This is a genomic window from Cryobacterium sp. CAN_C2, from assembly GCF_015751745.1.
Taxonomy (GTDB): Bacteria; Actinomycetota; Actinomycetes; order Actinomycetales; family Microbacteriaceae; genus Cryobacterium.
Genome location: NZ_JADOUX010000011.1, coordinates 1 through 56,558 on the forward strand (window position 1 = coordinate 1; position 56,558 = coordinate 56,558).

53 protein-coding genes and 2 pseudogenes (1 of these 55 running past the window's edge) are annotated in these 56,558 nt (G+C 64.3%); 24 read left to right on the plus strand and 31 right to left on the minus strand.

Annotated features, from left to right (window positions below; all coding sequences use genetic code 11):
* The 4 genes and pseudogenes from IWX77_RS10085 to IWX77_RS10100 all read right to left on the minus strand — a co-directional run.
* Window positions 1-1,930, minus strand: a pseudogene (locus IWX77_RS10085) (hypothetical protein); the annotation flags it as partial.
* Between the two features lie 109 nt (window positions 1,931-2,039).
* Window positions 2,040-4,538 carry a glycosyltransferase gene (locus IWX77_RS10090; RefSeq protein ID WP_196844387.1) on the minus strand — a complete coding sequence of 833 codons (2,499 nt, stop codon included), beginning with the start codon at window positions 4,536-4,538 and terminating at the stop codon, window positions 2,040-2,042.
* A 68-nt stretch (window positions 4,539-4,606) separates the two neighbouring features.
* Window positions 4,607-5,350: an ABC transporter ATP-binding protein gene (locus tag IWX77_RS10095; RefSeq protein WP_327012204.1), complete on the minus strand. Its 744-nt coding sequence runs from the start codon at window positions 5,348-5,350 to the stop codon at window positions 4,607-4,609.
* On the minus strand, window positions 5,347-6,183 hold the full coding sequence (locus IWX77_RS10100; RefSeq protein ID WP_196844388.1) for an ABC transporter permease: 837 nt from the start codon (window positions 6,181-6,183) through the stop codon (window positions 5,347-5,349). Before IWX77_RS10100 ends, IWX77_RS10095 begins: the two co-directional genes overlap by 4 nt.
* A gap of 54 nt (window positions 6,184-6,237) precedes the next feature.
* Between IWX77_RS10100 and IWX77_RS10105 the strand changes: the two genes are divergently transcribed.
* Complete coding sequence (locus IWX77_RS10105) at window positions 6,238-7,140, plus strand: glycosyltransferase family 2 protein (RefSeq protein WP_327012203.1); 903 nt, start codon at window positions 6,238-6,240, stop codon at window positions 7,138-7,140.
* Between the two features lie 5 nt (window positions 7,141-7,145).
* Here IWX77_RS10105 and IWX77_RS10110 read toward each other — a convergent pair whose 3' ends face one another.
* The 5 genes from IWX77_RS10110 to IWX77_RS10130 form a co-directional block, all read right to left on the minus strand.
* Window positions 7,146-7,466, minus strand: a complete 321-nt coding sequence (locus tag IWX77_RS10110) for a hypothetical protein (protein WP_196844389.1) — start codon at window positions 7,464-7,466, stop codon at window positions 7,146-7,148.
* A complete protein-coding gene (locus IWX77_RS10115) occupies window positions 7,463-8,605 on the minus strand; it encodes a polysaccharide pyruvyl transferase family protein (RefSeq protein ID WP_196844390.1) in 1,143 nt (380 codons plus the stop codon). The genes IWX77_RS10110 and IWX77_RS10115 overlap by 4 nt, the downstream gene beginning before the upstream one ends.
* Window positions 8,606-8,800: 195 nt before the next feature.
* Window positions 8,801-9,664 carry a glucose-1-phosphate thymidylyltransferase RfbA gene (gene rfbA / locus IWX77_RS10120; RefSeq protein WP_196844391.1) on the minus strand — a complete coding sequence of 288 codons (864 nt, stop codon included), beginning with the start codon at window positions 9,662-9,664 and terminating at the stop codon, window positions 8,801-8,803.
* A 5-nt stretch (window positions 9,665-9,669) separates the two neighbouring features.
* Window positions 9,670-10,278, minus strand: a complete 609-nt coding sequence (locus IWX77_RS10125; RefSeq protein ID WP_196844392.1) for a dTDP-4-dehydrorhamnose 3,5-epimerase family protein — start codon at window positions 10,276-10,278, stop codon at window positions 9,670-9,672.
* Between the two features lie 42 nt (window positions 10,279-10,320).
* Window positions 10,321-11,307, minus strand: a complete 987-nt coding sequence (locus IWX77_RS10130) for a class I SAM-dependent methyltransferase (protein WP_196844393.1) — start codon at window positions 11,305-11,307, stop codon at window positions 10,321-10,323.
* Between the two features lie 207 nt (window positions 11,308-11,514).
* Here IWX77_RS10130 and rfbB point away from each other — a divergent pair, with 207 nt between their 5' ends.
* The 4 genes from rfbB to IWX77_RS10150 are packed head-to-tail and all read left to right on the plus strand — an operon-like array spanning window position 11,515 to window position 14,946.
* On the plus strand, window positions 11,515-12,501 hold the full coding sequence (rfbB, locus tag IWX77_RS10135) for a dTDP-glucose 4,6-dehydratase (protein ID WP_196844394.1): 987 nt from the start codon (window positions 11,515-11,517) through the stop codon (window positions 12,499-12,501).
* A gap of 1 nt (window position 12,502) precedes the next feature.
* Entirely contained in the window at window positions 12,503-13,357 is an 855-nt protein-coding gene (gene rfbD, locus IWX77_RS10140) for a dTDP-4-dehydrorhamnose reductase (protein WP_196844395.1), read from the plus strand.
* Window positions 13,354-14,496, plus strand: a complete 1,143-nt coding sequence (locus IWX77_RS10145; protein ID WP_196844396.1) for a glycosyltransferase family 4 protein — start codon at window positions 13,354-13,356, stop codon at window positions 14,494-14,496. The genes rfbD and IWX77_RS10145 overlap by 4 nt, the downstream gene beginning before the upstream one ends.
* 3 nt (window positions 14,497-14,499) lie before the next feature.
* Window positions 14,500-14,946: a GtrA family protein gene (locus IWX77_RS10150; protein WP_196844397.1), complete on the plus strand. Its 447-nt coding sequence runs from the start codon at window positions 14,500-14,502 to the stop codon at window positions 14,944-14,946.
* Between the two features lie 32 nt (window positions 14,947-14,978).
* On the opposite strand, the gene IWX77_RS10155 is transcribed toward IWX77_RS10150, so the two are convergent.
* The 5 genes from IWX77_RS10155 to IWX77_RS10175 form a co-directional block, all read right to left on the minus strand.
* Window positions 14,979-16,652: an AMP-binding protein gene (locus IWX77_RS10155; protein WP_196844398.1), complete on the minus strand. Its 1,674-nt coding sequence runs from the start codon at window positions 16,650-16,652 to the stop codon at window positions 14,979-14,981.
* A gap of 123 nt (window positions 16,653-16,775) precedes the next feature.
* Window positions 16,776-17,585, minus strand: a complete 810-nt coding sequence (locus IWX77_RS10160; RefSeq protein ID WP_196844399.1) for a helix-turn-helix transcriptional regulator — start codon at window positions 17,583-17,585, stop codon at window positions 16,776-16,778.
* A gap of 191 nt (window positions 17,586-17,776) precedes the next feature.
* The gene (locus IWX77_RS10165; RefSeq protein ID WP_334353660.1) at window positions 17,777-19,063 is read right to left on the minus strand and encodes an LCP family protein; all 1,287 of its coding nucleotides are present in this window, start codon (window positions 19,061-19,063) and stop codon (window positions 17,777-17,779) included.
* 110 nt (window positions 19,064-19,173) lie between these two features.
* Complete coding sequence (purE, locus tag IWX77_RS10170) at window positions 19,174-19,707, minus strand: 5-(carboxyamino)imidazole ribonucleotide mutase (RefSeq protein ID WP_196844470.1); 534 nt, start codon at window positions 19,705-19,707, stop codon at window positions 19,174-19,176.
* A gap of 32 nt (window positions 19,708-19,739) precedes the next feature.
* A complete protein-coding gene (locus tag IWX77_RS10175) occupies window positions 19,740-20,876 on the minus strand; it encodes a 5-(carboxyamino)imidazole ribonucleotide synthase (protein WP_196844401.1) in 1,137 nt (378 codons plus the stop codon).
* 126 nt (window positions 20,877-21,002) lie between these two features.
* Between IWX77_RS10175 and IWX77_RS10180 the strand changes: the two genes are divergently transcribed.
* Window positions 21,003-21,563, plus strand: coding sequence for a GtrA family protein (locus IWX77_RS10180; RefSeq protein WP_196844402.1), 561 nt, complete (start codon window positions 21,003-21,005; stop codon window positions 21,561-21,563).
* Here IWX77_RS10180 and IWX77_RS10185 read toward each other — a convergent pair.
* Both IWX77_RS10185 and IWX77_RS10190 read right to left on the minus strand, forming a co-directional pair.
* Window positions 21,540-22,130 carry a PH domain-containing protein gene (locus IWX77_RS10185; protein WP_196844403.1) on the minus strand — a complete coding sequence of 197 codons (591 nt, stop codon included), beginning with the start codon at window positions 22,128-22,130 and terminating at the stop codon, window positions 21,540-21,542. The two genes, IWX77_RS10180 and IWX77_RS10185, sit on opposite strands and share 24 nt — an antisense overlap.
* 8 nt (window positions 22,131-22,138) lie before the next feature.
* Window positions 22,139-22,981 carry a biotin--[acetyl-CoA-carboxylase] ligase gene (locus tag IWX77_RS10190; RefSeq protein WP_196844404.1) on the minus strand — a complete coding sequence of 281 codons (843 nt, stop codon included), beginning with the start codon at window positions 22,979-22,981 and terminating at the stop codon, window positions 22,139-22,141.
* Between the two features lie 203 nt (window positions 22,982-23,184).
* Here IWX77_RS10190 and IWX77_RS10195 point away from each other — a divergent pair, with 203 nt between their 5' ends.
* Window positions 23,185-24,789 (plus strand): acyl-CoA carboxylase subunit beta, encoded by a 1,605-nt coding sequence (locus IWX77_RS10195; RefSeq protein WP_297413005.1) that lies wholly within the window; start codon window positions 23,185-23,187, stop codon window positions 24,787-24,789.
* On the plus strand, window positions 24,789-25,022 hold the full coding sequence (locus IWX77_RS10200; protein WP_196844405.1) for an acyl-CoA carboxylase epsilon subunit: 234 nt from the start codon (window positions 24,789-24,791) through the stop codon (window positions 25,020-25,022). Before IWX77_RS10195 ends, IWX77_RS10200 begins: the two co-directional genes overlap by 1 nt.
* A 315-nt stretch (window positions 25,023-25,337) precedes the next feature.
* Here IWX77_RS10200 and IWX77_RS10205 read toward each other — a convergent pair whose 3' ends face one another.
* The 4 genes from IWX77_RS10205 to IWX77_RS10220 are packed head-to-tail and all read right to left on the minus strand — an operon-like array spanning window position 25,338 to window position 29,827.
* Complete coding sequence (locus tag IWX77_RS10205) at window positions 25,338-26,378, minus strand: hypothetical protein (RefSeq protein WP_196844406.1); 1,041 nt, start codon at window positions 26,376-26,378, stop codon at window positions 25,338-25,340.
* Window positions 26,375-27,775: a sensor histidine kinase gene (locus IWX77_RS10210; RefSeq protein ID WP_334353661.1), complete on the minus strand. Its 1,401-nt coding sequence runs from the start codon at window positions 27,773-27,775 to the stop codon at window positions 26,375-26,377. The genes IWX77_RS10205 and IWX77_RS10210 overlap by 4 nt, the downstream gene beginning before the upstream one ends.
* The gene (locus IWX77_RS10215; RefSeq protein ID WP_196844408.1) at window positions 27,765-28,472 is read right to left on the minus strand and encodes a response regulator transcription factor; all 708 of its coding nucleotides are present in this window, start codon (window positions 28,470-28,472) and stop codon (window positions 27,765-27,767) included. The genes IWX77_RS10210 and IWX77_RS10215 overlap by 11 nt, the downstream gene beginning before the upstream one ends.
* 38 nt (window positions 28,473-28,510) lie before the next feature.
* Window positions 28,511-29,827, minus strand: coding sequence for a class I SAM-dependent RNA methyltransferase (locus IWX77_RS10220; RefSeq protein WP_297413007.1), 1,317 nt, complete (start codon window positions 29,825-29,827; stop codon window positions 28,511-28,513).
* A gap of 113 nt (window positions 29,828-29,940) precedes the next feature.
* On the opposite strand from IWX77_RS10220, the gene IWX77_RS10225 reads away from it, so the two are divergent.
* Both IWX77_RS10225 and IWX77_RS10230 read left to right on the plus strand, forming a co-directional pair.
* Complete coding sequence (locus tag IWX77_RS10225) at window positions 29,941-30,606, plus strand: Maf family protein (RefSeq protein ID WP_196844409.1); 666 nt, start codon at window positions 29,941-29,943, stop codon at window positions 30,604-30,606.
* Between the two features lie 85 nt (window positions 30,607-30,691).
* On the plus strand, window positions 30,692-32,467 hold the full coding sequence (locus IWX77_RS10230; RefSeq protein WP_196844410.1) for an acetyl/propionyl/methylcrotonyl-CoA carboxylase subunit alpha: 1,776 nt from the start codon (window positions 30,692-30,694) through the stop codon (window positions 32,465-32,467).
* A gap of 83 nt (window positions 32,468-32,550) precedes the next feature.
* Here IWX77_RS10230 and IWX77_RS10235 read toward each other — a convergent pair whose 3' ends face one another.
* Complete coding sequence (locus IWX77_RS10235) at window positions 32,551-33,987, minus strand: NAD(P)H-quinone dehydrogenase (RefSeq protein WP_196844411.1); 1,437 nt, start codon at window positions 33,985-33,987, stop codon at window positions 32,551-32,553.
* A gap of 181 nt (window positions 33,988-34,168) precedes the next feature.
* Between IWX77_RS10235 and IWX77_RS10240 the strand changes: the two genes are divergently transcribed.
* Complete coding sequence (locus tag IWX77_RS10240; protein WP_196844412.1) at window positions 34,169-35,002, plus strand: purine-nucleoside phosphorylase; 834 nt, start codon at window positions 34,169-34,171, stop codon at window positions 35,000-35,002.
* 479 nt (window positions 35,003-35,481) lie between these two features.
* Window positions 35,482-37,164, plus strand: a complete 1,683-nt coding sequence (locus tag IWX77_RS10245) for a phospho-sugar mutase (protein ID WP_297413019.1) — start codon at window positions 35,482-35,484, stop codon at window positions 37,162-37,164.
* Window positions 37,165-37,308: 144 nt separating this feature from the next.
* Here IWX77_RS10245 and IWX77_RS10250 read toward each other — a convergent pair whose 3' ends face one another.
* The 3 genes from IWX77_RS10250 to IWX77_RS10260 all read right to left on the minus strand — a co-directional run bounded on the left by IWX77_RS10250 (window position 37,309) and on the right by IWX77_RS10260 (window position 39,238).
* Window positions 37,309-37,584, minus strand: a complete 276-nt coding sequence (locus IWX77_RS10250) for a PTS sugar transporter subunit IIB (protein WP_196844413.1) — start codon at window positions 37,582-37,584, stop codon at window positions 37,309-37,311.
* Complete coding sequence (locus IWX77_RS10255; RefSeq protein WP_196844414.1) at window positions 37,581-38,030, minus strand: PTS sugar transporter subunit IIA; 450 nt, start codon at window positions 38,028-38,030, stop codon at window positions 37,581-37,583. The genes IWX77_RS10250 and IWX77_RS10255 overlap by 4 nt, the downstream gene beginning before the upstream one ends.
* A gap of 89 nt (window positions 38,031-38,119) precedes the next feature.
* Window positions 38,120-39,238 carry an adenosine deaminase gene (locus IWX77_RS10260; protein ID WP_196844415.1) on the minus strand — a complete coding sequence of 373 codons (1,119 nt, stop codon included), beginning with the start codon at window positions 39,236-39,238 and terminating at the stop codon, window positions 38,120-38,122.
* Between the two features lie 157 nt (window positions 39,239-39,395).
* On the opposite strand from IWX77_RS10260, the gene uriH reads away from it, so the two are divergent.
* A complete protein-coding gene (uriH, locus tag IWX77_RS10265) occupies window positions 39,396-40,346 on the plus strand; it encodes a uridine-preferring nucleoside hydrolase UriH (RefSeq protein WP_196844416.1) in 951 nt (316 codons plus the stop codon).
* A 453-nt stretch (window positions 40,347-40,799) separates the two neighbouring features.
* Here the strand turns inward: uriH and IWX77_RS10270 are convergent, their stop codons facing one another.
* Window positions 40,800-41,339 (minus strand): APC family permease, encoded by a 540-nt coding sequence (locus IWX77_RS10270; RefSeq protein ID WP_196844417.1) that lies wholly within the window; start codon window positions 41,337-41,339, stop codon window positions 40,800-40,802.
* Window positions 41,340-41,941: 602 nt separating this feature from the next.
* Between IWX77_RS10270 and IWX77_RS10275 the strand changes: the two genes are divergently transcribed.
* From IWX77_RS10275 to IWX77_RS10285, 3 genes and pseudogenes are all read left to right on the plus strand, one after another.
* Window positions 41,942-42,637 carry a hypothetical protein gene (locus IWX77_RS10275; protein ID WP_327012202.1) on the plus strand — a complete coding sequence of 232 codons (696 nt, stop codon included), beginning with the start codon at window positions 41,942-41,944 and terminating at the stop codon, window positions 42,635-42,637.
* Window positions 42,638-42,716: 79 nt separating this feature from the next.
* A pseudogene (locus IWX77_RS10280) lies at window positions 42,717-44,010 on the plus strand (copper amine oxidase); the annotation flags it as partial.
* A gap of 207 nt (window positions 44,011-44,217) precedes the next feature.
* Complete coding sequence (locus IWX77_RS10285; protein ID WP_196844474.1) at window positions 44,218-45,186, plus strand: SDR family oxidoreductase; 969 nt, start codon at window positions 44,218-44,220, stop codon at window positions 45,184-45,186.
* A gap of 1 nt (window position 45,187) precedes the next feature.
* On the opposite strand, the gene IWX77_RS10290 is transcribed toward IWX77_RS10285, so the two are convergent.
* Window positions 45,188-46,027 carry an alpha/beta fold hydrolase gene (locus tag IWX77_RS10290; RefSeq protein WP_196844418.1) on the minus strand — a complete coding sequence of 280 codons (840 nt, stop codon included), beginning with the start codon at window positions 46,025-46,027 and terminating at the stop codon, window positions 45,188-45,190.
* Window positions 46,028-46,030: 3 nt separating this feature from the next.
* Window positions 46,031-46,252, minus strand: a complete 222-nt coding sequence (locus IWX77_RS10295) for a hypothetical protein (RefSeq protein WP_196844419.1) — start codon at window positions 46,250-46,252, stop codon at window positions 46,031-46,033.
* Between the two features lie 141 nt (window positions 46,253-46,393).
* Between IWX77_RS10295 and IWX77_RS10300 the strand changes: the two genes are divergently transcribed.
* From IWX77_RS10300 to IWX77_RS10310, 3 genes are all read left to right on the plus strand, one after another.
* A complete protein-coding gene (locus IWX77_RS10300) occupies window positions 46,394-47,242 on the plus strand; it encodes a DUF4349 domain-containing protein (protein WP_196844420.1) in 849 nt (282 codons plus the stop codon).
* 97 nt (window positions 47,243-47,339) lie between these two features.
* Window positions 47,340-48,512: an acyl-CoA dehydrogenase family protein gene (locus IWX77_RS10305; protein WP_196844475.1), complete on the plus strand. Its 1,173-nt coding sequence runs from the start codon at window positions 47,340-47,342 to the stop codon at window positions 48,510-48,512.
* Window positions 48,505-49,848, plus strand: a complete 1,344-nt coding sequence (locus IWX77_RS10310; RefSeq protein ID WP_196844421.1) for a threonine/serine ThrE exporter family protein — start codon at window positions 48,505-48,507, stop codon at window positions 49,846-49,848. Before IWX77_RS10305 ends, IWX77_RS10310 begins: the two co-directional genes overlap by 8 nt.
* A gap of 118 nt (window positions 49,849-49,966) precedes the next feature.
* Here the strand turns inward: IWX77_RS10310 and IWX77_RS10315 are convergent, their stop codons facing one another.
* A complete protein-coding gene (locus IWX77_RS10315; RefSeq protein WP_196844422.1) occupies window positions 49,967-50,212 on the minus strand; it encodes a hypothetical protein in 246 nt (81 codons plus the stop codon).
* A gap of 170 nt (window positions 50,213-50,382) precedes the next feature.
* Between IWX77_RS10315 and IWX77_RS17155 the strand changes: the two genes are divergently transcribed.
* The 4 genes from IWX77_RS17155 to IWX77_RS10330 all read left to right on the plus strand — a co-directional run bounded on the left by IWX77_RS17155 (window position 50,383) and on the right by IWX77_RS10330 (window position 54,096).
* The gene (locus IWX77_RS17155; RefSeq protein WP_255408738.1) at window positions 50,383-50,505 is read left to right on the plus strand and encodes a hypothetical protein; all 123 of its coding nucleotides are present in this window, start codon (window positions 50,383-50,385) and stop codon (window positions 50,503-50,505) included.
* Between the two features lie 230 nt (window positions 50,506-50,735).
* Entirely contained in the window at window positions 50,736-51,605 is an 870-nt protein-coding gene (locus tag IWX77_RS10320) for a metal-dependent hydrolase (RefSeq protein WP_196844423.1), read from the plus strand.
* Between the two features lie 308 nt (window positions 51,606-51,913).
* A complete protein-coding gene (locus IWX77_RS10325) occupies window positions 51,914-53,137 on the plus strand; it encodes an acyl-CoA dehydrogenase family protein (protein ID WP_196844424.1) in 1,224 nt (407 codons plus the stop codon).
* Between the two features lie 134 nt (window positions 53,138-53,271).
* Window positions 53,272-54,096, plus strand: a complete 825-nt coding sequence (locus tag IWX77_RS10330; RefSeq protein ID WP_196844425.1) for a hypothetical protein — start codon at window positions 53,272-53,274, stop codon at window positions 54,094-54,096.
* A gap of 124 nt (window positions 54,097-54,220) precedes the next feature.
* Here the strand turns inward: IWX77_RS10330 and IWX77_RS10335 are convergent, their stop codons facing one another.
* From IWX77_RS10335 to IWX77_RS10345, 3 genes are all read right to left on the minus strand, one after another.
* Window positions 54,221-54,607, minus strand: coding sequence for a thiamine pyrophosphate-binding protein (locus IWX77_RS10335; protein ID WP_327012201.1), 387 nt, complete (start codon window positions 54,605-54,607; stop codon window positions 54,221-54,223).
* 101 nt (window positions 54,608-54,708) lie between these two features.
* Window positions 54,709-55,257: a helix-turn-helix domain-containing protein gene (locus IWX77_RS10340; RefSeq protein WP_196844426.1), complete on the minus strand. Its 549-nt coding sequence runs from the start codon at window positions 55,255-55,257 to the stop codon at window positions 54,709-54,711.
* A gap of 7 nt (window positions 55,258-55,264) precedes the next feature.
* Window positions 55,265-55,933 (minus strand): cyclase family protein, encoded by a 669-nt coding sequence (locus IWX77_RS10345; protein ID WP_196844427.1) that lies wholly within the window; start codon window positions 55,931-55,933, stop codon window positions 55,265-55,267.
* 89 nt (window positions 55,934-56,022) lie between these two features.
* Here IWX77_RS10345 and IWX77_RS10350 point away from each other — a divergent pair, with 89 nt between their 5' ends.
* Window positions 56,023-56,558, plus strand: partial view of a purine-cytosine permease family protein gene (locus IWX77_RS10350; RefSeq protein WP_196844428.1) — the start only. Its footprint extends 1,036 nt past the window's final position; only the first 536 of its 1,572 coding nucleotides appear in the window; its start codon is at window positions 56,023-56,025; its stop codon lies beyond the right edge, outside the window.

The following is a 56,558-nucleotide window of genomic DNA, read 5'->3' on the forward strand; positions in this document are numbered from 1 at the left end:
TCTTATTCGCCGTATACGCACCACCCACGGAATCGACATACACGTGCACCGGGATCGAAGACGAAGTATCCGGATCCAACGCCCAACCCGTCACCATCACACCATCCGACGCGACCGCCACTCCTTCCAGATTGCCAATCGGCGCTCGGCCCTGATCAACGACCTGCGTGTTCCCGGGAATGGTAATGCTCTTACAGCCAAGCAGGGAATGACCGCCCGCGCCCGTATTAATCGCATAGACGCAAACGTTATGCGCACCAGGAGCGGCAGCAACCTTCTCCGAGAGGCCGTGCAACGCGCCATACGCCGGATAGACCGCCGCGATATCCGCACGATTCTTATTCGCCGTATACGCACCACCCACGGAATCGACATACACGTGCACCGGGATCGAAGACGAAGTATCCGGATCCAACGCCCAACCCGTCACCGTCACACCATCCGACGCGACCGCCACTCCTTCCAGATTGCCAATCGGCGCTCGGCCCTGATCAATTATCGGGACTGTTCCCGGCACGGTGACCGTCTGACACCCAAGAACAGTCGTTCCACCGAGTCCGACGTTCAAGGCATACGCGCACACATCATGGGATCCGGGGCTGGCCACCAGATCCGCCGAGAAACCGTGATTGTTCCCATAGAGCGGGTAACTCTTGCCGATGTCCGCCCTCACGCCGTTTGCCGAAATGGCCTTGCCTATCGCATCGACGTAAAGGTGCACGTCAACCGGATTGGCGACATCCGGATCAATCGACCAACCCGACACCTTTATACCGCCAGTTTGACCTACTGCGGAGTCGAGGTATCCAACGGGAGACCCACCCAAAGCGGTCATGCTTTGGCATCCGAGAAGAACATTTGCGCCGGGCCCCTTGTTCATCCCGTAGACGCACACGTTGCTGACACCGGTCGACACGATTGGAACACTGACATCAAAGCCATGCTGAACGCCAAGGCCTGGATAAATGTTTGCCACATCGTTGCGGGTCTGGTTCGCGGTGTGAACCGAACCTAGTGCGTCGACGTAAACGTGGATATCGAGCGGTTCAGAAGTGTCGGGGTCAAGTACCCACCCTGCCACGCGAAATGCACCGGGAGTGGCGGAGGATACTTCAATATTCCCGATTGGGTTTCGGTTCCCCGTGGGTGACCCAAACCAGTTGTTGTAGTAAACCCAGAAATTCCTATTGCCGTATGAAGAGCATGCGTCCCCGATCCCGCCAAGATTCGCTAGCGCCGCGGTATTCGGCTGATAGGGCGTGTAATAGTACAGGGCAGCTGTGGCGCGATTGCTAATCAAAACACTGCCGGAGCCACAGTCGGCGTTGGGGTGAAACCTCACCGGGTTGTACTGCCCGACCTTGATCGACGTGTGCGAACCCTGAGGGTTCCCGTACCACGCAAACTGCCGCGCTGCCGAGAAGACCTGAATGAAGAAGCCGTAAAACGCGGAGTCGCAGGCTGCGGTATCCGGGCACCCCTGGCCCAAGGCCTTGCGCAGCACGCTTGCGGTGGGAGCTCGACTCGTGACTAGCCCCTGTTCCTTCTGGAGGGTGACGAGTAGCACCTTGGCGCTAATCGAACACGCCTGCTGAACCTTGAAAATGATCCGCGCAGCGGATTCGTTCGCCTCCCCTGGATACGTGAAACACGTGCCAAATGCAAGAGTCGTCGTCGGCGTGTCTACTTTCAGGACATTGAGGCAGAGGGAATTCTGACAGGTGCCGATCTTCGCGTCGAGGAATCCCTGAATTTCAGCTTGGGACATGGCATCCGACGAGTAGAAAGCACCGTCAGAAATAATGTTTCCGGCATCGAAGTCCGACCCCGAGAGCGCCTCAGCGCGCTCCGGTGCCGAAACCATGAATACCCCGACCAAAGAGAGAATACCGACGACCGCGAACCCGCGAACCACACTGCTCAAATGCACGAATTTCCCTATTCCGGCCGACTATGAAAGGGCGGTCCGCTAATAGCGTACTTCGAACTTAGCAATGCGGCGACAAAATGATTAAAGTTACCTGTTTTCTATCTTCAGGCTAACTGTCGCGCTTGCGCTCTTGGCGCGCTTGGAAACGCTCCAGGACAGCCCCCGCGCCCCCCTCACGAAAGTAGTACATCACCCGATCGATATCCCGTCGGATACCAGTGTGACGGGTTCGGAGAACCGTCTGAATGGGCTTGGTTCGTCCGCGCGGACCCGATAAATTCGTGGCAAGCTTCTTGTCCGCCGCAAACAATGGCTGACGACAGAATTCGACTAAGGGTGCAAGAGCTCGCTCCCAGAGAAAGCCTTCGCGAACCCGTTGGACGTTCTTTCGAGCCTCCGATATCGCTTCAGCGTCGTAGAGGTATGTCTGAAGGGCTGCGACAAGCGCATCCTGATCGCGCTCCGGAATCGATGCTCCAAGCTTTTCCTTTTCAACGAGGTCTCCGAATGAGTCGCCCCCTGTCGTTACGATGGGGAGCCCCGCCCATAGATAGTCGAGAATTCGCGTACGGAAGGAAAACGTCGTCTCCACATGCTGGAAATGCGTTGAAACACCTAGGTCCGCCTCGAGCAGGTAGTTTTGACGTTCATCATAAGGGACCCACGATTCGTTGAAAAATACGTGTTTGTTCGTCATCCCTAGCTGTTCTGATAACACACGAGCTTCCGACACGGCTTCCATTTCGGGAACATCCGGGTTGGGGTGTTTGACCCCCATGAAGAGTAACCGAACATCGGGGTGGATGACAGAAACTTCTGCGACTGCGCGGATGAGGGTGCTCGGATCGAACCAGTTGTAAATACCGCCACCCCAGACGATGACCTTATCGTCAGCACCAATACCAGGAATGACGCCTCGAATGGCGGGGCGCGTCTGCTCGGGATCTGTACTAGAGATGCCGAACGGCGCAATTGCAATTAGTGAATCTAACTCGCTATCACGTGAATACGTGTATGCGTTTATTCGCCCCAGCCCGGCTAGCTGACCTAGCCAAAAGTGACGCTGTCGTTCACTCGCGCACAGAAAAAAGTCGCCGATGAGCAGTTGGTGATTCAGCGCATCCGTAGCGTCGTTGACCTGTTTGTTCCAAAGTTCGAGGACCTTGCCGCGCCCCTGCTCGAGCTGTTCGAGGTGAAGCGGGTCATACACATCCACAACCAGGACCTTCGTGGAAGTCTCTAACGCTGGGAAAAGAGCCAAGGCATGTCCCTGCACGATGATGACGTCTGCCCAATGTTCATGGGCCATAACCGAGCTCGGCCGATGGTGCGAAATCACGCCGACTTCAAATGAATCGTCCAGAGATTCGGCCTTCGTCATGCTCAGTAACCGCACATCATGTTCGCCGGACAAAAGCTTCGCGATGTTCCACGCCCGAATTGCGGGGCCCGCCATTTTTGTGCCGACTGAGTCGCCGGTAATAACCAAGATGCGCCGGCGCGGCGTTGTCGCCAGGACATTCAAACTGTCCACGATCTTGTCGTACCCTCGAAGATAACTTTCGATGGGGTACGCCGGCTCGTCTATATTCCCAAACAGTCGGGCCATGTCCCGATCGGTGCGGACTCGAGTGCTCTGAACGTGGGCCCGGGCCGCAGTCATCTGCGGCAGCAGCTCCACAAACTGGTCGATGGCAAAGACCCCGGCCATTGTCGACTTGGGGACGGCCATCGTCGGCTCACTGTCATCGCCAAGAACTCGTATGTCAAGGGCCGTCGAATCTAGCTTGCCGCGGCCGATCGCGCGCCGTGTCGCGAGAAGGAGAGCGCCGGGAAGCACCCGAGCGAGGCCCTCATCGTCGAGGTTTTTGTAAAGCGAGTACAGGGCGTTTCGCTCAAGCAAGTATTCCTCGCGGAAGTTGCCGAATTTGTTCATAGACGCGTGGTGTTTGTGGAAGGCGAGTGATTTGGGCTGGTACCGAAAGCGATAGCCGAGGAGATTTAAGCGCCAGCCCAGATCTACGTCGTCATAGAACATGAAGAAGTTGTCGTCGAAGCCGCCAAGCTCCTTGAAGACGGTGGCTTTGATGAACATCGCCGCGCCAGTACCGAAGAGAACGTCCTTTTCTTCATCCCAGCTGCCGCCGTCCTTCTCACCAGCATGCGGCTTGTATCCCATTCCATACCACGTGATTGAGGCATCGACGTAGTCGACATTCACGCCGTCCCAATCCAAGACTTTACTGGCCACGGCGCCGATGTCGACACCCTGTGCAAACGTGGCGACGGCCTCGCTTATCCAGTCAGGATGCGGCTTGGCATCATTGTTGAGGAATGCAACGAATTCTCCTGTCGAATTCTCGACGCCGAGATTACAGCCTCCCGTAAACCCGCGGTTGGACTCCGACTTGACTAGAACAATTCGGTCGGAGACAGCCCTAAGCTTTTCCAGGCTGTCGTCACCAGATCCGTTTTCAACGACGACAATTTCTAGACGGTCATGCGGCCAGTTGAGTCCGAATAATCCCTCAATACATTCGAGAGTGTCATCCGCCCCGCGAAAATTAACGAGAACTACCGACACAACACCTAAACGTTTTTTATCCACAGAAACACCTCGTTTATTCCGGCGCGAAGGCCTTGGGTCTTTGAAGTTTGAGCAGGGTCTCATGAGCCCTAGGCGGCATCGCTCTGAAGAGAATCAAGGTATGACTTGATTGTCGGCTTAGCCTCACCAATTTCCACGAGTTCACCGTGCCGCAACCACGCAGCGTGATCGCACATTTCTTGCACTTGACCCATCGAGTGGCTGACCAAGACGACCGTCTTGCCAGCCTGCTTGAAGTCAACAAATTTCTGACGACACTTTTCCTGAAAGTCGGCGTCACCAACGGACAGCACCTCATCGACAACCAAAACATCAGGGTCAACGTTGATGGCGATTGCGAAACCCAGCCGCACATACATGCCGGAAGAGTAGTTCTTGACAGGCTGGTCAATAAACTGTTCGACCCCCGAAAAGTCCACAATCTCGTCAAACTTGCGGGTAACTTCCTTCTTGGACATCCCAAGGATTGACCCGTTCAAGAAGACGTTCTCCCGGCCAGACAGCTCTGGGTGGAAGCCCGACCCCACCTCCAGCAGCGCCGCGATCCTGCCCCTATACGCGATGGTCCCCTCTTCCGGATAGTAGATCTTCGCCAGGCATTTGAGCAGAGTCGATTTGCCAGAACCGTTACTTCCAATCAGGCCAAAAGTCGATCCAGTTGGCACATCGAAGGTAACTTTCTTCAGCGCCCAGAAGTCCTCGTGAACAGACCTACGTCCGCGCATAATCGCGGACTTAATTGATTGGTTTCGTTCCTGGTATAAACGAAATTTCTTGCTGACATGGTCAACATTTACCGCAATTTCACTCACAGTGCTTCTGCCAGGCCTTTCTCGCTACGACGGAAAATCCAAACGCCAATCACAAAGGCTCCCAATGCCCAAATCGCGCAGAGCATCACTTCCTGAGGGTCGGGCCATCGATTGTCATACATGAGTTGCCTGAAGACAGACACGAACCGTTCGAGGGGGTTCACCTGATAAATATCCATGAGGGTGATCGTCGTTCCGAAGAGGCCGCCGTGGGCATCTGATTGAACTTGAACCAAGCTGAGAGGATAAATGATGGGTGTTAAGTACATCCAGATCTGCAGCAATATCGACACGAAATACTGCGTGTCGCGGAAATGTACGTTCGCGACGGCAAGCATCAGTGCGAGGCCGGCCGCGAAAATCGCCAGCAGGACCATCATGACGAGTGTCATGGGAATCCACGGCCAAATGAACGACCCGCAAATGGCGAGGACAACGACGAGTACGCTCATTTCAAAGAGCCAGTTGTACCCGACCGAGCCGACCTTCGACAGGGGAAGCACGATGCGAGTGAAATAAACCTTCTGCACCAGCCCCGTGTTGCCGATGATGGAACCCATGCCTTGCTGCACCACATTTGCAAAAAACGACCACGGCAACAAACCGCAGAGCAGCCAGACTGCGAACACATCGAGCCCGCTGGGGTCGCCGGGTTCGGGCTCTACCCGCAAGATGAAAGCGAAGACAATCGTGTACACGAGCATCGACGCCAGAGGGTTCACAAGGGACCATAGCTGTCCAAAAATTGTTCGCTTGTACTGGCCCCGGATTTCCCTCAGGGTGAGATTGGCTAGGAGTTCTCGCGAAGCGAGAACTTCATTCAGGTAACGCATTTAACCTCGCTGAGCGGCCGATTGGATGGCCGCAGACCAATCTAGCCTAGAAGTATGATGGTGGAACGTATGGCCATCTCCTTAGACTCCGTCCCGGACGCATCGCGCGTCGCTGTTGTGACCGTTAGCTACGGCTCGGAAGACGTACTCGAGCCTTTCCTCTCATCGCTGCAGAAAGCCTCTTCTCAACCACTGTGCGTGGTCGTGGCGGACAATAAGCCCACCGGCGCCGGCGGAGAGATCGCTCGTATTGCGTCTACGACTGGCGCGTCGTATCTGCCACTTCCCGCCAACCGTGGGTACGGCGGAGCGATCAACGCCGCCGTCCGAGAACTTCCCGCAAATATCGAATGGCTTGTCGTCAGTAACCCAGACGTCGTTATGAATCTCGGCGCGATCGACATCCTCGTTCAGAGCGCTGGCCATGATTTGTCGATTGGCGCTATCGGTCCACGAATCCTCTCGTCCAACGGGGAGACGTACCCGTCCGCGCGAACAATACCGTCCCTGCGGTCAGGAATAGGGCACGCCTTGTTTTCGAACTCATGGCCGCAGAATCCGTGGTCGCGCCAGTACCGTCGTGACAGCAATGCCCCCGTGACACGGAGAGACGCGGGATGGCTGTCCGGCGCGTGCCTGCTCATTAGGCGTTCTGTTTTTACCCAACTAGGCGGTTTCGACGAGAGCTACTTCATGTACTTCGAGGACGTTGATCTTGGCTATCGAATTGGCCAGCTGGGCCTCCGGAACGTCTACGAACCTGCCGCCGTTGTTGTCCACACCGGCGCGCATGCCACGGATGTAGATTCTGCGCTCATGCTGCAGGCACATCATGAGAGCGCCAGCCGGTTCTTGTCGCGCAAGTACTCTGGTCGACTCCTCTGGCCCGTGAGGGCCTTACTGGCCGTTGGCCTCACGGCACGAGCGCGAATCGCGACACACCGTAATCCGAGCTGAGTGCACTACCTCGGACGAAGGGTGCGAGCAACAGACCTGAACGGCGCGGTGACCCGCCAAGATCGACTCGCCTGCATGCGCCCAATAAGTTCGAGCAACCTGTCGCTTTCGTCGATCAAGCGCATGTTTTCTGCACGTAATGCGGCAACTTCGTCGAATAGCTCACTGATGCGCGCCTCGGCCGTCGCTAAATTGCCGCGTCCGCTGACCATTTCTGCCGACAAAGTCTGTTTTTGCTCTTCACTCGCCTCGACGGCCTCGAGCATAGCTCTGCGTTGACGGTCGACCTGGTGTTGAAGGTATGTGTCGTGATCGTTCTGCTTCACAGGAATTCCTCTACCAGGCCGCGCGTCATGGCATCAGCCCGCTGGGCGAGGTCTTCGGAAGCCTGGACATTAGCTGGAGACCCTGCGGATTCAATAGCCTCCAGAGCCGCATCTCCGAGTCGTGCGAAGTCCACATTCACAGGAAAGAGCGGATCCCACGTTTCCGCATACGTGGCGACTTTCGCATTTTCGAGACTCACGCGCGGTCGGCTGTATGACCCGGAAATTATTCGCCCGTGTAACGAGGAGCCGATCCAGAGTTTTGATCGAGCTATGTGCGCGGCTAATTCCATAGGATTTCTGGTCGTAATTTCGGCTGGCACGAGTCCAGGTGCTATCCGCCTGAGGACCCGCGTAATGCCTTGATACTGATCTAGGCGGTCATGGTGTCGCGCCGTTCCGGCGAGGAAGAAGGCAGGACGCCACCCCGTTATCGACGCTACGTGAGCGAGCGCCTCACCAATCTGTTCGACCCCCGTCTGATTGATGATGTGTCCATTGGATTGGAAGATGAAGTAGGGTTTGTGACCCTCACCGCTGACTGCAAGTTCGGGATACCGAATACTGATGGCGTGCACCATGTCCGGTGACAGTACGGACGTCACACCGATCGAGGCAGTGTAGTCGTGCGACGCTTGGTCCCTCACAACCACCGTGGAAGCAGCTCGGATCGCGGAAATGGCCGCGTCTGTCCCAGGGCTCATCCCTTCGGTCAACATATTGCCAAGCCCAACCGAATTCAGTATCAAGGGGGTGCCGCTGTTGAGCGGAAAATCCTTGAGGATCGGAATGTATGCGGGCTTCCCCGAGCCAGCACCCGAAAGGAACTGCGCAATGGCGTCCCGGCCCTCTGCGCCAGCCTTGTCAAAGATCTGACCCTCGACATCATCCAGTGACATCGCGAGAGCACCCTCGGTGTCTACGCCGCCGACTTCTCCGCCAACGACCCAGACTACATCCCACTCCTTTGTAGAAAGGAGGTCATTGTGCGCGTGCACTCGAGTGCCGATCAGCCTGGTCATGTCGGCCGCGATGATCGATCCTGCGGCCAGATTGCGCCTTCCCATGTAATCGGATGTGAGGTGATAAAAGAGAAGGTCACCGAAATTATCGCGCTCGTAGGCGCCAACGAGGAGCACATTGTGCTCCTTTGGAGTTCTGGACAAGTCGCTAGTCATTCCTCTCGGCTGACTACCCCCCAAAGTAGTGCCCTAACACTATCGACGGATTCTGTGATTGCTCCGGGGCCGCAACATCGTCACACTGGTGCCAGCGGCACGCACAACGTAAAATACCGCTCGGAACAGTCTGGGATTGTGCACCAAGCCTCGGGGCTAGGCCCCCAGCAAACCCATCAAATATCGGCCGTATCCACTCTTCACGAGAGGCGTCGCAATTACAGAGAGTTTTTCATCCGTGATCCAGCCGGCGCGCCACGCAATTTCCTCAATGCAACCGACCTTGAACCCTTGGCGGTCTTCTATCACTCGCACGTATTCCGATGCCTGCATCATCGATTCAAACGTGCCCGTGTCGAGCCACGCGGTTCCACGGTCGAGAACCTGCACATGGAGGGTGCCCTGCTCCAGGTATCTCTCGTTGACCGTACTGATCTCCAGCTCACCGCGTGCGCTCGGCGCGATCGTCTTCGCTATTTCGACGACAGAGTTGTCATAGAAATAGAGGCCCGGGACCGCATAATTGCTCTTCGGCTTGGGCGGCTTCTCTTCGATCGAAATGGCCGTCATCGACTCGTTAAACTCGACAACACCATAGGACGTGGGATTGCTGACGTGATACGCGAAGATTCGTGCACCCTCTATTTCCGCATTTCCGCGAAGAGCAGAGCCGAGGCCAGCGCCGTGGAAGATATTGTCACCGAGGACCAGCGCAACGCTCTCCTCTCCGATGAATTCCTCACCGATTATGAAGGCCTGTGCCAATCCGTCCGGCGATGGCTGCACCGCATACTCGATGCGTATGCCCAGATCTGACCCGTCGCCGAGCAGGGCTCGAAACTGCTCATTGTACTCTGGCGTCGTGATGATCAGGATCTCTTTAATGTCGGCCATCATGAGCGTCGACAAGGGGTAATAAATCATCGGTTTGTCGTAAATAGGCATGAGCTGCTTCGAGATGCCCTTAGTTATGGGCCACAGCCGTGTACCGGAGCCGCCGGCGAGAATGATTCCGCGCATCTGGTCTATTTCCTACCGTTCAGTGAGTCGTAGTAGGCCCGGGCTGCGTCCCACGTGGGAAGCAGGCCAGCGGCGGCAGCGGCCAACAAACCCGGAGCGTTCGTGTCCTTGGGCGACAGGAGCAACTCGCCGGCTTCGGGCGGAAAGACCAGCCCGATTTCTTGGTCGAGCGGGTTAATGCCGTGCTCGCGCCCAGGGCTGAATGCGCTATTCACGAGGTAGCTCACCGTGGCGTTATCGGTAAGGGCCACGAAGCAGTGGCCGATCCCCTCCGAAATGTACACCGCGCGACGGTCTCTGTCGTCAAGGAGTACGCTGTCCCACTGGCCGTACGTTGGAGACCCGACTCGGATGTCGACGATGTAGTCAAGGACGACCCCGTGGACGGCCGTGACGTACTTGGCCTGGCTTGGCGGGATGTCCGCGAAGTGAATGCCACGTACCGAGCCACGCTTGGAAACAGACGTGTTGGCCTGCGCAAGGCTGAGGGGATGCCCAACCTCGGACTCAAGCTTGTCGAAGCGGTACCACTCAAGGAAAACTCCTCGGTCGTCACCAAACTGCTTCGGGGTGATCTCGTAAGAATCGGGGATCTTTAGTTCGCGGATTTGCACGAAGCCAAGCCTAGCAAGTGGATGCAAATCAGCTGCCGTCCACTATCGGATGCGAGAACGCCAAGCATTCACGGTCGTGGCGACTGTTCGCAGCGGTTTGGTCATAGTCCAGCTCGAACTGTGCTGCAAAGCGTAGAGCTGATGGCGCAACGCGACGACCTCGGCGGCTTCGAGCGCCTGCACGCTCAGAATCTCCACTTGGGTTTCGCAAGACATGAGTTTTTTTCTGGCTTGGCAAAGCTCTTGATCTTTCACCTCCACGAGTGCGGTCAATCCCGGGAAGCTACCCGCCCTCTCATGCATGGAAACGAGATCGTGCACTTGATTGGCAAGGGTTTCATATGTGGCACGAACCTCTCCGGGTGACTCGACGGTGGCGCCAAGGAATGCATCGAGAGCGGGGGGAATGTTCGTTCCAACAGCGAGCACGCCTAAACCGTGCGAGTGCTCGAACTCAAAGGAGGGGTAGCGCTTTCGGACGTCGTCCCAGAATTCCCAGACGCCGAACCCAGACTGGTGTTCTGCTGTGTCGTGGAACAGCACGACGCCGCGACAGGAAAGCTTCGGCAACCATGCATTGAAATCATGGGTGATGTCCGCCAGCCCATGTCGACCATCAATGTGCAGGAGATCCACGCTGTCGTTGGGAATGCGTGAAAGCGAGTCATCGAAATAGCCACGCACAAGAGTGGAAAATTCGGCATAGTCAATATCGTTGATCTCGGACACAGAGTTATACACATCGTCGCCATAGAATCCCGCTTGGTCATCTCCCTGCCAAGAATCGAGGGCGAACGCCGTCGACGATAGGCCAAGACGGCGAATGGCTTCACAAAACACAAAGTACGAGAAGCCGAAGTGGGTGCCCAACTCGACGACGGACCGCGGCCTGATCGCGTCGACAATCCACGAGGCAAATGGGGCATGGCCAAGCCATGCGGACGTTGTGATGTGTCTGGGCTGCCAAAAGGATGCCGGGCTCAGCCACGCCGCATTTGCGGCGTTTAACGAAGTTGATGAATCAGCCAAGTGACTCTCCTTTAAAACAGAACGCGGCCGAAGCCTCATGATCACCGTCGAGTGCGTCTTCCTATGGAATCAGTATGTGGCATACACGTCGAAACGGCGCCGCAAAACGCTACCTCGAATCCGTCACCTTCATCGTGTATTCCGCATGCTAGCCAGCTTCCGGTAGGATCGCCGGGCACCCAAGCGAATGGAACGGTTACTCCTCTTATGAAGATCCTCGTCACCGGCGGCGCCGGTTTTATCGGCTCCAACTTTGTTCGACGCACGATTGAAGACAAATACCCGGGCCTTGAGGACGCCGAGGTCGTCGTGCTCGACGCACTGACGTACTCGGGTAACCTTGAAAACCTCGCTCCGATCGCCGAGTCACCGCGCTACTCCTTTGTGCACGGCGACATTCGCGACGGCAAGCTGCTCGACACCCTGTTTCCTGGGCTCGACGCGGTTGTGCACTTCGCCGCCGAAAGCCACGTGGACCGTTCCGTGATGGACTCGACGATCTTTGTGGAAACCAACGTGCTGGGCACGCAGCAGCTGCTCGATGCCGCGCTGCGCCACAAACTGGCCCGGTTCGTTCACGTCTCCACCGACGAGGTCTACGGCTCGATTGCCGAAGGCTCCTGGAACGAAGAACGCGCGCTCGAGCCCAACTCCCCCTACTCCGCCTCGAAGGCCGGCAGCGACCTGCTCGCCCGCAGCTACCACCGCACCCACGGCCTCAACGTGTCGATCACCCGTTGCAGCAACAACTACGGCCCGTACCACTTTCCCGAAAAGGTCATTCCGCTGTTCGTGAGCAACCTGATCGACGATTTGCACGTTCCCCTCTACGGCGAGGGCAACAACATTCGGGACTGGCTGCACGTTGACGACCACACCCGCGCTATCGCCATGGTGCTCGTCGGCGGCCGCGCCGGCGAGATCTACAACATTGGCGGCGGCACCGAGCTGACCAACAAGGAGCTCACCCAGCTGCTGCTCGACTCGACCGACAGGGACTGGTCATACGTTGACCGCGTCGCTGACCGTCTCGGCCACGACCTGCGCTACTCGGTGGATATCTCAAAGATTCAGGCCGAACTCGGCTACGCCCCCGAGGTTTCGTTCGAGCAGGGCCTCGCCGACGTCGTGCAGTGGTACCGCGACAACCGCCAGTGGTGGGAACCGCTCAAGGCTCGTGCGGCGCTGAACTAGCATGACCCGCTATCTGATTACCGGCGCGACCGGCATGCTGGGGCGCGACCTGCAAACGGCGTTGGCCGGCCGCGAGGTGACGGCTCTCGGCCGCGACGACCTCGACGTGACCGACCTTGACGCGGTACGGGCCGCCGCCTTGGGCCACGACGTGATCATCAACGCCGCCGCGTACACCAAGGTCGACGACGCCGAAACGAACGAAGACGAGGCCTACCAGGTGAACGCGGTGGGGCCGCGCAACCTCGCGGCGGCGGCATCCGCTCTGCACGCAAAGCTCGTGCAGATTTCGACGGACTATGTCTTTGACGGCAGCGCCACCACGCCCTACACCGAGAACACTCCGCACAGCCCGATCTCGGCCTATGGCCGCACCAAGGCCGCCGGCGAAGACTTCGTGCTGGCGGAGACCGGCGCGCGCAGCTACATCGTGCGCACCGCCTGGCTGTATGGCAAGAACGGCCCGAACTTCGCCAAGACCATGCTGAAGCTCGCTGCCGCGCGGGACAGCCTGAGCGTCGTCAACGACCAGGTCGGCCAGCCCACCTGGACGGTGGATCTCGCCGCGCAGATCGTGCTGCTGCTCGACTCCGATGCGCCCGCCGGCATCTACCACGGCACGAACTCCGGCGTCGCGTCGAAGTTCGACCAGGCCCGCGACGTGTTTGCCCTGGCCGGACTCGACCCGGAACGCGTACTGCCCACCGATAGCTCGGCCTTTGTGCTGCCCGCGCCGCGGCCGGCCTATTCGGTGCTCGGCCACGCCTCCTGGGCTGCCGCCGGCCTCGCGCCGATGCGCAGCTGGCAGGACGCCCAGGCCGCCGCCTTCGCTGCGGGGGTCTTCGAGACAGCATGATCACTCTGCGGGTAATCGTCGACCAGATGGTCGCCCCGGTTCCGGGCGGCGTCGGGCGTTACACCGAGGAACTCACCCGCGCGCTGATTGCGACCGCGCCGGCCGAGTGCAACGTTGAGGGTATCGTCTCGTCGTCGCCGCCCGCACAGTACGACCTGATTGAGGCCGCGCTGCCCGGCCTGGCCAACCTGCACAAGACGACGCTGGCCCGCCGCGAGCTGGCCGCGGCGTGGGCCCTCGGCGTGACCGCGTCGTCGGGCACCGGCCTGATTCATGCGCCGGGATTACTCGCCCCGCTGCGCCGTCACAACCGTGCTGAGGACGGCACCCAGATTGCGGTGACCCTGCACGATGTGCTGGCCTGGACTCATCCGTCGTCGTTGACCCCAGCAACCGTGGCGTGGACCAAAGGCATGCTCAAACGCGCCCGCAAGCACGCCGACGCGATTATCGTACCGAGCCACGCCGTGGCGCGGCAGCTGACCGAGATCATGGACCTGGGCGACCGGGTACGCGTGATCGGCGGCGCCGTGGGCCGCGGGCTCATGCTGCCGGCTATTCCCCTCGTGGAAGAGCGCCTGCAGGCTCTGGGGCTTCCGTCGCAATACATTCTGACCTCGGGGTCGCTGGACCCGCGCAAGGCCGTGACGGCGCTGATCACGGCACTCGGGCTGCCGGGCGCGCCGGACCTGCCGTTGATCGTGCTCGGGCCGGATACCTGGGGTGAGCTGGACCTGGCCTCGGTCGCCGATGAAGCCGGGCTGACGCCGGGGCGCGTGCGCGCGTTGTCGGGGCTGAGCGACTCGGATCTGGCGGTGGTGATTGCCCGGGCAAGCGTGTTCGTCTATCCGAGCCTGGAAGAAGGCTTCGCGCTGCCGATCATTGAAGCATTCCTACTTGGCACACCGGTCGTTCACTCTGACGCCCCGGCTTTGGTCGAAGCGGCGGGTGACGCCGGCGTCGCGGTGGAGCGCTCGAACGGGAAGGATTACCCGGCGCGGCTCGTTGAGGCGGTGAACCGGGTGCTCGGCGACAGCGTGCTGCGCAACCGCATGAGCATCTTCGGTGGAGACAGGGCACGGGCGTTCAGCTGGCGGGACTCCGCCGAACGGGTCTGGCAGCTGCACGCGGATCTGTAGCCCATGCGCACCGTCATCGGCCGACTTGTGGGAGACCAGCGCGTTCGGTTTCTCGCGGTCGGCGCCACGAACACGATCGTGGGGTATCTGGTCTTTTCAGCCTTCACGCTGTGGATTTTTGCGGGGGTGCACCTCGGCTATCTGCTGAGCCTCGCCCTGTCGTACGTGGTTGGCATCACCCTCGCCTTCGTGCTGTACCGGCGGTTCGTATTTCCCGTGCACGGCCACCTGCTGCGAGACTTTGCCCGGTTCGTGAGCGTCTACCTGGTGGCGATCGGCATCAACGCGGCCGCGCTGCCGCTGCTGGTTGAAGTGGCCCACGTACCGCCGCTGATCGCGCAGCTGCTTATTCTCGTGGTGACGACGGTGCTGAGCTTCTTCGGGCACAAGAAGTTCTCTTTTCGCCGAAGTGGTGCAGAGCAACCCCTTCCGGCATCGAACGCCGAATGAAACCCAGCGCGGCCAAGCAGCGTGGGTGAACCTCACGCGGTGGCCGATGCGGCGGGCAGTCCGAGGAGAAGTACGGACTGCTCACGCATCAGGTACTTCTGCACTTTGCCGGTGATCGTCATCTGAAAAGCGTCGGTGACGTGCACGTAACGGGGAATCTTGTAGTGGGCGATTTGATCGTGGCAGAACGCGCGCAGCTCCTCGGTTTCGAGCGAGGCTCCCTCACGCAGAATCACCCAGGCCATGACCTCTTCGCCGTAATGCGCGTCGGGCACACCGATCACCTGAACATCAAGAATGTCGGGGTGAGTGTACAGAAATTCTTCGATCTCACTCGGGTAGACGTTCTCGCCACCGCGAATGATGACGTCTTTGATGCGCCCGACAATGTTCAGATACCCCTCGTCATCGAGCGTGGCCAGGTCGCCGGTGTGCATCCACCCTGCGGCATCAATGGCATCCGCTGTCTTGGTCGGTTCGTTCCAATAGCCGAGCATGACCGAGTAGCCGCGTGTGCACAGCTCCCCCGGCTCACCCCGGGGCACGAGCAGGGCCGTCTCGGGGTTGATCACCTTCACCTCGATATGCGGGTGGATGCGCCCTACCGAGCCGACCCTCTTGGCCAGGGGGTCATCGACGGCGGTCTGCGCCGACACCGGCGCGGTCTCGGTCATGCCGTAACAAATCGTGACCTCGTTCATGTTCATCTCGTCGATGCAGCGCCGCATCACGTCAACCGGGCACGGCGAACCGGCCATGATTCCCGTGCGCAACGTCGATAGGTCAAAACTCGCGAGGTTCGGCAGGGCGAGTTCGGAGATGAACATCGACGGAACGCCGTAGAGCGAGGTGCACTTCTCCAGCTCAACCGCGCGCAGCGTCGCCTCCGCGTCGAACGATGCAGCCGGTATCACGATCGTGGCACCGTGCGTCGTACAGGCCAGATTCCCGAGGACCATGCCGAAACAGTGGTAGAACGGCACCGGGATACAGACCCGATCCTGCGCGGTGTATCGGGTGCCTTCACCGACAAAGAAGCCGTTGTTGAGAATGTTGTGGTGGGTCAGCGTCGCACCCTTTGGAAACCCGGTCGTTCCCGAGGTGTACTGAATATTGATCGGGTCGTCGAAGGTCAACTGGGCTTCGCGAGCGGCCAGGTCGTGCCCCCGACCCTGCTCCACCAGCTCAGGCCAGTCGCTCGTGCCGATGAACACCAAACGAGTCAGCGCGGGCAGCTGCCCACCGACCGCACGGATCATCTCCCGGTAGTCGCTGCCCTTGAACTCTTCGACGGTGAACAGCCAGCGGCAGCCGGACTGCTCCAGCGCATAGCGGAGCTCATGGGAACGATAGGCGGGGTTGATGTTCACCAGAATGACGCCGGCTCGGGCGGTCGCGTACTGCAGAACCACCCATTCCAGGGTGTTCGGCGACCAGATTCCGACCCGGTCACCGCGGTGCAGTCCGCCGGCGATGAGAGCGCGTGCGAGGTCATCGACGGCGCGATCAAATTCGTGATAGGTCAGGCGTGTCGCTGAGGGAACGTCGACGACGGCATCCGTTTCTGGCCAGCGGGCAGCGATACGGCGCAGGTTTTGGCCGATTGTCTCGCCGAGCAGCGGCACGGTTGAGACACCCTGACTGTACGAGAGTGACGAGCGGGCGGTTGTCGTGCTCGGCTGGCTGGTCTGCAACACAGTGGCCATGGGGGCTCCGTCTTTCGGGGCAGAGCGCAGGCGAACGACTTCAGGTTGCACAGCGCTGTGCCGATGAGGTTTGGGTACAGGCTGGCGCAGTCGGCGCCGGCCGGGCACCCTCCCAAGTAGGTATCAGGGCAGCAGGCCTTGCTGTCGAGCCGCACGCACCGCTTCGTAGCGGGTGTTGGACTGCAGTTTCTGCATGATCGTTCTCATGTAGCTCTTGACCGTATTCGGCGCCAGGCCCAGGCGCTCGGCGATGTCGGCATTCGACCGTCCGAGCGCTACCTCAGCCACGACGTCGACCTCGCGGGCCGTGAGAACGGATGTCGCGCCCTCACGCCCGATCATGCGCCCGCAGGCCCGCAGCACCGCGGCCCGCGTGGGCGCGTCGGCGATCGAGGCTGCCAGCACGCGCAACTCGCTGTAGATCTCCTCGATTGCCACCCCGTGTGGCGCCTCGGCCAGAATGATCGCCTCCTCGGCTCGCTCCGCGAGCGCCGCATCAACGGCGATGCGCTGTTCGAGTGCACGCGCCTCGGCGACCATGACGTCAAAGACTTTCGAGCCGAATGTCTCTTGCGCGTGCGAGGCGCCGTAGATGATGGCGACTGGGCGCCGCGCGACGATGACGGGAACGGCGACCATGGCGTGGAGGTTCTCGGCCGCGACAAAGCGGTCATACCGGTGCCGGAATCGACCGGTTGTGAGGTAATCGTCGACGGCCATCGGCTGATTGACCGCGAGTACGTGGCCGCCGAGCCCGGTCCCCGAGTCGACCTGCACACCCGACAGTGCGCCGACAGTTGCCCCGGCGAAATATTGCAACTGCAGTCGACTGCGGTGTTGCACGATGCCGCCAAACACGAGCGGGACCCCGGCCAACGAGTGGATTCGCCGCACCGTGGCAGCGACACGCGCGTCCAAATCGGCGTTCGTCATCGATGCCTCCCTGCACAGACTCACTTTTTCAGTGTATCCACACACTAGCTTTCTCAGCAGGAAACGCCGGCTTACGCGAGGCACGCAGTGATCGGCCGAGCTCGAGACCACGGTCGCGCGAGGGCTGGTCTCGACAGCTCGACCAACGAAGATGGGCTCGACCAACGGGTGTGAGGGCTCGAACGAGGCTGCTACGGGGCCGGAGTGGCGGTGGGCGGTGGGGCCAGGGCTGCGGCGACCATGGCCGAGATGGCGGCGTAGTCGGGGTTTTCGGGGTCGACGCCGTTCTCGGGAATCATCGGCACCGAGATGACCGGGAGTTTTTTGGTCTTGGCGGCGAGGTTCACGAAGTAGCCGAGCATGCCCTGGGGCACATCGGTTTTCACGACGCGGGTGCCGGCGGCGGCTACACCCTGAAACTTTGCGAGCACATTCGCCGGGCTGGCCTGCGCGAGCAGGGCCTCCTGCATCTGGGTCTGGCGTTGCATGCGGTCGTAGTCGCTCGTGCCGTGCCGGGAACGGGCAAACCAGAGGGCGTGGTAGCCGTCCATGTGCTGCATGCCCGGTTCAAACCAGAACAACACCTTGGTGAAAGTCTCGTCGGTGTGCACCGGAACCCGGTTCTTCACGTCGATGTCAACGCCGCCGAGGGCATCGATGAGGTCGGAGAAGCCCTGCATGTCGATGAGCACGAAGTATTGAATGGTGAGTCCGGTGATGCCTTGCGCCGCCTCGAGCGTCGCCTGAATGCCCGGGTTACTCCCCTGCGCGACAGCGTCAGGGTAGAGGAACGACCGTTTCAACTCGGCCTCCGTATAAATGGAGTTGAGCATGCACGCCGACACGTCGCATCCGTCGATGGAGCCATAGCCCTTGGGGTACAGCTTGCCGAGCGCCGACCCTTTCGAGAACGGCACGTCTTCGAGGTTACGCGGCAGGCTGATCGTCGTGGCCTGGCCGGTCGACGCGTCGATGCTGACCACCGAGATGCTGTCGGGGCGCAGGCCGTCACGGTCGGCGCCGGCATCACCGCCGAGCAACAGAATGTTGTAGCGGCCGTCGACCGGAGGTTCACTCGGCCCGGCGACGAAGACGGAGGAGAGAAATCCGCTCGCCGATGTGGCGACGAACGCGCCATAGCCGGCGGTGCCGCAGACGATGACCATGAGCGCCGCCGAGAACGCGGCAATGAGCGGACGGGCGCCGGGCGCGGCCTTGATCAGGTTGATCAGGCTGAGGGTGTTGATAGTGAGCACGAGCCAGGTGATGGCGTAGAACGCAAACACGGCGGCGGCGGCCCACAAACCAATGCTGTTGGTGAACACGGTGAGCACGACTTCGGGCCAGAACAGGTAGCCGGCGCCGGCGGTGATCGCGAGGACCACGAGAGTGAGGGTGGCGCCAAGGCCAAAGCGGCCGAGCCGTCGGTTGCCGGCGAGGACCTGGGCCGAACCGGGGAGAACAAAATTCAGAACCACAAGCCACCACGCACGCGTCGTCATAATGCGTGCGGAGCCCACATTCGGGTGCCGGATCGGGTCTGTCACCCTGCCCTGGTTTGTCGCACTGCCCCGGCTTGTCGCGCTACTCATAATCGCGTTTGCAGGTTTCGGTTCTTCTGCTCGACCAGGTCTGCGAGCTGTACGGAATATTCTTCGAGCTTTAGCCGCAGGGTGTCATCGCTCGTGGCGAGAATTTTGATCGCGATGAGCGCGGCATTCGTCGCCCCGCCGATGGAGACGGTCGCGACCGGCACACCGGCCGGCATCTGCACTATCGACAGCAGCGAGTCGAGGCCATCGAGCAGCCCGAGCGGAACGGGCACCCCGACCACGGGCAGCGTGGTCATGGCAGCGAGCATGCCGGGCAGGTGCGCGGCTCCCCCGGCTCCGGCGATGATCACCTTGAGCCCGCGAGCCTGTGCGCTGCGACCATAGGAGAGCATCTTTTCGGGGGTGCGGTGCGCCGAGACAACCTGCACCTCGTGCGCCACCCCGAAGTCCTTCAGGGTTTGCGCGGCGGCGCTCATGACGGTGAAGTCGGAGTCGCTGCCCATGACCAGGCCGACGAGCGGCGCGCTCAGCGTCGTGGGCACGCTGAATGTCACGGCGTTTTCGGGCATGGTGTTCTCTGGCACGCAGTCGATCCTATTGCTCAGTCCTGAAAGATTTGTGCAGTGGCGCGCGCCTGGTAGGCAACTTCGTCGAGATCGTCGCCGCCCACGGTGACGTGGCCAACCTTACGACCGGGCCGGCTGGCCTTGCCGTAATTGTGCACCTTCACGAGCGGATGCTCCGCGAGAGCAGCCGGATACCGGTCGGCCAGCGAGCCTGACGCGGGTCCGCCGAAGATGTTCACCATGACCGTCCACGGGTCACGGGCACCGGTCGCGCCGAGCGGCAGGTCAAGCACGGCCCGCAGGTGCTGCTCGAACTGGCTCGTCGTGGACCCGTCAATCGACCAGTGACCGCTGTTGTGCGGGCGCATCGCGAGCTCGTTGATGAGGAGGCGCTCATCCGTTGTCTCAAACAGCTCAACGGCCAGCACCCCGGTGACGCCGATGCCCTCGGCCACGGCGATGGCGATGTCGGTGGCGACCTCGGCGAGACGCCCCATGGATTGGGGGGCCGGCGCGATGACCTCGGCGCAGACGCCGTCACGTTGCACGGTCTCCACGACCGGCCAGACCGCGATTTCGCCGCTCGGGCGACGGGCGACAACCTGGGCGAGCTCACGACTGAAGTGCACGAGCTCTTCGACCAGCAGGGCGCCGCCGTTGCCGTCTTCGGCGAGCGCCAGAAACCAGTCGTCGACGTCGTGTTCGTGGCTGACCACGCGCACGCCCTTACCGTCGTAGCCGCCGCGGGCGGTCTTGACAACGGCGCAGCCGCCGTGGTCGCTCAAAAAGTCGGCCAGGCCGGCGACATCGGTGATGCGCGCCCAGTCCGGCACGGGCAGGCCGAGTTCGGCGAGCTTGTCGCGCATGAGCAGTTTGTCTTGGGCGTAGAGCAGGGCGTCGGGGCCGGGATGCACGGTGGCACCTTCCCGCACGAGCTCACGCAGAATCTCCTGCGGCACGTGTTCGTGGTCGAAGGTGATCACGTCGACGGTCTTCGCGAAGGCGAGTACGGTGGGCAGGTCGCGGTAATCACCCACGCTGACGGCGGCCAGCCCGGCGGACATACCGTCGGCTTCGGCGAGAACCTTCAGCTCAATACCGAGGCTCACGGCCGCGGGGATCATCATGCGGGCCAGCTGGCCTGCGCCAATCACACCGACGGTCAGAGCCATCTGTTCACCATTTTCTATGCAAGCGTTCAGCAAAACGTATGTGGATACTCAGCCCGGGAATTTTCGCACGCCGTAGACTGCGAGACTTCAGTGCTTTCCTACTTTACCCACACGTCGGACGGATGCATGTCGATCACCCTGAAGCAGCGCCTGCTCAGCTTTCTGAGTCAGGGCCTCAAGTTCGGCGCCGTCGGTGCGCTGGGCTTCGTGGTGGACTTCACCGTCTTCAACCTGCTGCGCACCACCGTGCTGGATTCGGCCGACGTGCACGCCGGCCCGATCTACGCCAAGGTCATCTCCACGGTGCTGGCCATTCTGGTGAACTGGCTGGGCAACCGCTACTGGACTTTCAGCAAGAACCGGCAGAACCACACCGCTCGCGAGGGGCTGGAGTTTCTCGCGGTGAGCCTCGTTGGCATGGGCATCGGCATCGCCTGCCTGTGGTTCAGCCACTATGTGCTCGGCTACACGAGTGTTCTCGCCGACAATATCTCGGGCAACGTCGTGGGCCTGCTGCTCGGCGCGGTGTTCCGCTTCACGCTGTACCGCTACTGGGTGTTCGCACCGAGCCGGAACGGTGCGCCCGTCGCGGGCGGGGCATCCGCTGGCATCGGTGTTCCTGTTGTCACCGGTGCGGCGACCACTCGTACCGGTGCTATTCGGCTAGCGGCGACCCCAGAACGCTGACTCGCGGGCGGGGGCCGACTGCTCCTGCCGGCGCGAACCCATGACGGTACTCGCCTTCTCCATGAGGTCGTGCAGCACGCTCTGCACGAGGTCGGCGTTGGGCACGTCTTTCAAGACGAGCGGATGCTCCAGCCCCGAATTGATCAGCACCGTGCCCGAGTGGAACCCGGTCTGCAACCAGTTCTGCCGCACGCTCACGTCGTAGCCACGGCTGTGCAGCAGCTCCTGGCGGGTGCGCACGAAGAATCCGTGGCGAAAGATGATGCGGCGGGTGGTGATCGTATAGCGCTTGGTGAGCCAGGCGGCGAGCGGCAGCAGCCAGCCGAGAATGGCGAGCACGACGGCGCCGGCGAGTAGGGCCGCGTTCTGCCACGGCTCGGGCAGGTTGCCAAAAAAGTAGCCGGTGGCGCCGGCCAGGGCGAACAGAAGCAGCGTCGGCCAGGCCAACACCCGGGCATGCGGGCGCAGGCGGGCGACCACCTTCTCGGGCCGGCTCTCACGGGCATAGCCGGAGGGCTCGGTCTCGTGCGGGTCGTTCTGCTCGCTCGGCTTCTGTTTCTTCTTCATTAGATCTATTAATACCGCAGGTGGGTGACATCCCCGGCGGCGACAGACCGGTCTTCGCCATCGTCCTGGTTGACGACGTTCAGTCGGCCCTCGGCGTCGATGCCCGTGGCGGTGCCGACCAGGTCGGTGCCGCCGGGCAGTTGCACCCGCACGACGCTGCCGAGGGTGCCGCAGAGCGCGGAGACATCGGCGTGCAGGCCGCTTCGTTGTGCGTCGCCGTTGGCGCCGACGAAGGCCCGGTACAGCGCGACGAGTTCGTGCAGGTAGGCGGCGAGCACTTTATCGGGGTCGGGCGCGGTTCGGGTGACCAGCAGCAGTGAGGTGGAGGTGAGGGTGGGCAGGTCGTGTTCGTCGAGGGAGAGGTTGAGGCCGGCGCCGATAATGATTCCGGAGGCGTCGGGCAGCAGCTCACACAGAATGCCGCACACCTTGTAGCCGTCGATGAGTACATCGTTGGGCCACTTGAGGGTGACATCATGGCGGGGATCCTCGGCCTCTTTCACGCCCTCGACCGGCTGCATGCTGGCCTCGACCACGCCGCGCACGGCCCGCGTCATGGCGGCGCCGGCCAACAGGGGAAACCAGCCCAGCTGATGCGGTGCCAACGAGTCCCCGGCGGGGGTGCGCGGACGCAGGAGCACGGAGATCGCCAGGGCTTTGCCGGTCGGGGCCAGCCAGACACGGCCGAGCCGGCCACGCCCCTGAGTCTGGTTGTCGGTGACGACCGCTGAGAGGTCGGGCCAGGCGGCGGCATCCGCTACGGCACGTTCTTTGAGCACGTCGTTGGTGGAGGCGGCCTCGGAACGGTATTCGAACCGGCTCACCTCGGTGCGGCTGAGCGAAAACTCCATCGTGGGTACCCTCTCGTGGTGTGTCTCCTGCAATTCTCCCGAATCTGGCCGCAAATCACGCATTGAGGGCCGTTTTTGGCCAGGCTGCAGGAGTGAGGCCCGCACAAGCGGGCATTCAGAGGGGGAAACGTGCAGTGTCACGGGGCAAAGTTGTTAAACATCGTCAACGGGGAGCGGCCCAAGGGTGCCGGTAGAGTGAAACGGTGATTGACAAGACGCCCGCCGCGGCACCCGACCTGTATACGACGGCGGGAAAACTCGCCGACCTCAAGCTGCGCTATCACGAAGCCGTGACCGCCAGCGGGGCCACCGCCATCGAGAAGCAGCACGCCAAGGGCAAGATGACCGCTCGCGAGCGCGTCGATCTGTTGCTCGACCAGGGTTCCTTCGTGGAGCTGGACGAGTTCGTGCGGCACCGCACCGTGGCTTTCGGCATGGAGAAGAAGCGGCCGTACGGCGACGCCGTTGTCACCGGAACCGGCACCATTCACGGCCGCCAGGTGGCCGTATACTCGCAGGACTTCACCATCTTCGGCGGTTCGCTCGGCGAGGTCGCCGGCGAAAAGATCATCAAGGTGATGGATCTGGCCCTCAAAACCGGTGTGCCCATCATCGGTATTCTCGACTCCGGCGGAGCGCGCATTCAGGAGGGCGTCGTCGCCCTCGGCAAGTATGGCGAGATCTTTCGCCGCAACACGGCTGCATCCGGCGTCATTCCGCAGATCTCCATCATCTGCGGCCCGGCCGCCGGCGGCGCGGTCTACTCCCCCGCCCTGACTGACTTCGTAATCATGGTCGACAAGACCAGCCAGATGTTTGTCACCGGCCCCGACGTGATCAAGACCGTCACGGGCGAGGACGTGGGCATGGAAGAGCTCGGCGGTGCCCTCACCCACAACAAGGTGTCGGGCGTGTCGCACTACCTCGCGAGCGACGAGCCCGACGCGCTCGACTTCGCCCGCGCCCTGCTCAGCTACCTGCCCGACAATAACCTGGCCGAGCTGCCCGTGTTCGACAGCGAGGTGGAGCTCGAAACAACGGATGCCGACCGCGGGTTGAACACGATCATCCCCGATTCGCCCAACCAGCCCTACGACGTGAAAACGGTCATCGAGCACATCGTTGACCACGGCGACTTTCTCGAGACGCAGCCGTTGTATGCACCGAACATCGTCGTCGGGTTTGCCCGGGTCGAGGGTCGCTCGATCGGCATCGTCGCCAACCAGCCCAACGCCATGGCCGGCACGCTGAACATTGAGGCGGGCGAGAAAGCCTCGCGCTTCGTGCGGTTCTGCGACGCATTCTCCATCCCCATTCTCACCCTCGTCGACGTGCCCGGTTTTCTGCCCGGCACGGACCAGGAGTGGACCGGCATCATCCGTCGTGGCGCCAAGCTGCTGTACGCCTACGCCGAGGCCACCGTGCCGCTCGTCACCGTCATTCTGCGCAAGGCCTATGGCGGCGCGTACATTGTGATGGGCTCCAAGCAGCTCGGCGCCGACATCAACCTGGCCTGGCCGACCGCGGAGATCGCCGTCATGGGCGGCCAGGGTGCCGTGAACATTCTCTACCGCGCCGAGATCAAGGCGGCCGAGCAGGCCGGCGAAGATGTTGCCGCCGTGCGCACGCGCCTCGCCAACGAGTACACCTACAACGTGGCCAGCCCGTTTCTCGCCGCGGAACGCGGAGAGCTCGACGGGATCATCGAGCCGGCCGCCACGCGAGTGTCGATCATCAAGGCGTTGCGGGCCCTGCGCACCAAGCGGGCGACCCTGCCCGCCAAGAAACACGGAAACATTCCCCTCTAATGACGACCAAACCCTCAGAGTTCGACCCGTCGGAGCTGGTTTTTGTGACCACCCGCGTGAGTGACACCGAAGTGTCGGCGGTGAGCGCGCTCATCCGGGGTCTGTTGCGGGAGGAATCCGACGAGCGTCGGGCCGCGCCCGAACACCACCAGAGTGCGTGGCAGCAGAACCAGCGCTCCATTCGCCGGCCGGTGCACCCGGGCGCCGGGCGCTGGCGCGGCTTCAGCGGCTAGGCCCCCGGTTTCGCCCCGTCTTCTTGTTCCGGGCCCGGGCCTGGAAACAGGGCGGCTGAACGGGGTGGGGGCAGGGTGGGTGCAACCACAGGTCGGTCTGTCCTCGTAAATGCCGACTGTGCGGGCGGGAACGGTGGTACAGACTGTAAGTGCTCGGTGACGCTCCTGGAGTGTCACCACCAATCATTCGCTGACTAGGGTAAGCGAGCGAATGTTTTTGGGGGCGAGAACGGATGGCATTCGGGTTGTCGTCCTTTCTCGAAAAGTCGTTAGGGGATCAGCTTCGGCTGATCCCCTTTCGCGTTCCTGCAGGCGTCAGGCGACGGGCGCGCCCTGCCGGGGGATTTCCATCCACAGGTCCACCTCCTCACCGGAGGAGTCCGGCCCCAGGGCGCTCACGGCCGGGTCAGGGCTGCTCAGGCCCACCACGGTGACCGCAATGGTCGCACTGTCGGCAGACGTGCGGGCGATGATCTTGTCGGCGCTCGTGCGGCCAATGGCAATCGCGAGGGTGTTGAGCACGATCGCCAGGTCGGCCCCGTTGAGATCGTCGATACCACCCTCGTCGAGCAGGGTGACGCTCGCGCCACGTCGTCGGGCGGCCATGACCTGTTCGCGCACCGCGTCGTTGAGCAGGCGCCGTCCGCGAATCTCATCACGAATGGCCGCTTCGAGCAGCCGGCACTCCCGACGTTCGGCCTCAGTGAGCTGCCCGTTGCTCTCGCTGATGCGTCGCAGCATCGGCATGGCCAGGCGCATGGTCTGCGTCAGCCGCACCTGGCGCTCGTATAGGTGGGCCTCCTGGGCGGCGTGCCATCCGCTCGCCTCCCGCTCTGCTCGCGAATACTGGCGGGCATCGCGGCTGGCCTTCACGAGAGCACGCGAGAGCAGCCCGGCGGCCACCACCCAGACGACGCTGCCAATGACGCCCATGTTCCCCAGCTCGCCCACGCCGGCCCACAGCACGCTGTGCACCACGAGGGCGCCGACACCCAGCAGCGCCAGCTGCAGGCGTTTGCGGGTAGCCGTGATCGTCATCAGGGTACCGATGGCGGCGACGTACCATGTTTCGTAGCCGAGGTTGCCCGAAGAACCGTCGAGCTGGCTGCCCACGATCAGCGGAATCGCAACGGCGACCGCCACGTTGAACAGGGCCAACGGCAACGCCATGCGCATGGGGCTGGAGGGCCACAGGCTCGCGACCGTCGCCACAATGTACAGCCCCATGGCCATCAGGATCGGCACCGATGAGTGCGGCTCGTTGAGCGAATACACACCGAGCAGCACGTGGTAGCCCGAGAAGAAGGTGGCCACGACGAGGATCAGGGCGCGGGAGACGACCACGACGCCGGTCATCGTCGACCACCCACGGGGTTGCCGTCGAGCCCGGACCGTGTGCCGTCGCCGTCGCCGGCGGTGGCCAGGCCGGCGCTCGAATCGCGGTCTGCGTCCGGATGCGGCCAGGTGAGGGTGATGGTGGTGCCGTGGCCGGGGCTCGTGCGTAGCACCGCGATACCGCCGGCGCTGGCGACCCGGTCATGGATGGATACCCGCAGGCCCAGCCGTGCACTGCCGACGCTGGCGTCGAAACCGCGGCCGGTGTCGCTGATTTCGATGGTGCATCCGCTCTGGTCGTTGCCGCCCACCGAGAGCCGGCGTGATTGTGCGGGGCCGGCGTGCTGCACACTGTTGACCATGGCCTGCACGCTGGCCGAGTAGAGCGCCTCAGCGGCGTGCTCCGGAATACTGAGGCCCTCGACGCACCGTTCGGTCACGGTGAACACTCCGGTCGCGGTCGCCGCCGTGCGAATGCGCGCGGTCAGTTTACTGACGGCGACCATGGCATCGTCGAGGTTACGTTCGCCACTGGCTTGCTGCAAGCGGATGATGGCGCTGCGAGCCATCATCGCCGCCAGTTCAGCACCCTTGGCATTGCGCACCCCGGCCGCGGAGAGCAGCGTGGCGAGCACAGTGTCGTGCACGATGGAGTCGACCTCGACCCGTTCCACTTCGGTGGCGTGATGGCGTACCGCCACGGAGTACTGGGAGAGTGCATTGGACTGGGCGGTGTCGACCTTGGCCGTGGCCTCGCGCAGCACGTAGATGATGATGAGCACGACACCGCCGAGCAGCATGGCGTAGCAGGTGTCGAGCACGGCGAGCAGGTTCTCGGCGCTACCGCCGGAGGGGAGTACCCGAACAAGCCCGAAGGCGACCGGGGCGATCACGGTGTAGACGGCGGCCGAGACCAGCGGCAGGGCGATGGCCGCGCACGAGGTGGCAACGGTGCAGAGATACCAGAGCCACGGCTTGCTCGCGAGCACCAGCGTGGAATCAATCATGAGCAGCGGCCAGATCAGCAGCGCAATCAGGTAGAGGCCGCTCACGACGGCGGCGGCAGTGCGGATGCCGCGCCGGATGAGCGTACTGACCACGAACACCAGAATCGAGAGGGCGAGCAGGCTCGCGACGAGGATGGCCGCCTCGGTTTTGCGGTTTGACAGCTGCTCCAGCATGAGCGGCAGGGTCTGCACGGCGAAGATCACCGCGACTCCGGCCACCGATCGGGACAGCACAATTTCGATCTGCGCGTGGCTGATCGGATTGCGCGGCTGCCGGGCGCGGCCAAACGGGCTGCCCTCGGGCTCACGATCATCGTCACGGACGGTGGCAAACGGCTGGGTTATGGTGGACACCGGGATGCCCGGGATGCTGCTGCGGTCGCCCCTGCGGGCGGCCCGTTTAGACACCACGGTCAGCTTCGGTGGCGTCGAGCCCGGGCAGAATTCCGTCTTCGACGGCACGGCGCAACAGGTCGACCTTGGTTGGCGCGGGGCGGCCGACCTCGACGTACTTCACCCGAATGCGGTCGAGGTATTCGCGGGCGGTGGAGTGCGCAATGCCGAGCTGCATGGCGACCATTTTGAGAGGAAGGCCCGAGGCGTAGAGGTGCAGCACGTCGCGTTCGCGCCGCCCGAGCTGCGCCTTGGCGAAGTCCCGGTCGGCGTCGATGGCGGTGGCCCATTCGAGGTTGTTGAGTACGTCGCCGCGGGCGACGGAGGCGACGGCGGCCATCACCGTGGTGGTCGGCGACGACTTGGGAATGACCCCGGCCGCTCCGGCGGCGAGGGCCTCCCGCACCGAGGCGACGCGGTCGGCGATGCTGTGCACGAGCACGGCGGAGCCGGTGGTCTGCACGAGGTGCACGTTGTCGGTCACGAGCGAGCCGTCGCCGAGCGAGAGGTCGAGCACGATCACGTCGCACTGACGACCAGCGAGGCCGTCGACGAGGGCTTGCGCCGTCGCGGCCGCGAACAGGACCTCGTAGCCGGCGTTCTCGCAGGCGGCCTGCAAGCCCAGTCGTACCGACTCGTGGTCGTCGACGATACCGACGCGAACGGGGGTCTTTGCGGGGGTGGATGGTACGGAATCAGTTGCTGCGTGGCTCACGATGTGGCTACCTTCGGGTTGTCTGGTGTCAACGATAGCTATTTACACAGCAGTGCGACGGCTTCGACGTGATGGGTATTGGGGAACAGGTCGAAGGCGCGCAGGGTGCGCAGCTCGTACCCCTGTTTCTGGAACAGCGCGATGTCGCGAGCCAGAGCCACCGGGTCGCAGGCCACATAGACGATTTGTTGCGGCGCGAGGGCAACGAGCTGGTCAACGACGGCCTTGCCGGCCCCCGAGCGCGGCGGGTCGAGTACGACGGTGGCGGCGGCGAGACGGGCGCGCTCCGCGGAATCCGCTTCGCGCAGCAGGCGCTGCAGAAAACGGTCGACGCGGTCGGCTTCGACGGTTGCGCCGGCCCATTCCCTGAGGTTGCGGGCGGCGAAGGCGACCGCTTCGGCGTCGCTTTCCACCGAGGTGATGCGGGTCGACCGGCCGAACGTGTCGCCGACGGCCGCGGCGAGCAGGCCGACGCCGCCGTACAGGTCGAGGTTGGCGGCGCGCGGGTCGAACGTGGCTGGATCGATGATGTTCTGCACCGCGTGGTAGAGGGTGTCGGCAGCCCTGGAGTGCACCTGCCAGAATCCGGAGCGGTCGAGTTCGAACTCGCGGTCGGCGACGATCTCGTGAATCAGGCCGTGCGGCACCCGCTTGGGCTTACCGTTGGCGTCTTTGGCCGAGACCAGCACCTGCACGTCGCCCTTGCTCGGCGCGACCAGGTCAACCGAGGCGGCGTTGTGAAACAGGGTGTCGAGCGGGGCGCGCAGTTCGAGCTCGTGCTCGGCGAGCGGCAGGTCATCGACGGGAATCACCCGGTGGCTGCGCGCGGCGTAGGGGCCGATGGTTCCATCGTCGGCCACGTGCAGGCTCACCCGGGTGCGCCATCCGGTGCCGTCCATCGCATCGCCGGGGCTGGCCTTCGCGCTGACCGCGACCGGTTCAACCACAACGCCGACATCGAGTCCGGCCATGCGCTGCAGCGCGTCGGCGAGCACCTGGCGCTTGAGTTCGCGTTGAAAGCTGAGTTCGATGTGGCCGAATTCGGCGCCGCCGGCCCGGTCTTCGGGGGCGCGATCAAGGGATGCCGCACTCCAGATATGTGGTTGCCGTTCGGGGGCGGCGTCGATGACGGCGACGGTTTCGGCGCGCCAGAAGCTCTTGTGGTTGGCCTCGGTGAGGCGGGCGCGCACGCGTTCGCCGGGCAGGGTGTCGCTGACGAAGATGACGCGGCCCTCGTGGCGGGCGACGAAGATTCCGCCGTGGGCGACGTTGGTGATGTCCAGCTCAAGCTCGTCGCCGACCATCGCGGAGGTTGTCGGTGCGGGGGCCTGGGGCTGATGACTCGCGTTGCTCATCTAACGATGATCCCACACCCCCTCGCCGGCTACCGCCTGCGCGCCTGATTGGCAGGGTGGGCCTGCTTGAATGGATGCATCCGCTCCCGTTCAGCCCCGTCCCGAAGGACAGCATGCGCCTCTATTTGGCTTCCACGTCTCCGGCCCGCCTCGCACTGCTGCGCGCGGCCGGCATTGAACCGGTACTGATCAACCCCGACGTCGACGAGAAACGGGTCGTCGCCGAGACCGAGGCATTGCGCGGTGAGGCACTTGAACCGCGAGTTCTCGTGGAACTGTTGGCGCGCGCGAAAGCGGAGGCGGCGGCATCCGCTCTGCTGGCGGAGCCGCTCGATGGCCTGCTTCTGGAGAGTTTGTTGCTGGGCGGCGACTCGGTTTTCGTGCTCGACGATATCATTTATGGCAAGCCGCATACCGCCGAAGCGGCCCGCGAGCGGTGGGAACGCCAGCGCGGGCGCACCGGCACGCTGTACTCGGGCCACTGGTTGATCGAGGTCGGCGGCGGCACTCCCGGCCGGGCGATCGGGGCGGTCGCTGTGGCCGAGGTGACCTTTGCCGACGACCTCGACGACGCCGAGCTCGACGCGTATATCGCGACCGGTGAGCCCTTGTTTGTGGCGGGTGCGTTCACGATTGACAGTCTCGGCGCTCCTTTTATCACGAGCATTGTCGGCGATCCATCGACCGTGGTGGGGCTGTCGCTGCCGACGCTGCGGCGGCTGGTGCGCGGTCTCGGACACGAGTGGCCGACCCTGTGGAATCGCCCCGGGGCACTGTAGTTGTAGGGATCCGCAAGAATCTACCCATTCTTTTTGTGGGACAGAACCAAAAGGGATCTGGGGGTGGGCAATAGGCTATGTGATTGTGTCACTCATAACGAAGGTCCTCATCGCCAACCGAGGCGAGATCGCCGTTCGGGTCATCCGTGCCGCGAAAGACAGTGGAATTCTCTCTGTCGCCGTCTACGCCGACCAGGATCGCGACTCCCTGCACGCCCGCCTCGCCGACGAGGCGTACGGTCTCGACGGCACCAGCGGCGCCGAAACCTACCTCGTCATCGACAAGATCATGTCGATTGCCCGTCGAAGCGGCGCTGACGCCGTGCACCCCGGCTACGGCTTTCTGGCCGAAAACGCCGACTTCGCCCGTGCCGTGATCGGTGCCGGACTTATCTGGATCGGGCCGTCGCCCGAAGCGATCGAGCAGCTCGGCGACAAGGTGTCGGCCCGGCACATCGCCGAAAAGGTCAACGCACCCATGGCGCCCGGCACCCTAAACCCCTGCCTTGACGCGGCCGAGGTGCTCGCCTTCGTTGACGTGCACGGCCTGCCCGTGGCCATCAAGGCTGCCTTCGGTGGCGGCGGACGCGGCCTCAAGGTCGCCCGCACCCGCGACGAGGTTGCCGAGATGTTCGACTCCGCCACCCGTGAGGCCATCACCGCCTTCGGTCGCGGCGAATGCTTCGTCGAGAAGTACCTCGACTCCCCCCGACACGTCGAAACCCAGTGCCTCGCCGATATGCACGGCAACGTCGTCGTCGTGTCGACCCGCGACTGCTCTCTGCAGCGTCGGCACCAGAAGCTCGTGGAAGAGGCGCCCGCGCCTTTTCTCACCGAAGCTCAAACCACCGAACTGTATCGGGCGTCCAAGGCCATCCTCAAAGAGGTCGGCTACCTCGGCGCCGGCACCTGCGAGTTTCTCATCGGCCAAGACGGAACGGTGTCGTTCCTCGAGATCAACACCCGGCTGCAGGTCGAGCACACCGTCTCCGAAGAGGTCACCGGCATCGACCTGGTGCGCGAACAGTTCCGCCTCGCCGAGGGTGGCGAGCTGACCTACGGCGACCCCGTCGCATCCGCTCACTCCTTTGAGTTTCGTATCAACGGAGAGGATGCCGGCCGCGGCTTTCTGCCCGCGCCCGGCCCGATCCACGTGTTCAAGCCGTCGGGCGGCCCCGGCGTGCGCGTCGACACCGGCGTGCAGTCCGGCGACGTCATCAGCGGTTCGTTCGATTCGCTCATTGCCAAGCTCATCGTCACCGGTGCGACCCGCGAAGAAGCCCTTGAGCGCTCGCGCCGGGCCCTCGACGAGTTCGAGGTCGCCGGCCTGCCGACCGTGCTGCCCTTTCACCGCAAGGTCGTGCGCGACCCCGCCTTCGCGCCGACCAATGGTAAGCCCTTCACCGTCTTCACCCGTTGGATCGAGACCGAGTTCGAGAACGACATCGAACCGTGGAGCGGCAGCATGGAAGACGCCGTCGGCCCGCAGAAACGCCACAGCATCGTCGTCGAAGTGGAGGGACGCCGCATCGAGGTGACCCTGCCCACCCGACTGCTGCCCGGCGGCGCGAGCGCCCGGTCGGTCGGTCCCGCCCCCAAACGTCGCGGCGGCCTGCACTCCGTCGATACCGCCACCGGAGACGCCATCAAGGCGCCGATGCAGGCGACCATCGTCAAACTGCTCGTCGCCGAGGGTGACCTCGTCGTCAAGGGTGACCTGCTGCTCGTGCTCGAGGCCATGAAAATGGAGCAGCCGCTCGTCGCACACCGCGACGGCACGGTCGGCAACGTCAGCGCCGTCGTCGGCGAGACGGTCTCCTCCGGCTCCATTTTGCTGACGGTCTCCGACGCCGCCGCATAGTCTCAACAGTGGGGCTGGGGACAGGGCATTCGCTCCTCAGCTCGAACACTGGGGGTTTCCGCGGCCCACCTCGAGAACGAAAGCTAGAGAACGACGTGCATCGCCCGGGCCGCATCGGTGATCGAACCGGTGAGCGAGGGGTAGACCGGAAACGTGCGAGCAACCTCGTCGACCGTGAGCCGGTGTTCCACCGCGAGCGCGAGCGGAAAGATGAGCTCGCTCGCCTTCGGGGCCACGATGACGCCGCCGATGACCGTGCCGCTGCCGGTGCGGGCGAACAGTTTGACGAAGCCATCCCTGATCCCCATCATTTTTGCCCGCGGGTTCGACGACAGCGGCAGCTTGTAGATGTCGCCCTGGGCGAGGCCGTCTTCGATCTGCTTCTGGGTGTAGCCGACGGTGGCGATTTCGGGCTGGGTGAAGATGTTCGCGGCCACGTTGCGAATCTCAATCGGGTTGACGGTGTCCCCCATGGCGTGGAACACCGCGGTGCGGCCCATCATCGAGGCAACGGATGCCAGTGGAATCTCGGTCGTGCAGTCACCGGCCGCGTAGATGTTCGGAATCGAGGTGCGGGCGACCCGGTTGACCTGGATATGACCGGAGTCGGTGATCTGCACGCCGGCCTGTTCGAGGCCGATGTTGGCGGTGTTGGGAACGGAGCCGACGGCGATGAGGCAGTGGCTGCCCTCGACCGTACGACCGTCTTCGAGGGTCGCGACGACGCCGGTCGTGGTGCGCTCCACCGAGGAGGCCCGCGATTTGGAGAGCACGGTCATGCCGTTGCGCTTGAAGACGTTCTCGATCACGTTGGCGGCGTCGGCATCTTCCCCGGGCAGAACCTGGTCGCGGCTGGAGATGAGGGTGACCTTCGCGCCGAGGGCGCGGTAGGCGGAGGCGAACTCGGCCCCCGTGACACCGGAGCCGACCACGATGAGGTGTTCGGGAATCGCCTTGAGGTTGTACAGCTGGGTCCAGGTGAGAATGTGCTCACCGTCGGGCAGCGCGGAGGACAGCACGCGAGGACTCGCCCCGACCGAGACGACGAGGGTGTCGGCGTCGATGCGATCGAAGTCGGTGGCCGTCGCGTCGCCGGAGGTGGCGACGATGATACCGGTAGTGCCGTCGAGGCGGCCGTGGCCCTGCACGTAGCGCACGCCGGCACGAATGAGTGAGGCCTTCATGTCTTCGGACTGCTGGCGGGCGAGGGCAAGCAGACGTTTGTTCACGGCGGCCAGGTTGATGGCCACCTCCGGGCGCAGCGGCTTGCCGGTTTCGCCGCGCACGAAGAACTGCACACCGAGATCGGTCGCTTCGCCGATCGAGTTCGAGGCCTCGGCCGTGGCGATGAGGGATTTGGAGGGAACGACATCCGTTATCACGGCGGAACCGCCGACACCGACGCTCTCGATGAGGGTGACATCGGCACCCTGTTGTGCTCCGGCGATGGCCGCTTCATATCCGCCGGGCCCACCGCCCAGTACTGCGATGCGCTGCTTGCGTTCGAACTCATAGGCCATGTACTCCATTCTCTCAACCCGCGCAGCCCCCGCCAAACCGCTTCCGTGCCCGCACAGCCCGGTTCGTAGCCGAAATGAGCAAATTCGAGCCGAATGGCCGTCTCGGCGCCCGTTCGGCGCGCCGATGAGCAGAATTCGCGCAGAATCTCCGCACCGTTGGTGGGGGTTCTAGAGTAGTGAAATGTTCACGAACGAGATCAACCCGTTAGACCTGCCCGGCACTGATCCGTTTGAGGCAGCACGGTCGGCCGCCGCGGAGATCGCCGGCATCACGGGCGTACCCCGGCACGACATCGCGCTCACGCTCGGCAGCGGCTGGGCCAAGGCAGCCGACCTGATCGGCGAGACTACCCACACCGTGACCGCCGCGGACATCACCGGGTTCAGCGCCCCCGCACTGGTCGGCCATGCCGGCACACTGCGCTCCATTCTGCTGCCCGGCGGCAAGCGCGCGCTCGTGATCGGCGCACGCACGCACTACTACGAGGGCCACGGCGTGCGCCGGGTCGTGCACAGTGTGCGCACGGCGGCGGCGACCGGAGCGACGACGATGATCCTGACCAACGGGGCTGGCGGCATCCGCGAATCGTGGACGCCGGGCACCCCGGTGCTGATCAGCGACCACATCAACCTGACCTTTGATTCCCCGCTCGAGGGTGCGACCTTCGTCGACCTGACCGACCTGTACTCGAAGCGGCTGCGCGATCTCGCGCGCGGCATCGACCCGACACTCGACGAGGGCGTGTACTGCCAGTTTCGCGGGCCGCACTACGAGACGCCGGCCGAGGTGCAGATGGCCAAGGCCATCGGCGGCCACATCGTGGGCATGTCGACCGCGCTCGAAGCCATCGCGGCCCGGCAGGCCGGCATGGAGGTGCTGGGACTCTCGCTCATCACCAACCTCGCCGCCGGCATTCAGAAGACTCCGCTCAGCCACGACGAAGTCATCGAGGCCGGCGCGCTGGCCGAACCGGTGATCAGCGCGCTCCTCGCGCGGATCGTGGCCGCACTGTGACCGGCACCGACCGCCACGACGAGAGCGGCGCCGACCATCACCACGCGAGCGGTTCCGAGCATCACGACGAGACCGGTTCCGAGGTCCACGACGGGACCGGTTCCGAGCATCACGACGAGACCGGTTCCGAGGTCCACGACGGGACCGGCGAGCAGCCGGTCGAGCGCACCGGCGGTCGCCACTCCGGCCCGCCAGTGGATGCCGCTGCGCCCGTCACCCCGCCCGTCACCCCGCCCGTCACCCCGCCCGTCACCCCGCCCGTCACCTCGCCCGTCACCGACACCGATCTGACCGACGAGATCCAGACTCCTACCCAGGCCCTGCCGGTCGTGCAGGACACCGACGATGCCGCCTCCGAACCGACGGTCGCCATTCAGACGATCACTCCCGATGGTGCGGTCATCGACGACGACGACCTCGCGACCGCGCCGGTCGCCCAGGAGACCCCGAACGTCCCGACCGACCGCACCGCGGCGCTCCTGCAGGCCGCCCGGGCGTGGCTGAACCAGGATCCCGACCCGGAGACGCAGGCGCAGCTGCGCGTGCTCATCAACGCCGTCGACGACGGCGACACCGCGGCCCTGTCCAACCTGCACTCGCGGTTCGATACCCGGCTCGCCTTCGGCACGGCCGGGCTGCGCGGCGAAATCGCCGCCGGGCCGAACCGCATGAACCGCGTGCTCGTCTCGCAGGCCGCGGCCGGCCTGGCCACCTACCTGCGTCGGCATGCCGCGCCCGGGGTGACGCCGTCGGTGGTCATCGGTTACGACGGACGCAAGAACTCGCACGTCTTCGCGACCGACACGGCGGCGATCATGGCGGGCGCGGGGGTGCGCGCCATCCTCTTGCCGCGTCTGCTGCCGACGCCGGTGCTCGCCTTCGCGGTGCGGCACCTCGACGCGAGCTGCGGTGTGATGGTGACCGCCTCGCACAACCCGCCCAACGACAACGGCTACAAGGTATATCTGGGCGGCGCGAACAATGGTGCCCAGATCGTCTCCCCCGATGACAAAAACATCTCGGATGAGATTCTGCGCGTCGCCGCCGACGAACACGTGCCGCACCTGCCGCGCGGCAGCTACGAGACCGCCGACGAAGACGTCGTGCACGCCTACATCAAAGCGACCGCCGGCATTGCCCACACGCCGCGCGCGCAGGTGAACGCGGTGTACACCGCCATGCACGGCGTCGGCTGGGACACCACCCGCCGGGTGCTCGAGAAGGCAGGATTCGACCTGCCGACCCTCGTCGACGCGCAGATCGCCCCGGACGCCGCCTTTCCGACCGTCGCGTTCCCGAACCCGGAAGAGCCTGGCGCGATGGACCTCGCCTACGAGACCGCGCGTGAGGTGAGCGCCGAGCTCATCATCGCGAACGATCCGGATGCCGACCGCCTCGCCGTGGCCATCCCCGACTTGTCCAGCGCGAGCGGGTACCGCCGGCTGAGCGGCAACGAGGTCGGCGCTATTCTCGGGTGGCGGGCGGCCGCGCTGGCTCCCTCCCCCGATCTCGACGCTCCTCTGACCGACAGCACCGGCACGCTGGCCTGCTCGATCGTGTCGTCGCCGGCCTTGCACGCGGTAGCGGATGCCTACGGCCTGCGTTTCACAGAAACCCTCACCGGCTTCAAGTGGGTGTCCCGGGTGCCGAACCTGGTTTATGGCTTCGAGGAGGCGCTCGGCTATCTGGTGAATCCGGGCACCGTGCGCGACAAGGACGGCATCTCAGCCGCCGTCGCGCTGCTCTCGCTCGTGAGCGACCTCAAGTCGGAGGGGACGACCCTCGCCGGGTATCTGGACCTCTTCAGCGAGAAGTTCGGACACTTCGCGTCGGGGCAGATCTCGGTGCGGGTGAGCGAACTGTCCACGATTGCGCTGGTCATGACTCGCCTCCGGGAGTCGCCGCCGACGCACGTGGGCCGCATTCGGGTCGATGAGATCGATGACTTTCGCTGGGGGTTGGGTGAACTGCCTCCGAGTGACGTGTTGCGCATCCGCTTGACCGATGGATCACGCGTCATGGTGCGTCCGAGCGGAACCGAGCCGAAGCTCAAGGTGTACATCGACACCCGCAGCACGGTCGGTACCCTGGTGGAGCGTCGTGCGGCCGCGCAGGCCGCCCTGGACGAGCTCGACCGCGGTATGCGCGCCCTGATCGCCTAGCGGGCGGCATCCGCTTCACCGAGCCGTGAGTTTGAGCCCCTTTTTTAGCGGAATAGCGCTCAAAACTCACGGCTCGGCGAGCGGGGCAGCCCACGATCTGACCTGGGCCCGCTTTCCGGGCCCGGAGAGCTTCGGACGACGGGGCTACGAACCCAGAGCGATTTCGAGCTTGGCGAACAGTTCGTCGACGTCGAAGTAGTTGTTGATGACGATCACGTCGGCGTTGGTCTTGCCGATCGCATCGACGAGTTCCGACGACGTCAAAATAACCTGGGCGTCGGCTGCGGCGGCGCGCACGCCGGCGACATTCGTGGCCTGCACGCTCGCCTCGATGTCGAGGCGTTCCAGGGCGCGCTCGGCGTTGACCTTGAGGATGGCCGAGGTGCCCAGGCCGATGCCGCACATCACGACGATCTTCATGAGGCGGTCTGACCGAACACGCTCTGCACGAATTCTGCGGTGGTCGCGCCGGCCAGGGCGGGAATCACCGCGGGGTCATTGAACACGTTGGCGAGTTCGGCGACGAAATGCAGGTGGTCGTCGGCGCCAGCCACGGCCAGGCCGACGATCACACTGACCGGGTCGTTGTGCGGGTGTCCGAAGGCCACCGGCTCGGCGAGTGTGACGACGCAGAGTCCGTCGGCGAGAACATCCGCTCCGGGGCGGGCATGCGCAAGCGCCAGTCCCGGCGCGATCACGATGTAGGCGCCGAATTCGCGGACCACCGCGATCATGCGGTCGGTGTAAGCGGATGTGGCGGCGCCGGAACGCACGAGGGCGTCTCCGGCGGCCGTGATGGCAGCTGGCCAGTGGTCGACGTGCGCGCCGATCGTGATGGCGTCAAGCGGGAGATGCGGCAGTGGCATGGTCACTTTCAGTTCTACGGGGTCGAACGGGGTGAACCTGCACGGGTGTCAGCCGACTCGTCGAGCCAGCCCCGCCCGGCAGACCGGCGTCAGGCGTCGCCGAAGCCGGCTTCGATGGCTTCGACGAGCTCTTCGCGATCCTCCAGCGGCAGGAACGCGGCGTGGGCTGCGTTGAGCTGGAAGGTCTCGAGATCGCCGAGGTCGTAGCCGAAGGCATCGGAGAGCAGGGCGAGCTCCTGGGTCAGGGTTGTGTCGCTCATCAGCCGGTTGTCGGTGTTGACGGTGACCTTGAAGCCGAGCTGGTAGAGCAGGTCGAACGGGTGGTCGAACAGTTCCTCACCCCAGGCGGCGACCGCTCCGGTCTGCAGGTTCGAGGAGGGGCTCAGTTCGAGCGTGATCTCACGGTCACGCACCCACTGGGCCACCGGGCCGAGGGTGACGAAGGTGTTGTCGTCGTCCTGGCGTTCGATGGTGACGTCCTCGGCGAGGCGCACACCGTGGCCGAGGCGCAGCGCGCGGCCGTCGAACAGGGCGCCGCGGATGCTGTCGAGCCCGTCGGCCTCGCCTGCGTGCACGGTGACCGGCATGAATTCCCGGGCAAGCAGGTCGAAGGCGGCGCGGTGTTTACCGGCCGGAAAGCCGGCCTCGGCGCCGGCGATGTCGAAGCCGACAACACCGTCGAAGCGGTAGCGCACGGCGAGTTCGGCGATTTCGAGACCGCGGTTCGCGTGACGCATGGCGGTGATGAGCTGACCGATGCGGATGCTGCGGCCCGACTTCTCGACGTTTTCGATACCGGCTTCGATGCCGTCCTGCACGGCTTCAACGACCTCGTTGAGGGTGAGGCCGCGGGCCAGGTGCTGCTCGGGAGCCCAGCGAATCTCGCCGTAGATGACACCGTCGTCGGCGAGGTCTTCGACGAATTCGCGGGCGACCCGGCTGAGGCCCTCACGGGTCTGCATGACGGCGGTGGTGACATCGAAGGTCTTGAGGTATTCCACGAGCGAGCCGGCATTGGCCTGGTCGGCGAACCATTCGCCGAGCGCGTCGGCATCCGTTGTGGGAAGCATAAATCCGATGGAGTCGGCCAGCTCGATGATGGACTGCGGGCGCAGGCCGCCGTCCAGGTGGTCGTGCAGGGAGATCTTGGGCAGTGTATTGATGCTCGTGCCGCCGCCGGGCATGAGGAATTCCTCGATCAAAGTCATACGAACAAACTCCTCGGTACGGGGGCGGGTGTGAACTACAACCGCGCGATCAGCTTATCGGAGCCGCTCTGGACGGGCCATGAGAAGGTCTGCCTTTATGCACCGTCACGCGCCGGGCCCGGGAGCGGGGGCGCGGGCCGAGGACCTACCCTGAAGCGTGCCCACCAAAATCATTCTTGACTGCGACCCCGGCCACGACGACGCGATCGCGTTGTTGCTGGCCCACGGCAATCCGAACATTGAGCTCGTCGCCGTGACCACCGTGATGGGCAACCAGACCCTCGCCAAGGTCACCCGTAACGCCCGGTCCGTCGCCCGGGTGGCCGGCATCACCGGAGTACCGTTTGCGGCCGGATGCCCCCGCCCGCTGGTGCGGCAGCTCGAGACGGCGCCATCGATTCACGGTGAGTCGGGCCTGGACGGCCCGGTGCTGCCCGAACCGACGCTTGAACTGGACAATCGCCACGCCGTCGACCTCATCATCGACACGATCATGGCGCACGAGCCGGGCGAGATCACGCTCGTGCCCACCGGCGCCCTGACCAACATCGCACTGGCCGCGCGCAAGGAGCCGCGCATCGTCGAACGGGTCAAGCAGGTCGTGCTCATGGGCGGCGGCTATCACGTGGGCAACTGGTCGGCCACGGCCGAGTTCAACATTGTCATCGACCCCGAAGCCGCCCACATCGTGTTCAACGAGAAGTGGCCGCTCACCATGATCGGGCTGGATCTGACCCACCAGGCCCTCGCCACCCCCGACATCGTCGCCCGCATCGCCTCCGTCGGTACGGCTCCGTCCCGGTTCGTCGGCGAACTGCTCGCGTTCTTCGCAAAGACCTATCGGGATGCCCAGGGTTTCGACCATCCGCCGGTGCACGACCCGTGCGCCGTCGCCTATGTGATCGACCCGACCGTGATCACGGTGCGCAAGGCTCCGCTCGACGTGGAATTGGCCGGTACCCTCACGCTCGGCATGACCGTGGCCGACTTTCGAGCGCCGGCTCCGGCCGATTGCACGACGCAGGTGGCCGTCGATCTGGATCATGAGAAGTTCTGGGCGCTCATCGTCGACGCGCTCGAGCGCATCGGCGACCCGGCGCAGGAATAGGAGCTCGGGCCTGGAGAGAACTCCCGCGTAGCTCGTCGCGCGGGAGGTGCGCCAGTGCGCCCGAGTTCCGCCTCCCGCGCACTGGCGCAACTCCCGCGCAACGCGAAATCGCAGCCCCGCCACGAGCTGGCCGGCCCGGTCGCGAATCGGAAATGGCGATGCAGCCGTAACCGGCGGTGACCCCATCAACCTGGCTGGCGTATCCGCTCCCCCGAATCTGCCCGAGCAGGCGCGTACTCGAGCCTGCGGGCGCAAACGGGTCGGTCAGGCCAGAAGCCGACCCGTGCGCGGCTGAACCGTGCGAAATGAAACCCTGTGCAGAAACCGACCCGAGCGAAACGGATGCCGCGGCGCGGCTCCGCTCCGACACGAGCAGCCGCCCCATCGCCGAGGATTCGAGCCGGGCGAGGATCACGACCCGAGTGCTCGGCAAAAAATCCGGGTCGGGATCGATCACGCGCAGACCGTCCTGCTCGAACCGTACGAGGTGGATACCGCCCCAGATACCGCCCCGCAGGCGATCAAGAATCGCGCGCACAGCCTCGGGCGGGCGGGCGGCGGGTGGTGTGACGAGGTTGGCCAGTTCGACGACCCGGCCCCGGCGAGCGCGAACATTGCGATGAAGCCGTACCCGAGTAGTAGGGCTACCCCGGTGACAAAGGAGGCCAAAGGAGGCCGTTCGGCCCAACCCACGGGCACAAAGGTGTACAGCGAGCCGGTCGCGGCGATGCGTTTGGTGAACTGGTCCACGGTCGACGCGACGAGGAGGGCGATCAGCAGGCCGCTCGCGAGCGCCCAGACCGGCGCGCCACCGGCCGAGGCGATCAACAGGGGGATGGTTGTGGCGGCTGCCGAGGGAGCCACCGTCGACACTGATTGCCCGAGCACGTCGAGAAACTCGACGCGGCACCGGTCCAGGCCGTCCACCCGGGAACGGTCGGCGAATCCGCGTACCGGTTCGGGGTGCCGAATCGCTCGCTGCAGGTCGGTCATGGGCCCTCCGGGTGAAATTTGTCGACCGAGGCATCCGCTGGCGTGGCTAGGGATGCGCCGAGGCTACCGGGCAGTCGTTGCCGCACTGATTCGGGTATGTTTCCGGCTCGTGCCGCCCGAATGAGACGAAAATTCGCGCTGGTCTCATTCGGCGGCGTGCGGCCCTTAGCGCAGAGAGACCGCCCGGCACCAGGGCGTCGACAGAATTACCACACAGCGCCAACCCTCGACTCACCACCCTGGAGCTGCCATGACCGCCACCCAACGCTCCGCGACCCGCGCGGGGACCGCCCCGGCCGCACGGTCACTGACCGGAACCCTCGGCACCACCGCGATCGTAATGATGGTCGTCGCGGGGCCGCACCGCTCACCGTCGTCGGCGGAGCCGCACCGCTGGGTATCCTGCTCGGTGACGGTGTCGGCTTTTCGGCCATGTACGCCATCTCCGGACTCGTTCTCTTTCTCTTCGCCGTGGGACTGTCGGCAATGACCCGGCACGTTCCCAAACCGGATGCCTTCTTCACCGTTGTCGGCTACGGCTCGGCAAACCGGCCGGCCTTGCGACCGCGTTTCTCGCCCTGCTCACCTACCCGGCCATCCAGGTGTCGGTGCACGGTTACGTCGGCTACATTCTGAGCGTCACCGTCACCGTCACCGTCGCCGGACTCGGCGGCCCCGACCTGCCCTGGTACCGGTACTCACCACTGACCATCGCACTCGTCGGCTTTCTCGGCTACCGCCACATCGACGTGAGTTCCACGGTGCTCGGGGTTCTTCTCGTCGCCGAGGTCGCCATCGTGCTCGCGCAAGCCGCCGAGGATCCGGGTGCGATGATTCTCATCACCACGCTGACGTACCTCGGCCCGATTGGCGAGATCATCATGAACGTGCTGCCGATCACGAGCATGACCGCCTGCGTGCTCTCGTTTCACAGTGTGAACACCCGCTACCAGCACTCCATGTCGAACGCGAAGGTACTGCCGAACGTTCTCGGCTCGGTGCACCACAAGCATGTCGCCCCGTACGTGTCGTCGGTCGTGCAGACGATGACGGCGGTCGTTCTCATCGTGAACTTCGCCGTACTCGGCCTGGCCGGTTCGGCCGTCGTCATCGCGGCAAACTTTCCGATGCTCGTCAGCGACGTGAATGCCCGGGGCCTGCCGGTCTTCGGCACCATCAGTGCCGTGCTGCTCGGCCTGATCATGCTCTTTCCGGCGGTCGGCCTCGTGCAGGCTGCCGTCCTCAAGCGCACCGACCGGGCCGCCTACGACAACATGACGGATGCCATCAGCGGCTAACCGAGACTGCTCACCCCCACCTGCCCCACAACCACCTGCCCCACACCCACCCCTCTCCGTTTCCGTTTCCGGAGGAACAATGACCAGCACCGGCCGGGATCTGCCCGCTGCCACTTCCACGCCGGGCGAGCCGGCGCATCCGCTCTCGAGCCTGAACGCCGCCGAATTCACGGCCGTGCGCGACATTGTCACCGCGTCGTCGACCTTCACCGACAGCGCCCGGTTCGTCTCTGTCGGCCTCGAAGAACCGCGCCAGCGCGGCGTGCTCGCCCGGCAGGCCCGCACCGGACCGCTGCCGGCATCGTCGCTGAAGACCCACGTTGGATCGCCGCTCTCGAAGCCCGCGGCACGAGCGTCGCCGAGGTCGTCGTCGTGCCGCTCTCGGCCGGCTTCTACGACTATCCCGAAGAGGTCGGACGCCGCATCGTGCGGGTGCTCGCCCTTCGCCAGGATTACCCCGAGGACCACCCATGGGCACACCCGGTCAACGGCGAATGGGTGACCTGGGCGAACGGGAAGTTTCCGGTGGGCTTTGACACCCGCGAGGGTCTCGTGCTGCGCCAGCTGTCCTTCTCGGACGAGGGCGAGGAACGCCCGATCATCTACCGCGCCTCGATCAACGAGATGCTCGTGCCCTACGGCGACCCGTCGCCTGTGCGGTTCTGGCAGAACTACTTCGATACCGGCGAATACCTCTATGGCCGGTTCAGCAACTCGCTCGCCCTCGGCTGCGACTGCGTCGGCGAGATCAAATACTTCGACGCCGTGCTGGCCGACGAACTGGGTAACCCGTTCACCATCAAGAACGGCATCTGTATGCACGAGGAAGACGTGGGCACCCTCTGGAAGCACGGCGACATGTTCACCGGCAGCAACGAGGTGCGCCGTCAGCGCCGCCGGATGATCAGCTTCTTCACCACCGTCGGCAACGACGACTACGGCCTCTACTGGTATCTCTCGCTCGACGGAACCATCGAGTGTGGGGCCAAGCTCACCGGCATTCTCTTCACCTCCGCCTACCCGGAGGCGGCGCCGAGCCTCATGGCCGATACCGGTTCGGGCGTTGCGTAGCGGGCCGAGTTCGCCACGAAGCACCTGTTCGTCACGCCGTACGACCCGGCCGAGCAGTGTGCTGCCGGCGATTTCGTGCACCAGGATCCGGGCGGGACGGCGTGACCAAGTACCTCGCGGGCGACCGGTCGATCGATGGTGCGGACATCGTGCTCTGGCACACCTTCGGACCGACGCATTTTCCGCGCGTTGAGGACAGGCCGGTGATGCCCGTGGACTCTGCCAAGTTCACGCTCAAGCCCTACGGCTTCTTCGGCAAGAACCCGGCCATGAACGCGCCGGGGGACGCCCTGCACCTGTGCCACGCGCTCGGGCTCGTCGTGCTCGCCGCGTCGCGCGGGACCTGCGCCGCTGCGCCCGAGTTGCGCATCCCGCGCAGCGGCGCAACTCCCGCCCGGCGTGAGATCACCGCCGTGGTCAACCGTGAATCTGCCCGGGGCCGCCGCCCGCGGCGTGACTTCCACAGACCGAGCGGGTTGGATAGAGCTCCACGACCAACCGGGAGCCCCATGTCGAAGACCACCCGCGCCAGCAGGAGCAAAACCCTTCCCGACATCCATGTTCCCGATCTGCACGGCAAACTCGCCGTCGTCACCGGCGCCAACAGCGGCCTCGGATTCGGTCTCACCGGGCGCCTCGCCCGGGCCGGCGCCGAGGTGATCCTCGCCGTGCGCAATGAGCAGAAGGGGGCCGAAGCCGTGGCGCGCATTCTGGAGCAGATCCCGGAGGCGTCCCTCAGCATCCGTCACCTCGATCTGGCCTCGCTCTCCAGCGTCGCCGGTTTCGGCGAGGAGCTCGCCCGCGAGGGGCGGCCGATCGACATTCTGCTCAACAACGCCGGCATCATGATGCCGCCGGTGCGTGACGAGACCGAAGACGGGTTTGAGCTGCAATTCGGGACCAACCACCTCGGCCATTTCGCGCTCACCGCGCACCTGCTGACACTGCTGCGCGCGGCCGGAACGAGCCGGGTCGTGAGCCTCTCGAGCCTGATCGCCCGCACCGCACGCCTCGACTTCGACGACCTGCACAGCCTGCGCTACCGCGCACACCGCGCCTACGGAATCTCCAAACTCGCCACACTCATGTTCGCGCGCGAACTCAACCGGCGCAGCGTCACCGGAGGATGGGGCGTGCGCAGCGTCGCCGCGCACCCGGGCGCGACCGTGACGAACCTGCAGATCACCGGCCCCACGCACAACGGCGCGTCGGCGCGGGTCTTTCTCGCCGCGAACGAGGCCTCCCACCGCATCGGCTGGATATGGCAGCAGATCGACCAGGGCATCCTGCCCGCACTCTACGCGGCGACGAGCCCCGCGGCGGGCGGCGGCGGCTATTACGGCCCGGGCGGATTCGGCGAGTTCACCGGCGCCCCCGCTCCCGCCACGTTGCCGCCGCGATCGCTCGATGAAGCGGATGCCCGCCGCCTCTGGTCGATCTCCGAGGAGCTCACGGGCGTGACCTACCCGGCCGTGTAGCTCAGCTGTCGATGACCTTCACGAGCACCCGGGCCAACCGCTTACGAATGATGTGGTCGTTGGCCTCGACGCGGTGCATCGTGACGTGGCGCATCCGCTCGATGACGGTCATGCTGCCCTGCGCGATGAACGCGTCGAGCGCGCCGTAGATCACGTCGACCGGCACCGTGAGGCTCGCAATGTCGCTCACCACGGTCTGGGATTCGATGCAGTGTTCCATCGACTTGATGAACGGCGTCCAGGTCTTCTCGGTCAGTTCGAAGATGCCCTTGGGCAGCAGGCGCGACATGATCGCGGCGTTGGCGAGCGTGAATTCCTTGTTGGCGCGCAGAAAATCGCAGGCGCGCAGGTAGGCGCTGACCCGCGCCCGCACCCGCGGATCGCCGATATCACCCGGCGTGAGATACACCGGCGGCCCCACGAGCACCATGCGCGAGACCGGTCCTCGGCCGGTCAGCCGGCGCCACGCGGTCGCCAGTCGACTGTGCCGTTCCATGGCTGCGTAGCGGGTGCTGATCAGGCTGCCGAGCGAATGCCCCACCAGCACAAACGGTTCCCGCAGCTTCAACGAGCGGATGGTCCCGGCCAGCGCCCCGACATGATCCTCCAGCCGGTACTCACAGCCGTCCGGTGCCGGGGACTGCCCGAACCCGAGAATGTCAACCGCGATCACGCGGTGATGCGGGGTCAGCATCGGAATCACCTCGTAGAAGGTGACCGAGGACGAGGCGATGCCGTGCACGAGAATCACGACCGGACCGGTACCGGCATCCGTTGCGACATGCAGAAGCGGCGGGCGTCGCCGATGCGTCATGCGCATCAGCTCCGCCCACCAGGTCATACGCTAATTATCGTTGCGCAGGGTGGCCTTGAAATCATTCTTGGCCTCGGTGGTGGTGCGCTCGGCTTCGGCGTGTTTCACGTCTGCCTCGGCCTTCTTCACCTTGGCGTCGGCCTGGGCCTCGTCGGCCTTGTCTTCGACGCGGTCTTTGGCGTCATCCACCGCCCGGCCGATCTTTTTGCCGGTGGCGCCGAGTGCATCCTTGGCATCGTCGATGAATCCCATGCTGTCCTCCTGGTCGTGATGAGTCGGGTTGAACCTCCAACTCCACGACCTTACTTCGGGGGGCAGACTTCGAGTCCCAATTGTGATCCGACTCCCAGACTGCCTCCAGTCAGCGACACCGGCGGGCCCATACAGTGAGGCATGAGACGAACGTGGGCTGTGATCGCGGTTCTTCTGACGTCGGTGCTGATGGCGGGGTGCACGGCGAACAGCAATGGTTCGGGGAGCACCGACTCGTCGGGGAGCGTGTCGGGCGGTGTCGTTCCGGCCGAGGGTGGCAAGGCCGTCGTCGGCACCACCGGCGACGTGAACACGGCAAACCGTGATGTCATCACCACCGGATCCCTCTCGATCACGGCGACCGACCCGGTCGCGGCGAGCGAAACCGCCGTCACGATCACCGAACAGGCCGGTGGCCGGGTTGACAGTCGCAGCGAAAACCCGGCCACCGACATCAAACCGGCGAGCGCGAGCCTCACCCTGCGCATTCCCTCCGATGAACTCGACCGCACCCTGGCCCAGATCAAGAAGCTCGGCCGAGTCAACGTCGTCTCGCTGACCGCGCAGGACGTGACCCAGCAAAGCCAGGACCTCGACGCCCGCATCACCGCCCTGACCACCTCGGTCGACCGGCTGCTCGCCCTGATGGCCTCGGCCACGACCACGGCCGACCTGATCAGTATCGAAAGCGCCCTGTCGAGCCGGCAGAGCGAGCTCGAAAGTATGCAGTCCCAGCGGGACTACCTCGCTGACCAGATCGACTACTCGACCGTACAACTCGAACTCGTCGCGGAGGGCACCGTCGCCGCGGGCGGCCCCGACAGCTTCTGGAGCGGCATTGTGACCGGCTGGACCGCGCTCGTGACCGCGCTCGGCGGCCTGCTGGTCGGACTCGGCGTGGCCCTGCCCTGGCTGGTCGCACTGGCTATTTTCGGAGCAATTGTGCTCCTGACCGTGCGGTTGTTCGCGCGGCGTCGCAAGGCTGCATAGGCTTGTCGGTGTGACCGAGTTTCTCCCTGCTGCAGCCCTGCCCGATACGTCTCCGGCAGCGCCCGTTTTTGCACCCGCAACCGATAAAAACGAGGCGGTGGGAGCCCCCGAACAGACCCAGCAGCTGCTGTCTGACGAGCTGCTGGCGGGCATCCGCTCGCGGGCCGCCGGGTATGACCAGGCCAACTCGTTCTTCACCGACGACCTCGACGAGCTCGTCGCCGCCGGCTACCTGCGCGCCCTGGTGCCCACACACTTCGGCGGACTCGGCCGCACCCTGCAGCAGACGGCGCGCGAGCAGACGCGGCTCGCCGCGCACGCCCCGGCCACCGCCCTCGCCGTCTGCATGCACCTGATCTGGACCGGCGTCGCCACGAGCCTGCACGCGCAGGGTGATCACACGCTCGATTTTCTGCTCGAAGAGGCCGGCCGCGGCGAAATCTTCGGCTTCGGCGTGAGCGAACCCGGCAACGACCTCGTCTTGTTCGGCTCGAGAACGGATGCCCTCCCCCAGCCCGACGGCGGCTACCGGTTCACCGGTACCAAGGTCTTCACCTCGCTCTCCCCCGCCTGGACCCGGCTCGGAGTGCTCGGCCTGGACCAGGCGAACCCGGCAGAGCCCGCGATCGTCTGGGCGTTTCTCGACCGAGCGGATGCCGGAATCCGCGTACTCGAGGACTGGAACACCCTCGGGATGCGCGCCAGCCAGAGCCAGAGCACCGTGCTGGAGGGAGCACGGGCCCGCCCCGACCGCGTCGTTAGGCGCCTGCCCGTCGGCCCGAACGCCGACCCCCTCGTGGCCGGCATCTTCGCCAACTTTGAGATTTTGCTCTCCGCCGTCTACACCGGCCTCGGCCAGCGTGCGCTCGAACTCGCCGTCGAGGGCGCACACCGGCGCACGTCGCGGAAGAACGACGGGCGCACGCACGCGCACGATCCGGTCGTGCGCTGGCGGGTAGGCGATCTCGTCATAACGATGGACGGTATCTACCCGCAGATCGACGCGCTCGCTCGCGCGGTCGACGAGCAGAGCTGGCAGGTCGGGCCGGCCTGGTTCGCCCAGTTGTCGGGGCTCAAGTATCGGGCCACGCAGAACGCCAAGTTCGTCGTCGACACGGCCGTGCAGGTCGTCGGCGGTTCCGCCTACAATGCGAACTCTGAACTCGCGCGGCTCTACCGCGACGTGCTCGCGGGTTTCTTCAACCCCTCCGACGCGGACTCCGCGCACGCGACCGCCGCAACATCCGTTTTGGGGCCACTCGATGTTTAGCAAGACCACCGCCATCTCCCTCGACCACGCCGGCTACACCCGCGCCGTGCTCGATTTGACCATGCGCCTCGCCGAGGTCATCTTCACGGCCGGCGCCGGCGCCGAAGACGCGACCGCAGCGATGGTCGCGCTCACCCGCGCCTACGGGCTCAAGGGCACCGACGCGAACATCACCCACACCATCATCACGCTCACCCAGGAAGACCCGTCGACACACGAGTCGATCACCCGTAGCCGCAACGTGAAGTACCGCACCCTCGACTATTCCAAGCTCACCGCCACGTCGGAGCTGATCGCGGACATCATCGAGAAGCCGATCGACGTGGCCGACGCGCGCAAGATTCTGGCCACCATCGTCAGCTCGAAACCGCAGGTGCCCAAGCACTGGCGCCGCATCGGCTGGAGCCTCGTCGGTGCGGGAGCCGCCGTGCTGATTGGCGGCGGACCGACGGTGATCATCGCCGCGTTCATCGCCACCTGGAGCATCGACTGGATCACCTCGGTGCTCGACCACCGCCAGGTTCCGCTGTTCTACCAGACCGTTCTCGGCGGCGCCGTCGGCCCGATCGTCGCCGCGATCGTCGGGGTGATCGACCCCACCGCCAATCCCTCGCTCGTGGTCGTCGCGACCATCATCATGCTCCTCGCCGGGGTCACGACCTTCGGCGCCGTGCATGACACCCTGTCGGGGTTCTACCTCACCGGCACGGCCCGGCTGGTTGAAGCGCTGCTGATCACGGCGGGCCTGGTCACCGGCGTGTCCGGATCCGCGCTGTTCCTGGCCCGGTTCGGCCTGCTGCTCGAGATTGATTCGAACCCGATCGTGACGCTGGCCGTGCTGCCGGTGCTGCTCGTGGCATCCGTTGTGATTGTGGTCGGTTTCGCGCTCGCCGTTCAGGTTCCGTGGCGCGCGATCTGGGTGGTCTGCGTGCTCGGCGCTCTCGCCGAATTTCTGTTCGTCGCCGCGATGGCCGGCGGGTTCGGCCTGGTCTGGGCCTCGGCCGCGAGCGCCCTCGGCGTCGGCCTGCTGGCTGCGGTCGCAGCGCGCGTGGTGCGCACCCCCCCGCTTGTGATCATGGTGACGGCCCTGGTGCCGCTCGTGCCCGGTCTTACTCTGTTTCGCGGGCTGCTCAAGCTCTCGGAGGGCGACATCAACGGCCTGCTCGCACTGCTCACCGCGGCGGGCATCGCGATGGCCCTCGCGGCCGGCGCCCTGCTGTCGCAGTACGTCGTGCAGATCGTCTGGGGTCCGGCTCGGCGCTTGCAGCGCCGTTTCGTCGGACCGCTCATGGCCCTGCCGGTGCGGCTCGGCCGCGACGCCACCAAGCGCATCTAGAACGGCTGGCACGCCTGGCCGCCTGGTACGCCTGGCAGAACCGCTGGCCTCGGCACGAATCGATCGACATCAGCTGCAACCGGATGCCGCCGTGACGTACCGAGGCCGGCGCGAGTCGTCAGTTGGGAACGTCGGCCTCGCCATCAACTTCGACGACGTCTTCCTCGACGAACCGGTACGGGATGGGCTCGTCGGTCTCGCGACCGCGCTTATAGGTGCGAGTGATCGTTTCAGTGTCTTCGACCGACTCGAGCACGATGACGTCCTGATAGGCATCATCGATATATTCCAGCTCCACCTCGGTTCCGGCGGCAATCGGGTTCGGTCCAAAGAGAACTGCCCTGTAGGTGGCGCTATGACTCATGACGATGACCTTTCGACGAGGTGAGGGTTGAGTACAGCGCCAGCATACGACACACCGGCAGTCGCGCACAGGGCGACTCGGGCCGGGTTGACCGTGGAGATGCCGTTTGCGCTAAACCCGCGTATTCTCATGGTGACGGAGCCCCACGGCTCGGCGCGAAGGAGTACACAATGGCTGACAAATCACCGAAAAAGGATGCAACCAAGAAGGTTGCCGACAAGTCCCTCAAGGAAAAGAGGGCCGACAAGAAGGCGAAGTCTGAAGAGACCGCTTCTCGGGCCCGCAAGAGCTAGGTTCTGCATCTTCTCGGTACCAGGTTTTCTGATACCACGCGCTGAATAGGTAGCACTGACCAACACGCGCGCGAGGTGCCGCCACGATCGTGGCGGCACCTTTTTTCTCGCCGCGTTTTTCGCGCACCACAGCACCTCGCCGCGTTTTCTCGCACCACAGCATCCGCTTGACCGAACTACGTGACCGACGCAACCGCTCGACCGACAGCATCCGCTCGAAAGGACCAGCCATGACCCTGCCCACCGAAGACACCCGTGTGCTCTACCCGAGCGGCGCTGTCGACGCGCAGGCGACCGTGCTGCACACCGAGCCGCTGAGCGATGGACGCTCGGCCGTGTTGCTCGACGCGACCTGTGTGCATCCAGTCGACGCGGGCTGGCCCGACCAGGGCCCCGATCTGGCCCTGCTGCACCACGGCGCCGCGTTCTGGCCGGTCGAGGATTGCATCGTGGGCGCCACCGATGGATCGATGCTGTATATCGGCGACGACATCCCCGTGGCAAAGGGAACGCCCGGTTGGGCCTTCGTCGTGGTGCACGTGGTCGATGCGGCCGGACTGAACCCCGGCGACACGGTCACCGTCGAGGTCGACGAAGGCCTGCGCGATGCCACGAGCGCCGGGCACACGAGCTGCCACCTCGCCTCCCTCGCCCTCAACGACGCCCTCGCCGACCGCTGGAAGAAGGAAGTGCGCCCCGATGCCCTCGGCCACCCCGACTTCGACGGTCTGGCCATCGACGAGTCACTGATCGGCCCGAATGCCTCCGTCGACACCTACCGGCTCGGCAAGTCGCTGCGCAAAAAGGGCTTCTCGGTCGAGGGCGTCGCCGAGGCGCTCGCGTCGATCGCCGCGACCGTCAACGCAACCCTCGCCGAGTGGACCACAACGGATGCCGCGGTGCGCATCGACCGTGACGGCGACCTGCTCACCGATCGCCGGTATTGGGTCTGCGAGTTGCCCGGCACGAGCGTGCGCATCCCGTGCGGAGGCACCCACGTAGAGTCGCTCGGCACGCTCGGCGCCCTGACCGTGGCGCTCGCCCTGCACGACCTGGACGGCACCCCGGTTCTCACGATGAACACGTCCGCCACGCGCTGAGCCCGGTCTTCGTCGCCGCCACCGGCCCTCCCCACCTCACCTAAACGCACCCGCCCGTCGCCGAACCGTGACTTCTGGGGCGTTTAATCGTTCAAATTGGCCCGAAACTCACGGGTCGACGTCGGGGCCGGCCGACCGCGCGCCTCGTGGACTCAACTCATGGGCTGGAACCATTTTGCGCATTGGGGGCAATCTGAGGGGCCCGCCGGGCCACAGGATACGCACTGTGCACGGTCTTCGCGCGGGAGATTGCGCAATTCCTCTCATTGGCGCACACTTCAGGTGTACCAGGTCAGAGAGGACCCGCCATGAGCATTGTCGTTGACAGCCCGCAGATCGGCAGCACCGATACGGATGCGCCCAGCCCCGAATTTTTCACCGGGCCCACCACCGATTTTCTCTCCTACCAGGATCTCCTCACCCCCGAGGAGCAGCAGTTACTCGCCAACGCCCGCGAGGTGTTCGAGCGCGACGTGCGTCCGGTCGTCGCCGAGCATTGGAACAACGCCACGTTCCCGTTCGAGATCATCCCCGCCCTTTCCGCCCTCAACCTCGTTGATCTCTGCGCGCGCGGCGATAACTTCTTGCTGCACGGGTTCATGACGGTCGAGCTCTCTCGAGTGGATGCCTCCGTCTCCACCTTCGTCGGCGTGCACAGCGGCCTGTTCGCGGCGGCCGTTGCTCAGCTCGGCACCGACGATCAACGTGAACGCTACCTGGCCGACGCCCTCGCGCTGCGCAAAATCGGCGCGTTCGCCCTCACCGAGCCGGAGCACGGCTCGGACGTCTCGCGCAACATGCAGACGACGGCAACACGCACCGGAGACGTCTGGACCTTGAACGGCGTCAAACGGTGGATCGGCAGCGGAACCTTCGCCGCCAACGTGCTCGTCTGGGCGCGCGACACCGCCGACGACCAGATCAAGGGCTTCATCGTCGACGCGACGTTGCACGGGTTCACGGCCGAGGCGATCGAGAACAAGATCGCCCTGCGCATCGTGCAGAACGCCACGATCACCCTCGACAATGTCGTGGTCGCCGAGCGCGACCGGCTGCCCGGCGCCACGAGCTTTCGCGACACCAACCGGCTGCTGACCAATTCCCGGGTCTGGGTGGGCTGGCAGACCGTGGGACTGCAGTTCGCCGCCTACGATTATGCGCTGCGCTACGCGCTCGAACGCCAACAGTTCGGCAAGCCGATCGCGTCGTTCCAACTGGTGCAAGAGAAGCTGGTGCGCATTCTGGAGAATGCGACAACCTCGCTCGGGCTGATGGTGCGCATTGCCCAACTGCAGCAGGCCGGCACGCTGCGGCCGGAACACGCCGCGATGGCCAAGGCGTCTGCCAGCGCGCGCATGCGGGAATCCGTGGCGCTCGGCCGCTCGGTACTCGGCGGCAACGGAATCTCCACCGACTTCGGCATGGCCCGCGTCTTCGCCGACGCCGAAGCTCTCTACACCTACGAGGGCAGCTACGAGGTCAACACGCTCGTGGTCGGGCGGGCCATCACCGGCATCTCCGCGTTCCAGTGATTCGCCGCCGCCGAGCCGTGAGTTAGAGGCTCATTCTTGGCGAAAAACGGCCCGAAACTCACGGCTCGGCGCAGGTTCAGGTGCCCTTGTGGATAACATTTACGCCCGATCGCGATTCCCGGCATGATCGCTGCATGTCCACCTCATTCGAACGTGCGGCCCTGTCGTTCCGGCGGATGCGTGGTGACCGGGCGCGGCCGGCATCCGCTTTCGAGTTGGCCCGCGCCTATGCCAAACGGATGCCCGCCACGCACGCTTTTAGCCATGCCACTGCAGCTCTGATTCACGGAGTGTGGTTACCCGGTCGTCTCGAAGCAGATCGACGCCTGCACGTCACTGTGCCGGCGGGCACCCGGGCTCCGCAGATGACGGGCATCGTGGGGCATGAGTGTGCGGGCGCATCGATCCAGCGGGTGAATGGCCTCCCCGTGACGAGCCTGCTGCAGACGTGGTGTGATCTCGGCACGCTGCTGACCCGGGTTGAACTCGTCGCTGCCGCGGATTTTCTGTGCAGCGGCCGTAATCCGTGGCACACCCCCGCCGAACTTCGCTTGGTCGTCGCCGGCCTGACCGGGCGACGCGCCTGCCGCGCCCTACGTGAGGCGGCCGCACTCGCTCGATCCGCGGTCGACTCGCCGCAGGAGACCAAAACGCGCCTGTTTCTCGTGGATGCCGGCATTCCGGAACCGGTCGTGAACTTTGAGATCCGCGATGCTGAGGGCTACTTCGTGGCCCGGGTCGACCTGTCGTGGCCGCGTTTCAAGCTCTGTATCGAATATGAGGGCGACGGGCACCGCAGCGATCCGAGGCGATTTCGCGCGGACATCACCCGGCGCGAGCGGGTCGAGGAGCAGGGCTGGCGCATGATCCGCATCACCGATGACGACCTGAAAAATAATGGCCTCGAACTCTTGCGGCGGGTGCGCGCCGCCCTGGTCGCGCGAAGCGCACGCTGGTAACGCCATCGAGTCCGGTGCGTTCGATCAGCGCCCGAATGAGCGCGGTCGGCACGCCGACGAGGCCGAAACCGCCGCCGAAACGCGCGCCCGTCCCCGCCCACAATGCTCAGCCGCTGCGCCGACCTCAACAACTCGGCCGTCTGCTGCAGCCGCTGCGCCGGCGGATGCTGCGCCTGACGCCTGACGCCTGACGCCTGGTCTTGGCCGCCATCGCCCCGGCGCGGGCGTAGCGATCGGCTGTGTAACCGGCGCCCTGCTCGTGCCGCGGTGTCAGGTGTCGAATGGCTGAGCCGGCCAGCGCTCGGTAGATCCGAAGATTGTGCGTGCCCAAAATGCCGAACACGAGGTCGACGCCCTGCTGTTCGATCGACACGGACACCGGCTTGTCTTTGAGGCGGGCGAGCATCCGCTGCACCACCCCGGTCACTCCCTCGGTCTCGACCCCAGGCCCCGCGATGATCGCGAACCCGAGCCGGGCATCATCGGTCAGGTCCTGACAGCGAGCCTGCACATCGGCATCCGTGGGCTTTTGGACAGCTGTCAGGACCTGACCGATCGTGTGGACCGATCGAGTCAGGGGTCGATCGTGCCAAGGGTCGAGCGAGCCCTGGGCTACGGCGCGGGCGTCAGCACCCAGAGCACTTCGCACTCCTCGAGGTCTGAGGAATTGCGCCAGGTGTGCGGGTCGCGACCGCGAAAGGTCATGGCGTCACCCGGGCCCAGCACGAAGGCGTCCTCACCGATGGTGAGACTGAGCGAGCCGCGCATGACGAACACGAACTCAACGTCGCAGTCGAGCACATACATGTCGACACCAGCCGTGCCGCCGGGTTCAATGACCGACTGGATGACCTCGACCTGACTCTGCGTGCCGGGCGTCATGAGGTACTCGGCCGCGCCCCGACCACCGAAGTTGATCGGCGAACCCTGGCCGGCGCGCACAATCTGCGTGGTCGGCGGTTCGAACAGGTCGCCGACCCGCAGGCCGACGGCGTCGCAAATAGACACCAGGGTGGCAACCGAGGGCGACACCTGGTCGCGCTCCAGCTTGCTGACGAAGCCCTGCGTGATGCCCGCGATCGTTGCAACCGCCTCGAGGGTGAGCCCCTTGTTCAGCCGCGCGGCGCGGAGCCGGAGACCGATCGGAACCTGACGAGCCATGGTGTCCCTACGCTTCGAACTCGAGCGCGACCGCACGAACGGGTGCACCATCGGCTGCTTCAAAGGCTATCGGCAGAAGTGAGACGAGCGGCCGCGCGAAGTCGATCGCCGCGAGGTTGGTGAGATTCTCACTGATCACCCCGGCGACGTCGGCGATGAGGTGGTGCACCGGAAACCCCACCCCCGGGTGCGTCTCGTCGGGGGTCTCGTCGATATTGATGGCGTCGATGCCGAAGGTACGCACTCCGAGCGCGATCATGCGACGGCAGGCCGTCGCATCGAGATAGGGGTTTTCGAAGTACTGCGCGGTGCCGTAATGCTCGCTCCAGCCGGTGTGCAGCAGCACGATCACACCCGGTTCGAGCTGGTCGGCAACCGGTTCAACGTGCTCCCAGGTGATAACGCCCCGCGCGCCAAGGCCGCGAGCGTCGACGATGACACCGCGGCCGACGAACCGGTCGAGCGGCAGCTCGTCGATCTTCGGGGCCGACTCGTCGAAGTGATATGGAGCGTCGACGTGAGTGCCGGTTTGGGAGCCCATGCTCACGCTCAACAGGTTGAATCCGTCGCGTTCAATCGTGCTGTGCACGAGAAAACGCGCCTCGGGGTCGCCCGGGTAGGTCTGGGTGTGGGCATTGATGACCAGTGACAGATCAACAACCTTGCTTATCCTCATAGTCAAAAACTATTGCACATTGGTCAAGTTCGGCGCTAGGGTCACTTCCAGCCTGTTCAGAACTCGCCCTCAAACCCGAAAGTAGCACCATGAGCGACTACAACGACGTTGTCCCCGGCACCGAGACGGTCGTGCTGAACGCCCGGCCCAGGGTGACCGAGGTCGAACAGCACGGCATCGACACCATCCCCGACGCAGACCGCACCTCGACCTGGGTCGACCTGCTGCGCATCCAGTTCGGCGGGGCAAACACGTTCGCGACCGTGCTGCTCGGCACGTTTCCGATCGTGCTCGGACTCTCGTTCTGGCAGGCAGTCATCGCCACGGTCTGTGGGGTTCTCGTCGGCACCCTTTTTCTCATGCCGATGGGGCTGTTTGGGCCAAAAACCGGCACCAACAATGCGGTTTCCTCCGGTGCTCTCTTCGGCGTGCGGGGCCGGGTTGTGGGCTCTTTTCTCTCACTGCTGACGGCGATCGCCTTCTACTCGATCTCGGTCTGGGTCAGCGGTGACGCCCTCGTCGGGGCGCTCACCCGGCTCGCCGGCGTGCCCGACTCGATCGGGCTGCGCACCCTCGTCTACGGGGTGATCGGTGTCATCGTCATTGTCGTCGTGGTCTACGGGTT

Excerpts from the sequence above, each read along its gene's own strand:
- IWX77_RS10175 (WP_196844401.1), bottom strand. The coding sequence starts at position 20,876 with ATGGCTCTGACCGTCGGTGTGATTGGCGCAGGCCAGCTGGCCCGCATG.
- rfbD (WP_196844395.1), top strand. The coding sequence starts at position 12,503 with ATGACCCGCTATCTGATTACCGGCGCGACCGGCATGCTGGGGCGCGAC.
- IWX77_RS10260 (WP_196844415.1), bottom strand. The coding sequence starts at position 39,238 with ATGACTTTGATCGAGGAATTCCTCATGCCCGGCGGCGGCACGAGCATC.
- IWX77_RS10285 (WP_196844474.1), top strand. The coding sequence starts at position 44,218 with ATGTCGAAGACCACCCGCGCCAGCAGGAGCAAAACCCTTCCCGACATC.
- IWX77_RS10300 (WP_196844420.1), top strand. The coding sequence starts at position 46,394 with ATGAGACGAACGTGGGCTGTGATCGCGGTTCTTCTGACGTCGGTGCTG.
- rfbA (WP_196844391.1), bottom strand. The coding sequence starts at position 9,664 with ATGCGCGGAATCATTCTCGCCGGCGGCTCCGGTACACGGCTGTGGCCC.
- IWX77_RS10105 (WP_327012203.1), top strand. The coding sequence starts at position 6,238 with ATGATGGTGGAACGTATGGCCATCTCCTTAGACTCCGTCCCGGACGCA.
- IWX77_RS10225 (WP_196844409.1), top strand. The coding sequence starts at position 29,941 with ATGCGCCTCTATTTGGCTTCCACGTCTCCGGCCCGCCTCGCACTGCTG.
- IWX77_RS10180 (WP_196844402.1), top strand. The coding sequence starts at position 21,003 with ATGTCGATCACCCTGAAGCAGCGCCTGCTCAGCTTTCTGAGTCAGGGC.
- IWX77_RS10200 (WP_196844405.1), top strand. The coding sequence starts at position 24,789 with ATGACGACCAAACCCTCAGAGTTCGACCCGTCGGAGCTGGTTTTTGTG.
- IWX77_RS10330 (WP_196844425.1), top strand. The coding sequence starts at position 53,272 with ATGTCCACCTCATTCGAACGTGCGGCCCTGTCGTTCCGGCGGATGCGT.
- IWX77_RS10205 (WP_196844406.1), bottom strand. The coding sequence starts at position 26,378 with ATGACCGGCGTCGTGGTCGTCTCCCGCGCCCTGATCCTCGTCGTGGCC.
- IWX77_RS10310 (WP_196844421.1), top strand. The coding sequence starts at position 48,505 with ATGTTTAGCAAGACCACCGCCATCTCCCTCGACCACGCCGGCTACACC.
- IWX77_RS10240 (WP_196844412.1), top strand. The coding sequence starts at position 34,169 with ATGTTCACGAACGAGATCAACCCGTTAGACCTGCCCGGCACTGATCCG.
- IWX77_RS10290 (WP_196844418.1), bottom strand. The coding sequence starts at position 46,027 with ATGACCTGGTGGGCGGAGCTGATGCGCATGACGCATCGGCGACGCCCG.
- IWX77_RS10325 (WP_196844424.1), top strand. The coding sequence starts at position 51,914 with ATGAGCATTGTCGTTGACAGCCCGCAGATCGGCAGCACCGATACGGAT.
- IWX77_RS10145 (WP_196844396.1), top strand. The coding sequence starts at position 13,354 with ATGATCACTCTGCGGGTAATCGTCGACCAGATGGTCGCCCCGGTTCCG.
- IWX77_RS10255 (WP_196844414.1), bottom strand. The coding sequence starts at position 38,030 with ATGCCACTGCCGCATCTCCCGCTTGACGCCATCACGATCGGCGCGCAC.
- IWX77_RS10295 (WP_196844419.1), bottom strand. The coding sequence starts at position 46,252 with ATGGGATTCATCGACGATGCCAAGGATGCACTCGGCGCCACCGGCAAA.
- IWX77_RS10160 (WP_196844399.1), bottom strand. The coding sequence starts at position 17,585 with ATGACGAACGCCGATTTGGACGCGCGTGTCGCTGCCACGGTGCGGCGA.
- IWX77_RS10185 (WP_196844403.1), bottom strand. The coding sequence starts at position 22,130 with ATGAAGAAGAAACAGAAGCCGAGCGAGCAGAACGACCCGCACGAGACC.
- IWX77_RS10235 (WP_196844411.1), bottom strand. The coding sequence starts at position 33,987 with ATGGCCTATGAGTTCGAACGCAAGCAGCGCATCGCAGTACTGGGCGGT.
- IWX77_RS10220 (WP_297413007.1), bottom strand. The coding sequence starts at position 29,827 with ATGAGCAACGCGAGTCATCAGCCCCAGGCCCCCGCACCGACAACCTCC.
- IWX77_RS10345 (WP_196844427.1), bottom strand. The coding sequence starts at position 55,933 with ATGAGGATAAGCAAGGTTGTTGATCTGTCACTGGTCATCAATGCCCAC.
- IWX77_RS10190 (WP_196844404.1), bottom strand. The coding sequence starts at position 22,981 with ATGGAGTTTTCGCTCAGCCGCACCGAGGTGAGCCGGTTCGAATACCGT.
- IWX77_RS10320 (WP_196844423.1), top strand. The coding sequence starts at position 50,736 with ATGACCCTGCCCACCGAAGACACCCGTGTGCTCTACCCGAGCGGCGCT.
- rfbB (WP_196844394.1), top strand. The coding sequence starts at position 11,515 with ATGAAGATCCTCGTCACCGGCGGCGCCGGTTTTATCGGCTCCAACTTT.
- IWX77_RS10315 (WP_196844422.1), bottom strand. The coding sequence starts at position 50,212 with ATGAGTCATAGCGCCACCTACAGGGCAGTTCTCTTTGGACCGAACCCG.
- IWX77_RS10100 (WP_196844388.1), bottom strand. The coding sequence starts at position 6,183 with ATGCGTTACCTGAATGAAGTTCTCGCTTCGCGAGAACTCCTAGCCAAT.
- IWX77_RS10340 (WP_196844426.1), bottom strand. The coding sequence starts at position 55,257 with ATGGCTCGTCAGGTTCCGATCGGTCTCCGGCTCCGCGCCGCGCGGCTG.
- IWX77_RS10270 (WP_196844417.1), bottom strand. The coding sequence starts at position 41,339 with ATGACCGACCTGCAGCGAGCGATTCGGCACCCCGAACCGGTACGCGGA.
- purE (WP_196844470.1), bottom strand. The coding sequence starts at position 19,707 with ATGCCCGAAAACGCCGTGACATTCAGCGTGCCCACGACGCTGAGCGCG.
- IWX77_RS10155 (WP_196844398.1), bottom strand. The coding sequence starts at position 16,652 with ATGGCCACTGTGTTGCAGACCAGCCAGCCGAGCACGACAACCGCCCGC.
- IWX77_RS10250 (WP_196844413.1), bottom strand. The coding sequence starts at position 37,584 with ATGAAGATCGTCGTGATGTGCGGCATCGGCCTGGGCACCTCGGCCATC.
- IWX77_RS10150 (WP_196844397.1), top strand. The coding sequence starts at position 14,500 with ATGCGCACCGTCATCGGCCGACTTGTGGGAGACCAGCGCGTTCGGTTT.
- IWX77_RS17155 (WP_255408738.1), top strand. The coding sequence starts at position 50,383 with ATGGCTGACAAATCACCGAAAAAGGATGCAACCAAGAAGGTTGCCGAC.